The organism is Microlunatus ginsengisoli, assembly GCF_039537205.1.
Taxonomy (GTDB): Bacteria; Actinomycetota; Actinomycetes; order Propionibacteriales; family Propionibacteriaceae; genus Microlunatus; species Microlunatus ginsengisoli.
The window spans coordinates 336895-394359 of record NZ_BAABAB010000010.1 but is presented as its reverse complement, the minus strand read 5'-3'; the positions used below and the strand labels follow the sequence as shown (position 1 = coordinate 394359).

General features: G+C 70.9%; 51 protein-coding genes and 1 tRNA gene (1 of these 52 only partly in view). 21 read left to right on the top strand and 31 right to left on the bottom strand.

The window, feature by feature from the left end; all coding sequences use genetic code 11:
* Positions 1–580, bottom strand: partial view of a trehalose-phosphatase gene (gene otsB / locus ABD747_RS09005; protein WP_344803549.1) — the 5' portion only. It extends 281 nt beyond the left edge of the window; the window shows 580 of its 861 coding nt (coding positions 1–580); the start codon lies at positions 578–580; its stop codon lies beyond the left edge, outside the window.
* A gap of 116 nt (positions 581–696) precedes the next feature.
* Between otsB and ABD747_RS09000 the strand changes: the two genes are divergently transcribed.
* Entirely contained in the window at positions 697–2139 is a 1443-nt protein-coding gene (locus ABD747_RS09000; RefSeq protein ID WP_344803547.1) for an alpha,alpha-trehalose-phosphate synthase (UDP-forming), read from the top strand.
* A 27-nt stretch (positions 2140–2166) separates the two neighbouring features.
* Here ABD747_RS09000 and ABD747_RS08995 read toward each other — a convergent pair whose 3' ends face one another.
* Positions 2167–2730 (bottom strand): HdeD family acid-resistance protein, encoded by a 564-nt coding sequence (locus ABD747_RS08995; protein ID WP_344803545.1) that lies wholly within the window; start codon positions 2728–2730, stop codon positions 2167–2169.
* A 206-nt stretch (positions 2731–2936) separates the two neighbouring features.
* Positions 2937–3437 (bottom strand): hypothetical protein, encoded by a 501-nt coding sequence (locus ABD747_RS08990; RefSeq protein WP_344803543.1) that lies wholly within the window; start codon positions 3435–3437, stop codon positions 2937–2939.
* Between the two features lie 360 nt (positions 3438–3797).
* Here ABD747_RS08990 and ABD747_RS08985 point away from each other — a divergent pair, with 360 nt between their 5' ends.
* Entirely contained in the window at positions 3798–4586 is a 789-nt protein-coding gene (locus tag ABD747_RS08985) for a ceramidase domain-containing protein (protein ID WP_344803541.1), read from the top strand.
* Here ABD747_RS08985 and ABD747_RS08980 read toward each other — a convergent pair.
* The 13 genes from ABD747_RS08980 to ABD747_RS08920 all read right to left on the bottom strand — a co-directional run bounded on the left by ABD747_RS08980 (position 4562) and on the right by ABD747_RS08920 (position 18857).
* A complete protein-coding gene (locus ABD747_RS08980; protein ID WP_344803539.1) occupies positions 4562–5296 on the bottom strand; it encodes a response regulator transcription factor in 735 nt (244 codons plus the stop codon). The genes ABD747_RS08985 and ABD747_RS08980 overlap by 25 nt on opposite strands.
* Positions 5262–7697: a sensor histidine kinase gene (locus ABD747_RS08975; protein WP_344803538.1), complete on the bottom strand. Its 2436-nt coding sequence runs from the start codon at positions 7695–7697 to the stop codon at positions 5262–5264. Before ABD747_RS08975 ends, ABD747_RS08980 begins: the two co-directional genes overlap by 35 nt.
* 93 nt (positions 7698–7790) lie before the next feature.
* Positions 7791–7863: transfer RNA gene (locus ABD747_RS08970), tRNA-Asn, on the bottom strand.
* Positions 7864–7895: 32 nt separating this feature from the next.
* Entirely contained in the window at positions 7896–8459 is a 564-nt protein-coding gene (locus ABD747_RS08965; RefSeq protein ID WP_344803536.1) for a hypothetical protein, read from the bottom strand.
* Between the two features lie 317 nt (positions 8460–8776).
* A complete protein-coding gene (locus ABD747_RS08960) occupies positions 8777–9643 on the bottom strand; it encodes a sigma-70 family RNA polymerase sigma factor (RefSeq protein ID WP_344803534.1) in 867 nt (288 codons plus the stop codon).
* Positions 9644–9716: 73 nt separating this feature from the next.
* Positions 9717–11594, bottom strand: a complete 1878-nt coding sequence (gene dnaG / locus ABD747_RS08955; protein ID WP_344803532.1) for a DNA primase — start codon at positions 11592–11594, stop codon at positions 9717–9719.
* A gap of 48 nt (positions 11595–11642) precedes the next feature.
* Positions 11643–12137 carry a cupin domain-containing protein gene (locus ABD747_RS08950; RefSeq protein WP_344803530.1) on the bottom strand — a complete coding sequence of 165 codons (495 nt, stop codon included), beginning with the start codon at positions 12135–12137 and terminating at the stop codon, positions 11643–11645.
* A 103-nt stretch (positions 12138–12240) separates the two neighbouring features.
* On the bottom strand, positions 12241–12594 hold the full coding sequence (locus ABD747_RS08945) for a hypothetical protein (RefSeq protein ID WP_344803528.1): 354 nt from the start codon (positions 12592–12594) through the stop codon (positions 12241–12243).
* Entirely contained in the window at positions 12591–13973 is a 1383-nt protein-coding gene (locus ABD747_RS08940) for a DUF4331 domain-containing protein (RefSeq protein WP_344803526.1), read from the bottom strand. The genes ABD747_RS08945 and ABD747_RS08940 overlap by 4 nt, the downstream gene beginning before the upstream one ends.
* A gap of 2 nt (positions 13974–13975) precedes the next feature.
* Positions 13976–14254 carry a twin-arginine translocation signal domain-containing protein gene (locus ABD747_RS08935; RefSeq protein WP_344803524.1) on the bottom strand — a complete coding sequence of 93 codons (279 nt, stop codon included), beginning with the start codon at positions 14252–14254 and terminating at the stop codon, positions 13976–13978.
* Positions 14255–14342: 88 nt separating this feature from the next.
* On the bottom strand, positions 14343–16382 hold the full coding sequence (locus ABD747_RS08930) for a PhoX family protein (protein WP_344803522.1): 2040 nt from the start codon (positions 16380–16382) through the stop codon (positions 14343–14345).
* Positions 16383–16527: 145 nt separating this feature from the next.
* Complete coding sequence (locus ABD747_RS08925) at positions 16528–17478, bottom strand: phosphotransferase enzyme family protein (protein WP_344803520.1); 951 nt, start codon at positions 17476–17478, stop codon at positions 16528–16530.
* 20 nt (positions 17479–17498) lie between these two features.
* Positions 17499–18857: a ferredoxin reductase family protein gene (locus ABD747_RS08920; RefSeq protein ID WP_344803518.1), complete on the bottom strand. Its 1359-nt coding sequence runs from the start codon at positions 18855–18857 to the stop codon at positions 17499–17501.
* A gap of 191 nt (positions 18858–19048) precedes the next feature.
* Here ABD747_RS08920 and ABD747_RS08915 point away from each other — a divergent pair, with 191 nt between their 5' ends.
* The 3 genes from ABD747_RS08915 to ABD747_RS08905 are packed head-to-tail and all read left to right on the top strand — an operon-like array spanning position 19049 to position 22081.
* Positions 19049–19828: a hypothetical protein gene (locus ABD747_RS08915; protein WP_344803516.1), complete on the top strand. Its 780-nt coding sequence runs from the start codon at positions 19049–19051 to the stop codon at positions 19826–19828.
* A gap of 52 nt (positions 19829–19880) precedes the next feature.
* Positions 19881–21353 (top strand): peptidase M16 family protein, encoded by a 1473-nt coding sequence (locus ABD747_RS08910; protein WP_344803514.1) that lies wholly within the window; start codon positions 19881–19883, stop codon positions 21351–21353.
* Positions 21350–22081 (top strand): Type 1 glutamine amidotransferase-like domain-containing protein, encoded by a 732-nt coding sequence (locus tag ABD747_RS08905; protein ID WP_344803512.1) that lies wholly within the window; start codon positions 21350–21352, stop codon positions 22079–22081. Before ABD747_RS08910 ends, ABD747_RS08905 begins: the two co-directional genes overlap by 4 nt.
* A gap of 68 nt (positions 22082–22149) precedes the next feature.
* On the opposite strand, the gene ABD747_RS08900 is transcribed toward ABD747_RS08905, so the two are convergent.
* From ABD747_RS08900 to ABD747_RS08860, 9 genes are all read right to left on the bottom strand, one after another.
* The gene (locus ABD747_RS08900) at positions 22150–23241 is read right to left on the bottom strand and encodes an HD domain-containing protein (RefSeq protein ID WP_344803598.1); all 1092 of its coding nucleotides are present in this window, start codon (positions 23239–23241) and stop codon (positions 22150–22152) included.
* Between the two features lie 37 nt (positions 23242–23278).
* Positions 23279–24454 carry a tRNA dihydrouridine synthase gene (locus ABD747_RS08895; RefSeq protein ID WP_344803596.1) on the bottom strand — a complete coding sequence of 392 codons (1176 nt, stop codon included), beginning with the start codon at positions 24452–24454 and terminating at the stop codon, positions 23279–23281.
* Between the two features lie 125 nt (positions 24455–24579).
* Positions 24580–25971: a glycine--tRNA ligase gene (locus tag ABD747_RS08890; RefSeq protein ID WP_344803510.1), complete on the bottom strand. Its 1392-nt coding sequence runs from the start codon at positions 25969–25971 to the stop codon at positions 24580–24582.
* Between the two features lie 124 nt (positions 25972–26095).
* Positions 26096–27202 (bottom strand): CaiB/BaiF CoA transferase family protein, encoded by a 1107-nt coding sequence (locus ABD747_RS08885; protein WP_344803508.1) that lies wholly within the window; start codon positions 27200–27202, stop codon positions 26096–26098.
* Positions 27203–27212: 10 nt separating this feature from the next.
* Positions 27213–27638 carry a DUF3237 domain-containing protein gene (locus tag ABD747_RS08880; RefSeq protein ID WP_344803506.1) on the bottom strand — a complete coding sequence of 142 codons (426 nt, stop codon included), beginning with the start codon at positions 27636–27638 and terminating at the stop codon, positions 27213–27215.
* Between the two features lie 31 nt (positions 27639–27669).
* Positions 27670–28851: a thiolase family protein gene (locus tag ABD747_RS08875; protein ID WP_344803504.1), complete on the bottom strand. Its 1182-nt coding sequence runs from the start codon at positions 28849–28851 to the stop codon at positions 27670–27672.
* A gap of 41 nt (positions 28852–28892) precedes the next feature.
* Entirely contained in the window at positions 28893–31472 is a 2580-nt protein-coding gene (locus ABD747_RS08870; protein ID WP_344803502.1) for a polynucleotide kinase-phosphatase, read from the bottom strand.
* The gene (locus ABD747_RS08865; RefSeq protein ID WP_344803500.1) at positions 31469–32890 is read right to left on the bottom strand and encodes a 3' terminal RNA ribose 2'-O-methyltransferase Hen1; all 1422 of its coding nucleotides are present in this window, start codon (positions 32888–32890) and stop codon (positions 31469–31471) included. Before ABD747_RS08865 ends, ABD747_RS08870 begins: the two co-directional genes overlap by 4 nt.
* On the bottom strand, positions 32887–33165 hold the full coding sequence (locus tag ABD747_RS08860; protein ID WP_344803498.1) for an antibiotic biosynthesis monooxygenase: 279 nt from the start codon (positions 33163–33165) through the stop codon (positions 32887–32889). The genes ABD747_RS08865 and ABD747_RS08860 overlap by 4 nt, the downstream gene beginning before the upstream one ends.
* Positions 33166–33241: 76 nt before the next feature.
* On the opposite strand from ABD747_RS08860, the gene ABD747_RS08855 reads away from it, so the two are divergent.
* The 4 genes from ABD747_RS08855 (at position 33242) to ABD747_RS08840 (ending at position 38685) form a co-directional block, all read left to right on the top strand.
* Positions 33242–33856, top strand: coding sequence for a class I SAM-dependent methyltransferase (locus ABD747_RS08855; RefSeq protein ID WP_344803496.1), 615 nt, complete (start codon positions 33242–33244; stop codon positions 33854–33856).
* 165 nt (positions 33857–34021) lie between these two features.
* Positions 34022–36271: a glycoside hydrolase domain-containing protein gene (locus tag ABD747_RS08850; protein WP_344803494.1), complete on the top strand. Its 2250-nt coding sequence runs from the start codon at positions 34022–34024 to the stop codon at positions 36269–36271.
* Complete coding sequence (locus tag ABD747_RS08845; RefSeq protein ID WP_344803492.1) at positions 36271–37581, top strand: glycosyltransferase family 4 protein; 1311 nt, start codon at positions 36271–36273, stop codon at positions 37579–37581. The genes ABD747_RS08850 and ABD747_RS08845 overlap by 1 nt, the downstream gene beginning before the upstream one ends.
* Before the next feature lie 54 nt (positions 37582–37635).
* The gene (locus ABD747_RS08840; RefSeq protein ID WP_344803490.1) at positions 37636–38685 is read left to right on the top strand and encodes a S66 family peptidase; all 1050 of its coding nucleotides are present in this window, start codon (positions 37636–37638) and stop codon (positions 38683–38685) included.
* 18 nt (positions 38686–38703) lie between these two features.
* Here the strand turns inward: ABD747_RS08840 and ABD747_RS08835 are convergent, their stop codons facing one another.
* Positions 38704–39642: a serine hydrolase gene (locus tag ABD747_RS08835; RefSeq protein WP_344803488.1), complete on the bottom strand. Its 939-nt coding sequence runs from the start codon at positions 39640–39642 to the stop codon at positions 38704–38706.
* A 110-nt stretch (positions 39643–39752) separates the two neighbouring features.
* On the opposite strand from ABD747_RS08835, the gene ABD747_RS08830 reads away from it, so the two are divergent.
* From ABD747_RS08830 to ABD747_RS08795, 8 genes are all read left to right on the top strand, one after another.
* Complete coding sequence (locus ABD747_RS08830; protein WP_344803486.1) at positions 39753–40061, top strand: DUF6703 family protein; 309 nt, start codon at positions 39753–39755, stop codon at positions 40059–40061.
* A 307-nt stretch (positions 40062–40368) separates the two neighbouring features.
* The gene (locus tag ABD747_RS08825) at positions 40369–41349 is read left to right on the top strand and encodes a TauD/TfdA dioxygenase family protein (protein ID WP_344803484.1); all 981 of its coding nucleotides are present in this window, start codon (positions 40369–40371) and stop codon (positions 41347–41349) included.
* A 259-nt stretch (positions 41350–41608) separates the two neighbouring features.
* Complete coding sequence (locus ABD747_RS08820) at positions 41609–43207, top strand: ABC transporter substrate-binding protein (protein ID WP_344803482.1); 1599 nt, start codon at positions 41609–41611, stop codon at positions 43205–43207.
* A gap of 7 nt (positions 43208–43214) precedes the next feature.
* A complete protein-coding gene (locus tag ABD747_RS08815) occupies positions 43215–44174 on the top strand; it encodes an ABC transporter permease (RefSeq protein WP_344803480.1) in 960 nt (319 codons plus the stop codon).
* Entirely contained in the window at positions 44171–45049 is an 879-nt protein-coding gene (locus ABD747_RS08810; RefSeq protein WP_344803478.1) for an ABC transporter permease, read from the top strand. Before ABD747_RS08815 ends, ABD747_RS08810 begins: the two co-directional genes overlap by 4 nt.
* Positions 45046–47397 (top strand): sulfatase-like hydrolase/transferase, encoded by a 2352-nt coding sequence (locus ABD747_RS08805; RefSeq protein ID WP_344803476.1) that lies wholly within the window; start codon positions 45046–45048, stop codon positions 47395–47397. Before ABD747_RS08810 ends, ABD747_RS08805 begins: the two co-directional genes overlap by 4 nt.
* Positions 47390–49135, top strand: coding sequence for an ABC transporter ATP-binding protein (locus tag ABD747_RS08800; RefSeq protein WP_344803474.1), 1746 nt, complete (start codon positions 47390–47392; stop codon positions 49133–49135). Before ABD747_RS08805 ends, ABD747_RS08800 begins: the two co-directional genes overlap by 8 nt.
* Positions 49125–49412, top strand: coding sequence for a PNPOx family protein (locus ABD747_RS08795; protein WP_344803472.1), 288 nt, complete (start codon positions 49125–49127; stop codon positions 49410–49412). The genes ABD747_RS08800 and ABD747_RS08795 overlap by 11 nt, the downstream gene beginning before the upstream one ends.
* Here the strand turns inward: ABD747_RS08795 and ABD747_RS08790 are convergent.
* The 5 genes from ABD747_RS08790 to ABD747_RS08770 are packed head-to-tail and all read right to left on the bottom strand — an operon-like array spanning position 49382 to position 53657.
* Entirely contained in the window at positions 49382–49819 is a 438-nt protein-coding gene (locus tag ABD747_RS08790) for an RrF2 family transcriptional regulator (protein ID WP_344803470.1), read from the bottom strand. The two genes, ABD747_RS08795 and ABD747_RS08790, sit on opposite strands and share 31 nt — an antisense overlap.
* Positions 49819–50838 (bottom strand): sulfate/molybdate ABC transporter ATP-binding protein, encoded by a 1020-nt coding sequence (locus ABD747_RS08785; protein ID WP_344803468.1) that lies wholly within the window; start codon positions 50836–50838, stop codon positions 49819–49821. Before ABD747_RS08785 ends, ABD747_RS08790 begins: the two co-directional genes overlap by 1 nt.
* A gap of 11 nt (positions 50839–50849) precedes the next feature.
* Positions 50850–51743, bottom strand: a complete 894-nt coding sequence (locus tag ABD747_RS08780; protein ID WP_344803466.1) for a sulfate ABC transporter permease — start codon at positions 51741–51743, stop codon at positions 50850–50852.
* Positions 51736–52611 (bottom strand): sulfate ABC transporter permease subunit CysT, encoded by an 876-nt coding sequence (gene cysT, locus ABD747_RS08775; protein ID WP_344803464.1) that lies wholly within the window; start codon positions 52609–52611, stop codon positions 51736–51738. The genes ABD747_RS08780 and cysT overlap by 8 nt, the downstream gene beginning before the upstream one ends.
* Positions 52608–53657 (bottom strand): sulfate ABC transporter substrate-binding protein, encoded by a 1050-nt coding sequence (locus ABD747_RS08770; RefSeq protein WP_344803462.1) that lies wholly within the window; start codon positions 53655–53657, stop codon positions 52608–52610. Before ABD747_RS08770 ends, cysT begins: the two co-directional genes overlap by 4 nt.
* 276 nt (positions 53658–53933) lie before the next feature.
* Between ABD747_RS08770 and ABD747_RS08765 the strand changes: the two genes are divergently transcribed.
* The 4 genes from ABD747_RS08765 to ABD747_RS08750 are packed head-to-tail and all read left to right on the top strand — an operon-like array spanning position 53934 to position 57128.
* A complete protein-coding gene (locus tag ABD747_RS08765) occupies positions 53934–54887 on the top strand; it encodes a metal ABC transporter substrate-binding protein (RefSeq protein ID WP_344803460.1) in 954 nt (317 codons plus the stop codon).
* On the top strand, positions 54884–55669 hold the full coding sequence (locus ABD747_RS08760; RefSeq protein ID WP_344803458.1) for a metal ABC transporter ATP-binding protein: 786 nt from the start codon (positions 54884–54886) through the stop codon (positions 55667–55669). Before ABD747_RS08765 ends, ABD747_RS08760 begins: the two co-directional genes overlap by 4 nt.
* A complete protein-coding gene (locus ABD747_RS08755; protein WP_344803594.1) occupies positions 55669–56670 on the top strand; it encodes a metal ABC transporter permease in 1002 nt (333 codons plus the stop codon). The genes ABD747_RS08760 and ABD747_RS08755 overlap by 1 nt, the downstream gene beginning before the upstream one ends.
* Before the next feature lie 53 nt (positions 56671–56723).
* The gene (locus ABD747_RS08750) at positions 56724–57128 is read left to right on the top strand and encodes a Fur family transcriptional regulator (RefSeq protein ID WP_344803456.1); all 405 of its coding nucleotides are present in this window, start codon (positions 56724–56726) and stop codon (positions 57126–57128) included.
* The last annotated feature ends 337 nt before the right edge of the window (positions 57129–57465 follow it).

Sequence of the window (57465 nt, the reverse complement as noted above, 5' to 3'; positions counted from 1 at the left end):
CCTTGTCGATGCCGGGCGCGCGGATCTCCAGCACGCTCTTGCCCGGCTCGACGTGCAGTCCGTGGCGCTCGGCCAGATCGCGGATCGGGCCTTCCAGCCGGCGGAGCGCCGCCGGGTCCCGCAGCTCCCTGGTGTGCACGCCGATCGCGCGGCCCTTGTTCTCGATCCGGACCCGGTCCAGGCCGAGGTCGGCCAGCAGCCCCGGCAACTCCTCGCGCACGGTGGTGATCGCCTCGGGTTCGGGCGGGAGGACGTACTCCCCCGTGGCCGCGTCCCAGCGTTCGACGCCGTACTGGCCCAGCACCACCAGCCGGTCCAGTCCCTGTACTCGATCGAAGCCGCCGAGCCGGACCGCCGTCCGGGCCGGCCGGCCGGTGATCACCACCACCTGGCCGACCAGGGCCCCCAGCCGGCCGAGCGCGGCGACGGCGACCGGGTCGGCGTACGCCTGCTCCGGGTCGTCGGTGATGGGGGCCAACGTGCCGTCGAAGTCGACCGCCACGAGCGTCTCCGACGGCCGGACCAGGATCGCCTCGTACGCCTGTCCACCGACGCCGGACTGCGGCCTGGTCGGGCTCATGAGGCGAGCCTGCCAGACGGCGCTCGCCGGGTGTTGCACGGGGCGGCGACTTGGGTACTGGTGATCGGGGCGCGCGGCCCGGCTAGGGTCGTGGGGGAAGCGACGGAGGTTGGTGGATGAGTTCTGGTTCGAGTCAGAAGCGCAAGCCGAAGGCCGCTCGACCCCAGACCGCATCGTTCGTCGTGGTGGCCAACCGGCTTCCGGTCGACCGGATCGAGTTGCCGGACGGCAGCGTCGACTGGCGTACGTCCCCCGGTGGCCTGGTCAGCGCCTTCGAGCCGATCATGCACTCGCACGAGGGTGCTTGGGTCGGCTGGCACGGCGCACCCGACGAGGAGCTCGACCCGTTCAACAGCGACGGGATGGAGCTGGTCCCGGTGCCGCTGTCCACCGAGGAGGTCGAGCACTATTACGAGGGCTTCTCCAACGCGACGCTGTGGCCGCTGTACCACGACGTGATCGCCCATCCCGAGTTCCACCGGGACTGGTGGGTCGCCTACCGCACGGTGAACCAGCGGTTCGCCGAGCGGACCGCGGAGGTGGCGGAGACCGACGCCCTGGTCTGGGTGCAGGACTACCAGCTGCAGCTGGTGCCCCAGATGCTCCGACAGCTGCGGCCGGACCTGCGAATCGGCTTCTTCCTGCACATCCCGTTCCCGCCGACCGAGCTCTATCAGCAACTGCCCTGGCGCAACCAGCTGATCGAGGGTCTGCTCGGCGCCGATCTGGTCGGCTTCCAGCTCCCCGGCGGCGCGCAGAACTTCCTCCGGCTGGTCCGTCAGCGGCTGCACTACGAGACCCGGCGGGACCGGATCCAGATGCCGGAGGGACGGACCGTGATCGCCCGGGCCTACCCGATCGCCATCGACGCGACCGGACTGGACCAGCTCGCCCGGTCGCCGGAGACCGCCGAACGGGCCGCCGAGATCCGCTCCGACCTCGGCGATCCGGAGACCATCCTGCTCGGCGTCGACCGGCTCGACTACACCAAGGGTCTGCCGCAGCGGATCCAGGCGTTCGGTGAGCTGATCGCCGACGGCGCGCTCGACGCGGACAAGGCCGCGTTCGTCCAGGTGGCCACCCCGTCCCGGGAGCGGGTCGACCAGTACCGCAAGTTGCGCGACGACATCGACCGGCTCGTCGGCCGGATCAACGGCGACGTCGGGCGCTACGGCCGGCCGCCGATCACGTACCTGCACTCGTCCTACCCGCGGGAAGAGATGGCGGCGCTCTATCGGATGGCCGATGTCATGGTCGTCACGCCGCTGCGGGACGGGATGAACCTGGTCGCCAAGGAGTACGTCGCCTGCCGGGCCGAGAGCGACGGCGCCCTGGTCCTCAGCGAGTTCGCCGGCGCGGCCAAGGAACTGCGTCAGGCATACCTGGTGAACCCGTACGACATCAACGCACTGAAGGAGCGCATCCTCGAGGCGATCCACGACTCGCCTCGGACCAAGTCGCGCCGGATGCGGATCATGCGCCGCCAGGTGTTCGAGAACGACATCGAGCACTGGGCCAAGGTCTTCCTCGACGACCTGGCGGCGAGTCACCGCGATTGAGCCTGCGCCGACCAGGGTCGGTGGGCGTCAGGCCATCTTGCCCACGGCGCGCAGACCCATGATCCCGGCGATCAGGGTGACGACACCGAACGCGACCAGGATCCAGCCGCCGAGCAGCGCGAGCACGACCACCGACGTCACCGGCGAGACCAGCAGCACGATCGCGCCGAGAAGGTAGACCACACCGATCACGATCTTCCACAGCCGCTCGCCACGGGGGTTCTGGGCGCCGACGACGATGTTCATCACGCCGTCGACGAACCAGCCGATGGCCAGCACGACGAGCAGGGTGAGGATCGACAGGGCCGGGTTCTTCAGGCAGAAGATGCCGGCGATGGCGACCAGCACGCCGAACGTGATGGTCAGGCCCTTCTCCCAGCCTTCCAGGCTCTTGTCGGTGATGCCGACGATCAACCGGATGATGCCGGTGATGATCAGCTGGAGACCGAACAGGACTCCGATCACCAGCAGGCTGGTCTTGGGGAAGACGATCACCAGGATGCCGAACAACAAGGCGATGGCGCCGGAGGCGATGGTCAGGATCGAGGTCGTCTTGGTGAGTTGCTGGATGGGTGAGGTCGCAGTGGACATGCTGAACTCCTGGTCAGAGCTGACGAGAACACGGTAGGGCCGGGCGCCGCCTGGTTCACGGAGGCACGACGCAGCCCGCTCAGACTCCGTTCGTCATCGAACGGGCCGTCCTCGCTGAGCGCGAGAACGGCCCGTACCTTACTCGTCCTGGAGCCTTTGATGGCCCCTGTCCGCTGTCGCACCTTCCGCATCCCCCGGTGCGGCGGCTACTTCAGCATCCACTCGTCGGTGCTGTAGTCGGTGCGACCGTCCGCCGCCGTGTAGTCGGTCCAGGTGTAGACCCGCAGATAGAGCCGGCCGCCGTAGGTGTAGGTCTTCACCCAGACGTACTTGGTGGCCCAGCTGTAGGAGAACGTGGCGCGCTGCCAGCCGCTGCCCATGTCCTGGGCGCGCCGGGCTCCCCAATCGCAGTCGCTGGGATGGCACTTGCCATACGGATGCAGGGTGAAGTAGGAATCGCCCCCGGTGCAGTGTCCGTCGGTGTCGCACAGGACCTGGTCCCCGCACTCGAAGCCGACGCTCACGCGCGTGAGAGAACGGGTGTTGGGGTCGATGTTCTGCCACGCTCCGGCCATCGACGGCGTGCTGCAGGACGCCAGTGCTGCCGGCGGGTGGGCGAAACTCAGCAGGCCGATGACAAAGGCACCCGCAACCAGCACGATCAGCACGCGCAGCCGGCTCGGAATGCGTTGCATTGTGACGTTCATGGGAATTCTCCTCAGGATTTCGACGGCACTTCCTGGCAACCAGAATGAACGCCAAACGCCGTTGTTTCATCGGGCTCGCGTCCCGACCTCATTTCCCGGAAATGCGGGACATCTGCCTCATGATCCCGGTCCGGCCGGACGAGAAAATTGGGCCCAGGAAAACACGGAGCGTATCCCCTGGAGGGCCCCATGACACCAGCTCAGATCCCGACGAATCTGCTGATCCGACCCCGATATCGTCACCGCCGGTCGGCCCGCGCCGTCCATGTCGTCCAGGGCGGCCGGGCCACGCCAGCGCTGTGACGTCCCGCGATGCCACCTACCTCCGCGCGGAGCATCATCGTCTGGGCCGGCGCGTCGGTGGCCGTCCTGGGCACTTTCCTGGTCGTGGCCGGACACGGTTGGCCGGGTCGTCCTGACCGATGCACCCTGTCGATCCCCGATGGATGCTTCTGCGAGCGCTTCGACCCGAGCGCCGTCCTCGCTGGGGCACCCGGCGTCCGTCAGCCAGCCAACACGTGGTTCAACCTGTACGCGCTGGGCACCTCGCTCTACGTCGCCGTCCGGCTCAGCCGGGACCGTTCGGCTCGCGTAGACCGCAATCTGATCACCTCGGCGAATCCGCTCGCCGATCTCTATGTGTTCGCGGTGCTCCTTCTCGGGCTGGGCAGTATGTGGTTTCACGCGTCACTCGAGGAATGGGGAGGCTATATCGACGGATTGTCGATGTATATGTTCGTCGGCTATCTGATCTGCTACACGGCCTATCGATTGTCTCCGAGCGTCGCTCGATTCTGGGTCGGTTACATCGCGCTCGTCACGGCCGCCATGATCACCCAGATCTGCTGGAAGTCTGACGGCGCTGCCGTGGCCGTCGTCAGCGTGCTCGTCGCCGTGTATTTCCTGCTCGAGATCGGCAGCTGGGTCGCGTCGGGCACCGTCATGCTGGGCCGGCCGAAGACCATTGCCCTCTGGCTGACCGCCTTGGGCAGCATCAGCATCGCAGCCGCATTCTGGTATCTCTCCCGGACCGGCGCAGCGTTGTGCGACCCGGACACGCTCTGGCAGCCCCATGCGGTTGTCTGGCACCCGCTGGCCGGTGTGACCGCGGTCCTCCTGTACCACTACTGGCGCGAGGCACCCGGCTGAACGGTCGGTGCCGCCCGGGTGGGTCGGTCGGCGCCTCCGGGTCTCGGACGATCACCGCCCCGGCCGAGGCCGGCCTCCCGGGCCATCACGATCAACTGGGCTCGATGGGCCACCTGCAGCTTGGTGAAGATGTTCGAGACGTGATTGCGCACGGTCTTCAGCGACAGATACAGCTCCTGGGCGATCTCACTGTTGTCCTTGCCGGCTGCGATCAGGCCGAGGATCTCGCGTTCCCGTTCGGTGAGTTGGGGAAAGGCTCCCGTTGCCGCCCGGACACTCTCGCCGCGGGCGAAGAAGCCCAGCACCCGCTCCGCGATCCCCGGCCCAAAGATGGCCTCCCCGTCACCGACCGCCGCGACCGCACGGACGATCTCCGCTCGGCTTGCCCCCTTGAGCAGGTATCCGCGCGCCCCCGCCCGCATGGCCGAGAACACCGAGTCGTCGTCCTCCAACATGGTCAGGACCAACACGGCGATGTGCGGCGAGGTGTCGACGATCAGCTGCGTCGCCTCGATCCCGTTCATGGCAGGCATGTGCAGATCCATCAAGATCACGTCGGGCTGCAACTCCGCGGCTCGATCGACCGCCTCGCGGCCGTTCTGCGCCGCGGCGATCACCTCGACGGTGGGTGCGGAGGTGAGCAGGATCTTGAGCCCCTCCACGAAGGCGGGGTGATCATCCACGATCAGCACGCGTAGCGGGTCGCTCATCACGAATCTCCTCTCGGTCGTCCAGGGGCAGCCGAACGTGAATCATCGTGCCGGAGGGCGCCCGGGCCGACGCCTCGAAGGTGCCACCGATCTCGTCCGCTCGCTCGCGCATGGAGCTGGTGCCCACTCCGGCGGCCACCCGCTCGGGCAGCCCGACGCCGTCGTCGGCGACCGTCACGTCGAGCATCCCGGCCGAGCGGCTCAGCGTGATCCAGCAGCGGCTGCCCCGGCTGTGCCGGACGACGTTGTTCACGGCTTCGGCGACGATGCGGTAGGCCGCGACCTCGACCGCGGCCGGAAGCGGCTCGACGTCGTCGGCCTCGATCGACCACTCGAGCCGGCCGCCATCGCCGGATGATCCGCCCGGGGTGTCGAAGTTCGCCGTCAGCTGGCGGATGGCCGAGACGAGACCCAGCTGGTCCAAGATCCGCGGGCGTAGCTCGTCGACCAGGCGGCGGATCTCGGCGATCTCGAGCCTGGTCGAGTTCAGCAACCGGCCGAGCAGCTCGTCGGCAGCCGCCGGATCCACTCGAACGAGGTCGCGGGCCACTTCGAGCTGCATCGACTGGGCGGCCAGTGACGGACCGAGGCCGTCGTGTAGATCACGGCGGATCCGTCGTCGTTCCTCCTCTCGGGCGGCGATGATCCGCCCTCGGGATCGCTTGAGTTCGGTGTTCAGCCGAAGACTCTGCACCACGGCTCCGACCTGAGCGGCGACCTCGTCCAGCAACCGACGATCACGTGCTCCAAGCGGCTCGCGGCTGGCCGCGACATCGAGGCTCAGCCGACCGAGTTCCTCGCCGCCTGCGGTCAAGATCACCACTGTCGGCGGGCGAGTGGTCTCACCGATCGTCACGGTGATGTCGTCGGCATCGGGCAGGTCGATCTCGATCGACGCGAAGCACAGGTGAAGAGTGCCCGACAGGGTGGACAGCACCCCGGCCAGCGTGTCGCGGGTGGTGTCGTACATGTCCATCTGGCGCAACTGCGAGACGACCTGGAAGGGGTTCTCGCGGTCGCCATAGGCGAGTTTGCCGAGCTTGCGCCGCATGATCCGGGCCAGTGGCATCAGGCCTGCTCCCACGGCGCCACCGAGCACCAGGGCGGAGACCGGCAGCACCCGGGCCTGGATCATCCCGGCGCGGCCGACCTGCTCGAGCAGCTGGCCGACCGAGATCGCGACGAACAGAAAGACCAGTGCGACCGAGCCGGCGACGGCGGCTGCGAGCAGGGAGCGTCGGATCATGACGTCGATCTCGAACAGCCGGAACCGCAACACGGCTACCGCGACCGCCAGCAGCAGGATTCCGAGCGCCAACGGCTGGAACCGCCACGGGATCAGTGCCGGCCCGACCAGGAGATTCGGCAGCTGCCCGAGCAGCAGGTAGGCGATCATCGTCAGCACGAGGCCGACGAGCACGATCTGGATCGCCAGCTTGTGCTCCCGGGCGCGCGTCGTGCGATAGGAGTACAGCAGCGCGATCGCCACGAGCGGCAGCGTTGCCTTCGCCGCGGTCGAGGAGACACTGACCAGCACCTCGAGCCGGCGCAGGGGCGACGTCGCCCCCGCCATCCCGATCAACACGGTCACGCCGTAGAGGGCGAACATCGCGACGTAGGGCGCCGCGATCAGCCAGCGGTGTCGCATGATGGCCGGGTTCGGACTCGGGAACAGCAGCGCGAACAGCAGCACCGAGCCCCAGGCGAACGTATTGCTGATATCGCCAACGACGTGCGGCCACACCCCGCGACCGCCGGCCAGGTCGATCACCTGGACGCCCAGCGGAAAGGACGTGCTGCCCATCGCAACGAAGGTCGACGCCGCGAGCATCGTGGCGGCCGCCGGGTCGCGCGGGCGTCGCCAGAAGACGAACGCCCCGGCTGCGGCCATACAGAGCGGCAGCGGCAGCGTGGTGAGATTCTGCGCCGCCGCCGCCAGGAACGGATAGGGCGTCAACGTGACCGCGATCGTCTCCAGATGTCCGTCGGAGCGCTCGACCAGATAGTCGACGTGCTCTCCCTCGGCACGGACCCCGGTGGTCCGACCGCTCACCCACTCCTCGAGCGGGACCAGGTCGCCGGATGCGTTGGAGACCGCGACTATTCGGTCGTGCGGCGGCTCGCCCGGTCCGCCGGTCTGCCGGAGCCCGGGCTGGCCGAAGTTCGCGTTGACCGGCACGCCGCCGTGGTAGCCCCAGTGTTCGGTCGGGTTCCGCGATGTCGACGGGTAGGTCGCGGTGCTGTCCGCCGGACCGGCCGACAGCGCGATCACGGTCCAGACCACCGGCAGAACGACCGCGAGCGAGATCCAGAACAAGCGGCCGGGCGCGGTGGCATACCACGGCGTACGGGCATGGTCCTCGACCGCGAGGTCCTCCGGCAATGCACCAAGATCGGCCATGGTTCGTCCCATCCTGCCGCCCGCAGGTGCGGTTCGTCATGGGAGCAGAGTCCCGACTCCGGGCCGGAGGGCCGGAAGTCATCGGGATGGTTGCTCCCCCGGTTGGACTCGAACCAACAACCTGCCGGTTAACAGCCGGCTGCTCTGCCAATTGAGCTACAGGGGACCGCCGCCACCGCGGTGGCGCGGATAGGAACCTTACCAGCCCGCCGGAGTGCTGTCGTACTCCATTCGCATCCGCGCCAGCACTCGCTCCGCCTCAGCCCGGACCCCCTCGTCGCGCCAGTCCGTGCCCCGGACGGGCGACACGTGCCAGCTGATCCGGTCGCCGGCGCCGGCCAGGTCGCGCCGCCCGCTGACGGTGATCCCGCCGTCGGTGGAGACCAGCGGCACGAAGCGCTCGAACACGATGCTGGCCGCCACCCGCTCGCGGAACAGCTCCGGCAACCGGGCCGGCTCGGCCAGTTCGGCGAAGCCGCGCCGGGACCGCCCGTCCTCGCCCGGATAGCGGGTCCAGCTCAGCCGGCGCGTCTCGGCGTTCCAGCCGCCGCGCTCGATCTCGTGCCAGCCGACATGGCTGAAGGCCGAGTCGTCGCCGAGCGACAGCACCGCCGGGCTGCCGATGCAGAAACCCGTCGGGGTCCGGGCCCAGGCTAGGATCCGCGCCGGGCGACCGGGCACGGCGTCCAGCGTCTCCCGCCACCGCTCGTACGCCGGCTGGGGCAGCCCGCGCGCCTTTCCCCACCAGCGCTCCCGGCTCATCGGCCCCAACCCGTCTCACCTGTGCCGGTCTCGCCTGTGCCGGTCTCGCCCGGGCCGCCGGGCCCCAGCTGCTTCGCCAGCGCTCGCACGGCCGGCTCGGCGCTGCCTCGACGAGACGCTCGCGACGCGTTTCCTGCTTCTTCGGCCAGGGCCACCCGGTCGACAGTAACGCAGCCCGACCACCGACCCCGCGGCGTACGGCCGCCGCTGTCGCTTCACACCCCTGACTGCCGCTTGACACCCTCTGTCCGGGGCGTGGAGCGTACGCGAGGGGTGTGAAGCGCCAGGGATGGCCGGCGAAGCCGGAGTTCCGACGGTCACAGCTGGGTCGCGGCCTCCTGCGGGCAGACCGCCCGCAGCCGATCCAACCCACGCGCCTCCGACCGCCGCACCTTGGCGATCGTGACGCCCAGTGCGCGAGCCACCTCGGTGTAGCTGTACGGCCGGCCGCCCACGAAGCCCATCCGGCGCTCCAGCACCCGCCGTTCCAGGGTGGTCAGGTGGCTGAGCAGCTCGCGTCCAGGCCGGTCCCGCCTGCCGATGATCTCGGCCGGGTCCGGGCCGGCCGGGTCGACCAAGTCCGCGCCGTCCAGGTCGTCCAGCGACCGGGGCGGCTGATAGCCGACCATGCCGGCCACCCACGTCTCGGTCTTGCCCGCTGCGGACGCGAGCTCCGCGGTGGTCGCGGTCCGGCCGAGGTGCTGGGCGAGCTCGCCCTCGAGCCCGCGCAGCGCGCGCAGTTCCTCGGCCCGGCTCGTCGGCAGGTCGGCAGCCCCGCGTGACCGGGCCGACGCGGCACCGATCGTGGCCCGGATCCAGAACAGCGCGTACGTGGCGAAGCGGCAGCCGCGCCGGTGATCGAATCGCTGGACGGCGATCAGCAGACCGACGCAGCCCTCCTGGAACAGTTCGGCCCGGCCCGAGCCGGCGCGGGAGGCGAACTGTCCGGCCACCATCGCGACCAGCCGGAGGTTGGCAGCGACGAACCGCCGGCGGGCCCGCTCCCCCTCGGCGGCGAGGAGGTCCAGCTCCTGAGCGGTGGCCTCGCCGGGCCAGGGCCGGCAGGACCCGGCGAGCAGTGCTGCGGCCAGCACGCCGGCCTCGATCTGCCGGGCGAGCCGGGCCTCGTCGTCGGCGCTGAGCAGCGGGGAGGCGGGGGTGCGTGGAAAGCCGGATGTCGTCATGCCGACACTCTCCGGCCCGACCGGGGGGCCGGTGTCGACCGTCAGGAAGATCTGTGGATAACTTCTTCGACCCTCAGTCGATCGTCCCCAGAGTGCGGGCCTGGAGCTCCTGGCGGCGCGGCTCCAGCGCCAGCAGCTCGGAGAACATCCGGCGGTGCGCGGTCGGGTGCTCGACCGGATTGGTCCGCTGCAGCTTCGACTTGAGCTCGGCGATCTTCCGCATCACGGTGAGCAGCTGGAGCTTGGAGGAGTACGCGATCGCGTCGCGGACGGCCGGCTCGCCGCTGACCGGGATCCGCTCGACCGCCAGCGCGGCGACCAGTGACCGGATCGGGTCGGACTCACACGCCGCCGACACCGCGTGCACCCACTCCGAGTCCGCCGCCTCGGCGGCGGCGGCCTTCTCCACCGCGGTGAACACCGCCGCGTACGCCGGATGGGTGAAGTCGGCCGTGCTCAGCCCGTCGCGATCGGGGCCGAACAGGTGCGGCGCCTGGACGAGCAGCTTCGCCGTCTCCCGCTCGATCGTCAGCAGCCGGTCGTGCGGGTCGGGCAGCACCGGTCTCGGCGCCCGCTGCTGCGGCTGCGGTACGTCCTCCGGCTCCGCCGGCCCGCGCCGGGAGGCGCGCGAGGCCAGCCGGTAGACCTCTCGACGGACCTCCTCGACGTCCATCCCGAGCTGGCCGGACAGCTCGCGGACGTACTCCCCCACCAGCGCGTTGTCGCGGACGCTCGCCACCAGCGGAGCCGCCGCCCGCAGGGCCGCCAGCCGGCCGTCGGCCCGGTCGAGGTCGTAGGAGTCCAAGATGTTGCCCATCACGAACCGATACAGCGGCACCCGGCGGGCGACCAGCTCGCGGACCGCCGCCTCGCCGTGCTCCAGCCGCAGGTCGCACGGATCGAGCCCGGTCGGCTCGACCGCGACATAGGTCTGGGCGACGAAGCTCGCGTCCAGCGCGAACACCTTCAGCGCCGCGGCCTGGCCGGCCGCGTCGCCGTCGAAGGTGAAGATGACCTCGCCGCGGAACGCGTCCAGGTTGCCCATCATCCGGCGCAGCAGCCGGGCGTGCTCGTCGCCGAACGCGGTGCCGCAGGAGGCCACCGCGGTGTCCACCCCGGACAGGTGGGCGGCCATCACGTCGGTATAGCCCTCGACGATCACCGCCTGGTTCTTCTTGCCGATCGCGGTCCGGGCCAGCTCCAGCCCGTACAGCACGTGGGACTTCTTGTAGAGCAGGGTTTCCGGGGTGTTGATGTACTTGGCCGGGATCCGATCGGCATCGCTCAGCCGCCGGGCGCCGAACCCGACCGTCTGCTTGCCGGAGTCGCGGATCGGCCACAGCAACCGGCCCTGGAAGAAGTCCCAGCCGGACTCGCGGGCCAGGCCCGCCGCCACGATGTCGGCGTCGGAGAAGCCGCGGCCGCGCAGGTGCCGGAGCAGGGCGCGGCCGTCGTTCGGCGCGTAGCCGACGCCGAACTGCTCGGCGGCGGCCCGGTCGAAGCCTCGCTGGGACAAGAACCTGCGGCCCTCGACGGCGTCGGGCGCCATCAGGTGCTCGGTGAAGAACTCCGCCGCGGTTCGCATCGCCTCCAGCAGCCGGGTCCGCTTGCCCGGCTCGGCCCGCGGCCCACCCTGCCCGTCGTCGGTGTAGCGCAGCTGGATGCCGACCCGGTCGGCCAACCGCTCGACCGCCTCGGTGAAGCTCAGGTTCTCGATCTTCATCAGGAAGTCGATGACGTCGCCGCCCTCGCTACAGGCCCCGAAGCAGTAATAGAAGCCGCGCGAGGGCGTCACCTGGAAGCTCGGCGTCTTCTCGTCGTGGAACGGGCACAGCCCCTTGAGCGAGCCGCCGCCGGCGGGCCGCAGGCTGACGTAGCCGCCGATCACCTCGTCGATCCGGGCACGTTCGCGGACCGACGCGATGTCCTCCTCGTTGATCCGGCCCGGCACGGACGCGAGTGTAGCCCCGGCGCCCGACACTCGCCCCGGCCCGGCGGCTCAGCGGTGCGGGTGCGGCCTGCACACCGGCGGATCGGCCGGGAGCCTCGGCTGGTCGCCGACCGGGAAGACCTGAGTGATCGACAACACGGCGGGCCCCGTGCCCAGGTTGCGGACGTCGTGCGGCCCGACCTCGGTGAACGAGTCGCCCGCGCTGAACGTCTCGATCCGGCAGCCTGCCTGACGTACCACGGTGCCACTGCGGACCACGGCGACGACGATGCCGGGATGGGCATGCCAGCCGGAGTCCGAGCCCGCCGGATACGTCAGGGTGAACATCCGGACGGTCGTGTCGCCCTTCGTTCGCAGCGTGACCCCGTCCTGCTTCGCCTTGGCGGGACCTGGCAGGGTGCCGGCCCAGATGTCGGTGGCCCCCGGTGCCGGCGGCGGGTCGGCCGCCGGCACCGGGTCGGCCGCCGCGCCGGCGGCCATCCCGCACAGCACCAGGCCGAGGCTCACTCCCAGGGCGACGCTTGCTGCTCGAACCGTCCTCATCGTCGACTCCGTCCGATCGGGGGATCTGTCCCTCTACTCTGGAGCCTCATTCGTTCGGCCGGGGGAGAAAGAAGAAAGGTTCCCGGACCGGCCTCGGCGGGGACTATTCGTGACCGCCCGGGCGGGCCGGCCAGACCGCCTCGGTCACCCCACCACCGACCACCTCCACCTCGAGCACCGCTTCGCCACCCGGCAACGGATGGAGCCGGTAGCGACCCGCGGCCAGGTCGGGATAGACGAGACTGTGCACGATCCCGGCGACGGTCGGCCGCGGCACGACCGCGACATGTGGATAGTGGTGGTGGTGCAGGTGACCGGTGACCGGCCGGATCTCCACCTCGAGCCCGTCCAGCCACGCCGGCATCGTGACCACCAGCGCACCGACGTCGCCGCCGATGTCGAGCAGCACCGGGCCCTGCCCGGCATCCGGGTTCTCCGAGCCGGAGCCGCCGCTCACGCCGACGCCTTCCCGGGCACCGTCTGGTAGCCGCCGCCCGGCGTCCCCAGGTAGGGGAAGCTCGCCAGCGGTGCGTTGTTGGTGTTCGAGGTGCCGTCCTGCACCGCCGCTGCGGCGTCGTCGGGCTTGAACGTCTTGTCCACCAGCGGGATGGTCAGCCCGGCGACCGCTCGGAGCTCGACCGTGACCACGTCGTCGACCACCCGTCGGCCGTTCGGGAAGCCGGCCGGGTCACCGGCGACCAGGCCGAGCGGGTTGGGCTTGGCCGTCGGCGGTACGGCCACGTTCAGCCGCAACATGTCCGCCTGCAGGCCGCCGGTGTAGTTCTGGAATCCGGGCACCACGCCGGCCGGGATGCCGGTGAGCAAGATCGCCAACAGGTCGGCGCGGTCCTTCTTGTAGGCGGCGAGCCGGGGAAACACCCCCGGATACAGCACCGGCAGCAGACCGGCGAGCTCGGGCCGGGCGACGTACTTGGCGAATGCCGAGTCCGCGTACGGCGAGGTCGCGTTCCAGCGGTCCTTCACCGCCATCGGGTTGATCACCTCGTTGAACAACGGCATCCCGAGCCGGCTCACCTGCCGCCACTCACCGGCCGGCTTCGTCCGCCCCGTCCGGGAGTCGAACACCCGGATCCGGCGCCGGCTGGCGCTGGCCCAGACGCCGATCGTGGCGAGCGGATCGCTCACCTTGCGCGGCCGCCGGTGCTCGCGGGTCAGGTCCGTGATCGGCACCTGGAGGGCGATCGTGTGCACGTTCAGGCCCTGGGTGCCGTTCACCCCGACCGCGGCCGCGGACGGGATCAGATGGGCCATCTGGAACGGCCGCAGCGTGCCCAGGTCGAAGATCGAGCCCAGGTCGACGTTGAACGCCTCCGCCCGCTGGCCGGCGAAGACCGTCCGCCCGCCGCGCAGCAGATGGGTGGCGGCGCCGGTGAAGGTCTTGGCGTAGTTGGGGGTGCTGCGGACACCGACGTTCACCGGCGGCACGGCCAGATCACGCCCCAGCAGCTGCGGCTCGCGGTGCCGCTCCAGCCTGGTCACCGAGTAGAACTGCGGCCGGTTCCAGGTCTTGTCGTCGATCCTGCCGATCGGACCGGTGTTGTAGAGGAAGGTGGCGTTGTTCCTGATCTTGGTCTCGAAGCGGAACTGATAGGTCACGTCGGAGTGTGCCGCACCGTGGTTGCTGACGTGGATCTCGTACAGCACGTCGTCGCCGAACTCGTAGAAGTTCGGTCCACCTTGCGGGTTCTGGAACGGGATGAAGTTGGCGATGATCGTCACGGTGTCCGGGCGGTCGGGCGAGACGAACGCGTAGACGTCGGTGTTGTCGGCCACGGGGTCTTTGGAGATCTCGGGCGCTTCACGATGTGAGCTCATGATCACGCCCCCTGGGTGAACGAGGTCGGCGCGGAGAGCCGCGCGATCTTGCGGGCAAGATCGTGATCGGTCACGGTGAGCTCGCTGCCGCCGTGCACCACGGTGACCAGCCCGTGAGCCAGGTCCTCGACGCACGCCATCAACGGCTCGTCGCCGACCGCCGCCGGATCGACCGGCAGCTCGGCCGCCGACGCCGTCGCCGGAACGACCGACGCGAGCCCGGCCGCGGCGATGCCCGCCCCGCTGACCGCGAGGAACCTGCGCCTGCTCGGTGGTTCCATACCCATCCCCTTCCCTGAAGCGGCCTGACCACACAGGCCTTCCTGGGAAGGGGATCGGCGCCGACCCGCGAACGGATTGGTCCGCGACTCAGCCCTTCGTGACCTGGACGACCGCCGGCCGCGGCCCGCGCCAGGCACCGCGTCGCGGCGTCGCACCCTCCGGAACGTAGTCGGGGAAGAACGACAGCTGCTGCTCCCAGCTGCCGTCCTCACCGGGGTGCTGGACCGCGACGAAGACGGAACCGTCCGTGTCGTGCACGACCGGGCCGCAGGTCTCCGCCTGGACCGGCACGGCGAGGAACTGGGTGAGGTGGCCGCGCTCGGCGCCCTGCAACGGCACCCGGAACAACCCGTCCGCCTTGCCGATCGAGCTGGGCGCTCCGTCGGTGGCGATCCACAGATCACCACGCGAGTCGAACGCGATGTTGTCCGGGCAGGAGATCGGCGCGACGTCCCCGGTCCAGCCGCCGAAGTACGTCCCCGCCTGCCCGGCGTCGCCGCAGACCATGAACAGGTCCCAGCGGAACGAGGTCGCGCCGGCCGAGTCTCCTCGCTCGGTGATCTCGACGATGTGGCCGTTCTTGTTGGCCGCCCGTGGGTTGACCGCGTCCGGGCCCGGCTTGCCCGGCCTCACGCCCCGATCGGCGTTGTTGGTGCAGACGACGTACACCTTGCCGGACTGCAGGTTCGGCTGGACGTCCTCGCACCGGTCCATCGGCGTCGCCTTCATCGTGTCGGCGGCCTCGCGGGTGAACACCAGCACCTCCTCATGCGTCATCCCCGGCACGACGGACTCCCCGTTCATGATCAGCGGGATCCACGAGCCGGTGCCGAGGTTGTCGTTGCCCGGATTCTGTACCCCGCTGAACCGGGCGACGTAGAGATCGCCCTCGGTCAGCAGCCTCAGGTTGTGCCGGCGGGCCGACGCCGAGCTTCCCGGCCGGTACTTCCACTTGGAGACGAACTTGTACAGGTAGTCGAACCGCTCGTCGTCGCCCATGTACGCGGCAACGGTGCCGTCGCGATCCACCCGGATGTTCGCCCCCTCGTGCTTGAATCGTCCGAGTGCTGAGTGCTTGCGCGGCGTCGAGGTCGGATCCTGCGGATCGATCTCGACGATGTAGCCGAACCGGTGCGGTTCGTTCGCGTAGTCCGGGCCGGTGGCGTCGAACCGGGGGTCGATGTTCTCCCAGCCGTACGTGCTCGGCTTGTTCGTCAGTCCGTAGCGGGCGCTGCCCCGGGCGCCCGGGTCGGCCCGGAAGTAGCCGTTGAAGTTCTCCTCGCCGGACAAGATCGTGCCCCAGGGAGTGGTGCCGCCGGAGCAGTTGCCGAACGTCCCGAGGATCCGGCGCCCGCTCGGGTCGGCGGCCGTGGTGACCAGGTCGCTGCCCGCGGCCGCACCGGTGAGCTCGAACGCCGTGTACGCGGTGATCCGGCGGTTCTTGGCCGCTCCCCGCACATACCGCCAGGGCCGGCCGGTGGCGGAGCGGCGCAACTCGACCACACTGAAGCCGTGGGCCGCCATGGTCGCCTTGAGTACCTCGCGCTCGAGCGCCGCCGAGGACGTCGGTGGGAACATGATCGCCCGATTGACGTACTCGTGATTGCAGCACAGCAGGGCCTTCCGGCCGCGCCGGTCGGTGACCAGGATGTCCAGGTAGTCGTTGTTGTAGCCGAACTGACGTTCCTGGGCCTCGGCATCGGGCACGGTCGGGTCGAACGCCGGGGAGTCGTCGAACAGCGGGTCGCCCCAGCGCAGGATCGGGGTCCACCGCCACCCCTTCGGCACGGTCAGCGCGTCCACGGCATCGTCGACCGAGGCGATCGGGGTGAACCGGAGCGCACCGCTGCCCACCTCGCCGGCACCGGCCGCCCGTGGCGCTGCCTCGGCGGGGCGCACCGACAACGGCGGCACGGCGGCCGCCACGGCCACCGCGCCCGTGCCGATCAGCAACGATCGGCGGGTCAGCTGGCGGGACGCGATGTCGGCGAAGCTCGGTTCCGCGCTGCGGTTGGGAACCGGGTGCGCGCACGCGCTGTCGCACTTGAGCTGGCAGGTGACGGGGCTGCGATTGCCGTGGGTGCGGCCCCACATGGGGAGCAGGTCGGGTGAGTCGGTCGCGGTCATGACGGGGGATCCTCCGAGAGTGCCGAGCGTCGTCGGAGCGGGTCCCCGACGTGCAGCGATGCTCGCGGGGGCGGATGGAATCGGCGTGAGCGCGACATGAACCGGCAGTGAACAAATGATCATGGCCGGTGCGCCGGCCCGCGCCTCAGTCGAGGGCGGCGATGATCTCGATCATGGTGGCGGTCGTGAAGGGATCACCGACGAACTCCTCGATCCCCCGCCGCGCCCCGTCCCGCTCCGCGGTAGAGGCGGACGGATCCAGCCACCGACGCAGGTGCATCGCACCGATGTGACCGAGCTGCGCGGCGAGCATGGCGAAGTCGGCCGGATCGCGCAGCTGACCGGGGCCGCCTTGATCACGATAGGCGTCGTAGAGGGTTCGAAGCCGGTGCCGATCGGTCCGGCCGAACTCGTACAGCACCAGGGCGAGCTCACGGCTCGGATCCGCCGGGCCGCTGTTGTCCCAGTCGATCACGCACAGTCCTCCGCCGGGCGTGCCGCGGACGTTGTCGGCCCAGAGGTCGAGGTGACACCGCTGGACCGGTGTCATCGGGGTCATGATCATCTCGAGTGCGACCAGATCGTCGCGGATGCCGGCGAGCCGGTCCGCGAACGGTGCGGCCGCCGCCTGGCACTCGTCCACCAGGGTGTCCCAGGTCGCGGCGCCGACCGGTTCGGTGTACCACCAGTGCGGCGAAGCGCCCGCCGGCAGTGACACCCGATGCAGCGAGCCGAGCATCGCGCCCACCGACGCGGGGTCGAGGTGCGGGTCGGGCGGGTCGAGGTCGACCCAGGCTTGCACCCGGATCGCCGTATCGCCGACGAGGGCGACGTGACGGCCGCCGCGCGTCAGCCGGGCCGCGGGAGCCGGCACTCCGCCGCGACGGGCGGCGTCAGCGAACTCGTCCGCCTGGCGCGCCTCCGCCTCGCTGAACGGCACGTTGGCCTCCTTCACCGCCCAGACGCCGGCGGTGGTGATGAGCCGCCAGACCTGTCCCTGCAGTCCCCGGGCCGGATCGTCGCCCACCTGCAGGACCCGGCCGAGGTCGTACGCGGCGGCGACCGCCCCGAACCCGTCAGCGGACAGACCACCCATGCGCCGGAACACCAGCCCCGCTACGCCAGCTCGAGCTCTTCGTGATGGATCCGCCTGTCCGGTACGCCGAGGGCGCGCAGCCCGTCGGTGGCCGCGCGGACCAGCCCGGGGCTGCCACAGACGAATGCCTCGCGGCCGGCGACGTCGGGCACCAGCGCGCCCAGCGATTCCGGACCGAGCGGGTCCCGACCCAGCTCGGATCGACGACCGAGGACCGGCAGGAAACGCAGCGACAGCCCGGTCAGCTCCCCGCGCAACGGCAGCTGCGCCGGGCTCGACGCGCGGTGCAGCAGCACCACGTCCCGACCGGCCCGGCTGAACTCGCGGGCCAGCGCGGCGATCGGCCCGACGCCGGAACCGCCGGCGATCAGGAGCACCCGGGACTCGGCACCGCAGCCGGTGCCGAAGCTGCCGAACGGGCCCTCCAGCAGCACCCGGGTGCCGGGTCGCAATTGACGCGCGGCGTTGGAGTGGTCACCGGACGCGCCGATGGTCAGCCGCATCCGCCCCAACTGCGGCAGGGTCGAGACCGAGTACGGATGCGCCGACCACAGATGGCCCGGGGTGAGGAAGCGGACGTAGAAGAACTGCCCGGCGCGCACCCGCAGCCGCCACAGTCCCGGACCGCGCAGCCAGACGCTGACCACATCTGCCGTCTCGGGCACGACCTGCTCGACCCGGATGCGGTGTCGAAGCAGCCTGGCGGTCGGCCCGAGCAGCCGGCCGAGCACGATCACGGCGGCGGTGAGGACGTACAGGGCGATCCAGCCGGTGCGCATCGCCGGGCTGTCGACGAAGTGGACGCCGGACCGCACCTGATGGGCGAAGGACAAGAAGATGCCGAGATAGACCGACAGGTGGACCGCGTACCACCACTCGTAGCGCAGCCGGGACCGGGCCATCCGGGCGCTGGTCAACCCGGCCACGACGATCAGCGCCGTGCCGATCACCGCCTGCACCAGCGCCGGGTCGGCGAACACCGTGCCGGTCAGCTCCGACCACAGGGTGCGCCGGTCGATCAACATCGCACCCAGGACCGCCAGCAGCACGTGCAGCACGATCAAGATCAACACCGAGGAGCCGACCCGCCGGTGCCAGCCGACCAGCGCGCCGAGGCCGATCGAGCGGACCAGCAACGGAACCCGAGCGATCAGGAGCAGTTGCAGGCAGACCAGGACCGAGGCGACCAGGCCGGCGAGCTGGGCGCCGCTGGCCACGACGTCGCCGGGCAACGGAAGTCCCGCGTGGGGCAGTCCGGCCCACCAGCACGCGCCGGCCGCGCCGACGCCCAGCAGCACGATGCCGGCGACGGCGATCGAGCCCGTGCGACGGCGCGCCGGACGGCGAGCGATCACGTCGAGCGGATCGGCAACGGCCATGCTGTCTTCCCGAGTGGGGGGATATCGGTACTTTGGGTGTCGCGCACACTAACAGCGCCGGCACGGCCGCGTGGCCCGTTCGAGAAATTGCCGCCAATTCTACGAATCTCCTGCGAGCACAGGGAGTTCGGCCTAGTGTTCGGCCCACGGGGGGTCGTCGCAGCCTCCCGTTCAATCCCCCGGAGGCCCCCATGGCGAAACCACGCCGAGCCGTACGTCGTCGCGTCAGCGGCCGGGTCCTCGTCTCGTCGGCACTGATCGGGGTGACCGCGGTAGCCACCTTCGCCGTCTGGCAGATGTCCGACACCGAGGCGTCGGTCGCGCTTCCGGCGGCCGAGGAGAGCGCCGTCATCGACGACACGACGGGCCCGTCCACGAGCGGCCCGTCCGCAACCGAGTCGGCGAGCGCCGAGTCACCCGAACCCAGCGCGACCGCGGCCCCGTCTGCCTCCGCCGGCGCCGACTGGGCCGCCGTGGTCGCCGACTGCCAGCAGCGGGTGAAGAGCCGCGACACCGTGATCGCGCGGGCCGCCACCGGAATCGATCATTGGTCGCAGCACGTCCAAGCCCAGACCGACGCGAACGCCGGCAGGATCTCGGTCGCCGGGATGAAGAAGTCGTTCATGCGGACCCGGTTGCTCGGACCGTCCGATGTCGCGAGCTATCGCGGCGCCGTGGATCTCGCCGCTGCCCGATCGGGTTCCTGCGCGACGCCGGCGGATGCCCCGGCGAAGGTGGCGGCCACGCTCGCCGGCTGCAGCGCCCGGATCGCGGCCCAGAAGCCGGTGCTGGTGGCGGGCTCGCGCGGGATGCACGACTGGGACAGCCACCTCGCCGCGATGCGCCGGAACAAGATGCATCACGTCGACAATGCGCAGCAGATCTGGATCGCCGCGTGGCGCGCGGCCCCGGACCACATCAAGGACTTCGACAAGGCTGCCGCGACGTATCGCTCGGCGGCCGCCTGCTGATCGGGCGTCCGGCTCCGCTGCGCTCGTGCGCGGCGACTGGCAGGATGCCGCAATGAGCAACGGCGAGACGCTCCAGCACCGCGTCCTCGAGGTGGACGGCGTGCAGGTCCATCACTTCCCGAGTGCGGCGCCGGTGTGCAGCGCCGCCCTGCTGTTCGGGGTCGGCCAGCGGGACGAGTCGTTGGCCACCCTGGGCACCCTGCACATGCTGGAACACCTGGTCATGCACGAGGTCCGGCACACCCCGATCAGCATCAACGGATCGGTCGGCCCGAGCCTGACCGACTTCACCGCCGAGGGGTCGCCGGGCTTGGTCCGCACGTTCCTGGAGGGGGTGTGCCGGGGCCTGGCCGCGCCGCCGCTCTCCCGGTTGGCAGCTGAGGCGGCGGTGCTCTCCGCGGAGGGACCCGACGAGAGCGGCACCCCGCTCGGCCCGGCCCGCTACGGCCTGCGGGACCTCGGTCTGGTCGGCGCTCCCGGACCCGGGCCGGCCGGGGTCCGGGCCGAGACCGTCCGCGCCGTCGCCGAGCGCTGGTTCGTGACGGGCAACGCATTGCTGATGGTGGACGGACCGTGGCCGGAGGGGCTTTCGTTGCCGCTGCCCGTAGGCCCGGCGCCCACCCATGCCTACGTCGTCCCGCGCCGCTGGGAGCGCCCGCACGCGATCACGGTGGACGGTCCGGGGTGCGGGTTCAGCGTGATCCTGCCGCCCGCTGAAGGCACGGGCCTGGAGCTACTGACCGCGGCGGTGATCGAGCACCGGCTGACCGAGGTGGTCCGGCACGAGCGCGGACTCACGTACAGCCTCGACCGGGAGCTGCTCGCCGTGGCGGACGGCCGCTGGGAGCTGACCGTGCTGGCCGAGCCGCTGCCCGACCGGGCGGTCGAGGCGGTGCTGGCCATGATCGACACCACGACGGGACTGCTACGCGACGGCGCGACCGAGGCCGAGGTGGAGCACGCCCGGGAGACGGTGCTGGAGAGTGCCCGCGGACGCGACTCGGAGATCGCCTCGGCGATGGACGTCGCGATCGGCGCGCTGCTGGGCAGCGACGTCGCCGCCTTCGACGCCGCCGCGGTCGGTGCGGTCTCGGCCGATCGGCTGAACGATCAGCTTCGCGGGCTCGCGGCCGACGTGCTCTATCTGATCGACGCGCGCGCCGCCGACGAGGTGGCGCGCCGGGGCATACCCACCACGGAGATCCCGCCCGGGTCCTCGGCGTCGCTGCCCGCCGGCGAGGTGTTCCGGCCGCCGCTGCCCGCCCGGGTGGCCGACAAGGACGCCCGCACCGCCCGGGTGGCACTGACCGAGACCGGCCTGGCGCAGCGGCTCGGCGACCAGACCTGGACGCTGGACTGGACCGAGGTGGCCGGCGTGCTCCGCGACGACGACGGCGACCTGACCGTGCTGGCGAGCAGTGGCGTGGCGATCGCGGTCGGGCCGAAGCTCTATCGGCGCGGAAAGAAGCTGATCCAGGCCGTCCGGCGCAATGTCGGTCCCGACCTGATCTGGGACGAGCGGTGAGCGACGACGTGCCGACGATCCTCGCGACCTCGGGCGGGATCGGCCCCGGCAGCCGGACGCGGTTCGCGTTCACCCCGCTCGGCCACTACGCGGTCGAGCTGGCCGGGGTGAGCGGGCGGGCCCCACGGGTGTGCTTCCTGGCCACGGCGAGCGGCGACAACCCCGCGGTGATCACCTGGCTGTACGAGGCGGCGATGCTGGCCGGCTGGCACGCCTCGCACCTGACCTCGTTCGGGATGCCCAACCTGCCCGATCCGGCCGCTCATCTGCTCGAGCAGGACGTGGTCTGGGTGATGGGCGGCAGCGTGGCCGGGCTGCTGGCGCTGTGGCGGCTGCACGGCTACGACCTCGCGCTCCGCTCGGCCTGGGAGGCGGGCGTCGTGCTGTCCGGCATCTCCGCGGGATCGCTGTGCTGGCACGTCGGTGGCACCACCGATTCGTTCGGCCCCGAGCTGCGGGCCGTGCGGGACGGGCTAGGACTCGTCCCGTTCTCCAACTCTGTGCACCACGACGTCGAGGAACAGCGCCGACCGTTGTTCAACGGGCTGGTGGCCGGTGGCGAACTGCCCACCGGCTACGCCACCGACGACGGCGTCGGGCTGGTCTATCGCGGCACCGACCTGGCCGAGGTGGTCAGCGAGGAGGACGGCAAGGCTGCCTACCGGGTCGAGCCCGACGGCTCCGGCGGCGTGATCGAGACCCGCCTCGAGCCTCGCCGGCTCGACTGAATCGAGATCGGAGTAGATCGTCGGGGTTAGTCCCGTGAGGATCTACTCCACTATTCCGGCCAGTCCGGTCAGCGACCGTCGTCGATGCCGCGCGGGAGGCGGGTGGGGTCCCAGTCGAGCTCGCCGACAGCCTTGTCGAACGCGTACCGGTCGGTCATCCCGGCGACATAGGTCACGGCGGCCCGAACTGCAGCTTCGTCACCCGGGCTCGCGTCGACCGGCGTCGGCAGGATGCGAGGCCGCTCCGCGTAGAACTCGACCAGGGCGCGGAGCACGTCGACCACGGCGCGGGACTGCGCCAGCGACGCGGGCCGGACGTAGATCCGCTCGTAGTTGAACGCCCGCAGGGCGGCGAGAGCGGCCGCCGGCTCCGGCTCCATCCCGATCTCGCCGTGCCGGTCCACGGCGCGCAGCACGGCGTGGACGAAGGTCCGCAGCTGCTCGCGGCGGCCACGCCCGCACACCTCCGCGACCTCGGCCGGGATCTCGGCCTCGGTCACGATGCCGGCGTGCACGGCGTCCTCCAGATCATGCGCGCAGTAGGCGATCCGGTCGGCCCAGCTGACGATCTCACCCTCGATGGTGGCCGGTGCCGGGCGGGACCAGGAGTGGTTGCGGATCCCGTCCAGCGTCTCGGCGCAGAGATTGAGAGAGTCGAGCACGACGTCGGCACCCCACGGACCGTGGTCGTAGCCGCCGGGCAGGTATGCGTCGAACGCGTCCTCGCTGGCGTGACCGCCCGGCCCGTGGCCGCAGTCGTGGCCGAGCGCGATCGCTTCGGCCAGCGCGACGTTGGCACCGACGCCGCGGGCGATCGAGGTCGCCACCTGGGCGACCTCCAGCGCGTGGGTGAGCCGGGTCCGCTGGTGGTCGGTCGGGTAGACGACCACCTGGGTCTTGCCGGCCAGCCGGCGAAACGCTGTCGAGTGCACGATCCGGTCCCGGTCCCGCTCGAAGCAGGTCCGCTCGGTGTCGGGCTCCTCGGCGATCGCCCGGTTCCCGGCGCCGTGCGCGCGGGTGGCACCGGGCCGCAGGTTCCGCGCCTCGCGCTCCTCGCGCAACTCGCGGGTCACGATCGGGCCGTCGCCGGTGCGAGCCTGCGAGGTGGCGTGGGCGCGGACGAGGCCGACGCCGGCGTCCGCGCCGACGTGGCCGTGCATGGTCGCCGCCCACTGCTGGGCGCGGGACGAGATCTGCTCAGCCACCCGAGATCCCGAGCTCGGCGTCACCGAGATCCAGGTCGAGACCACTCGTGTCGTCCAGCCACCCCTGCGGTATGACGACGCGCCCGCGCGGGGATCCCTGCCGGCCACGCGGCTTTCCCAGCTCGGAATCGGGGAAGGGCGCCTCGGGCAGCCGTCCGAGCAGGTCGTCCAGCTCGGCCAGGCTGGCCACCATCGCCAGGCTCCGGCGCAGCTCCCCACCGACCGGGAAGCCCTTGAAATACCAGGCCATGTGCTTGCGCAGGTCCTTGCAGCCGTGCTCCTCGCCCTGGATGCCGGCCAGCAGCTCGCCGTGCCTGCGCACCGTGGCCGCGACCTCAGAAAGGTCCGGCAACGCTATGCGCCCTGAGCCCTTCGACAAGCTCAGGACAGGCTCTGTCGAAGGGCCAGGTCCAGTGCCCTTCGACAAGCTCAGGGCACGTTCGGTGCTCAGGGCAGATAGGGCGGCCGCCAGGTCGCGGAACAGCCAGGGGCGGCCGAGGCAGCCGCGACCCACCACCACGCCGTCGACGCCGGTCTGCTCGACCATCCGGACGGCGTCGGCGGCCTCCCAGATGTCGCCGTTGCCGAGCACCGGGATGTCGACACTCTGCTTGAGGCTGCCGATGGCGTCCCAGTCGGCGTGTCCGGCGTACGCCTGCTCGGCGGTCCGGCCGTGCAGCGCGATCGCCGCGCAGCCGGACTCCTCGGCGATCCGGCCGGCGTCGAGATAGGTCAGGTGCGACGCGTCGATGCCGATCCGGGTCTTCATCGTGACCGGCACTCCGAAGGGCGCCGCGGCGCCGACGGTCGCCCGCAGGATCGCCCGCAGCCGGTCCCGCTTCCAGGGCAGCACCGCTCCCCCGCCCTTGCGGGTGACCTTGGGCACCGGGCAGCCGAAGTTCAGGTCGACGTGACCGACCGCGTACTGCTCGCACAGGATCGCGGTCGCCCGGCCCATCACGGCCGCGTCGACGCCGTACAGCTGGACCGAGCGGACCTGCTCGCCCGGGTCGAACTGCAGCATCGACAGCGTCTTCGGATCGCCCTCGACGATGCCGCGGCTGGTGATCATCTCGCAGACGAATAGGCCCGCCGGCCGGGCCGCGGTGCCCTGTTCCGCGCTCTCCCGGCACAGCTGGCGGTACGCGGCGTTGGTGATCCCGGCCATCGGTGCCAGCACCACCGGCGTGCCGACCTCGATCGGCCCGATCCGCAACCCCACCCGCGAGTTGTCAGGCTCTGAGCTCGCTATGGCGCGCTGAGAGCCTGACAACTCGTGGTTGGGGTGGGTAGTCAGCATCCGACGAGACGGGTGGCCAGGTAGTCGCGGACCTTGTCCAGGCTGACCCGCTCCTGGGTCATGGTGTCCCGCTCGCGGACGGTGACCGCGCCGTCCTCGAGGGTGTCGAAGTCGACCGTCAGACAGAACGGCGTGCCGATCTCGTCCTGGCGGCGGTAGCGGCGGCCGATTGCCTGGGCGTCGTCGAAGTCGACGTTCCAGTGCTTGCGCAGCTCGGCGGCGAGGTCGCGCGCCTTCGGCGACAGTGCCTCGTTGCGAGACAGCGGCAGCACCGCGACCTTGACCGGGGCCAGCCGCGGGTCGAGCCGGAGCACGGTCCGCTTGTCCACCCCGCCCTTGGTGTTCGGCGCCTCGTCCTCGGTGTACGCCTCGACCAGGAAGGTCATCAGCGAACGGGTCAGGCCGGCCGCTGGCTCGATCACGTACGGCACGAACCGCTCGCCCGAGGCCTGGTCGAAGAACGACAGGTCCACCCCGGAGTGCTTCGAGTGCGTCGACAGGTCGAAGTCGGTCCGGTTCGCGATGCCCTCCAGCTCGCCCCACTCGCTGCCCGGGAAGCCGAACCGGTACTCGATGTCGACGGTCCGCTTCGAGTAGTGCGACAGCTTCTCCTTCGGGTGCTCGAAGTGCCGCAGGTTGTCGCGGTCGACGCCGAGGTCGACGTACCAGCTGGTCCGCTCGTCGATCCAGTACTGGTGCCACTCCTCGTCGGTCCCGGGCACGACGAAGAACTCCATCTCCATCTGCTCGAACTCACGGGTGCGGAAGATGAAGTTCCCGGGGGTGATCTCGTTCCGGAAGCTCTTGCCGACCTGGCCGATGCCGAACGGCGGCTTCTTCCGGCTCACCTGGACGACGTTGGCGAAGTTCACGAAGATGCCCTGCGCGGTCTCCGGGCGGAGATAGTGCAGGCCGGACTCGTCCTCGATCACGCCGAGGTACGTCTTCAGCAGCCCGTTGAACTGGCGCGGCTCGGTGTACTGGCCGCGGGTGCCGCAGTTCGGGCACGGGATCTCGGTCAGCGCGACGGCGTCCGGATCGGGCAGGCCCTTGCGCTCGGCGAACTCCTCCTGCAGGTGGTCGGCCCGGAACCGCCGGTGGCAGCTCAGGCACTCGACCAGCGGGTCGACGAACGCGGTGATGTGGCCGGAGGCCTCCCAGACCTGCTTCGGCAGGATGATCGAGGAGTCGATCCCGACGATGTCGTCGCGGCCAGTGACGACCGACTTCCACCACTGCCGCTTGATGTTCTCCTTCAGCTCGACACCGAAGGGCCCGTAGTCCCAGGCCGACCGCGTACCGCCGTAGATCTCGCCGGCGGGGAACACGAACCCCCGGCGCTTGCAGAGGCTGATGACGTTGTCGAGACGGCTGGTCGGTGCCACGAAACTTCTTCTCCCAAGAGTCTGTACGTCGACCTCCCCGGCTGGGAGGGCGCGACGGTCCAGACTAGCCGCCCGCGCCCCGGATCGCTCTCCGGTTCAGCGGCGGTCCGCCCGCCACGAGGGCCTACGGTCGCGGCCAGTCCCGCACGATCTCCTCCACCGTGCTCGATCCGACCGCCGGCGCGGGCGGTGGCAACGCGGCGACGGAACGGGAGAAGCGCGGGGCGGGGGCTGCCTCGATGCCGTCCCCGCGGTCGACGTACGTCCGCCGCGCGGTCAGGTGGGGCTCCTCCGCTGCCTCGCCGAAGTCCAGCACCGGGGTCACGCAGGCGTCGGTGTGGGCGAAGCGTTCGGCCCACTCGTCTCGGCTGCGGGTCAGGAAGCGCTCGGTGAACAACGCCCGCAGCCGCGGCCAGGTGGCCCGGTCGAGCCGGTCTCCGAGCTCGGCCGCCGGCAGCTCGAGACCGGACAGCAGCTCGGCGAAGAACTGCGGTTCCAGCGCGGCCACCGCGACGTAGCGGCCGTCGGCGCAGACGTAGCAGCAATAGAAGGGCGCGGCGCCGTCGACCAGGTTCGCTCCGCGCCGGTCGCTCCAGGCGCCGGCGGCGCGGAGCGACAGCACCAGCTGAGAGAGCGAGGCGACGCCGTCGACCATTGCGGCGTCGACCACCTGCCCGAGGCCGGTCCGCTCGCGATCGAGCAGCGCGGCCAGGACGCCGACCACAAGCAGCATCGAGCCGCCGCCGAAGTCGGCGACGTAGTTGAGCGGCGGTGGCGGCGGCGCGTCCGCGGGACCGAGCGTGTGCAGTGCCCCGGTCACCGCGAGGAAGTTGAGGTCGTGCCCGACCGTCGACGCGAGCGGTCCGTGCTGCCCCCAACCGGTCACCCGGCCGTAGACCAGCCGCTGATTGCGCGCGAGCAGCACGTCCGGTCCGAGCCCGAGCCGCTCGGTCACTCCGGGCCGCAGCCCCTCGATCAGCACGTCAGCTCGGTCGGCCAGGGCCGCCGCAGCGGCGACGCCCGGCGGCGTCTTCAGGTCCAGCACCACCGAGCGGCGGCCGCGCAGCAGCAGGTCGTGGACCGCGGCTGAGCCGAGCCGGTCGTCGCGGTTGCCGGGGCGCTCGACCCGGACCACGTCGGCACCCAGGTCGGCCAGCAGCATGCCCGCGTGCGGGCCGGGTCCGATCGAGGCCAGCTCGACCACCCGCACGCCGGTCAGCGGCGCCGTCACCCGATAGCTCTCACGGCACGCCCGGCAGGTAGTCGACGACGCACTCGTAGTAGCGCATCGCCAGCACGAGGCGCTCCGGGTCGATGGATCCCTCACCGACGGCGATGGCCTCGTCGAGCCAGGCGTCGTCGGGGTGATCGGCCTGGAACGTCAGGACGTGCACGCCGCGTCCGGCGGTCGGCTCCGCCCGGCCGTGCAGCTCGAAGAACACGCGGCCGCCGGTGTCGAGGGCGAGCACGCCGCGGGCGTTGGGGTGGGCGAACCCGCCGCGCAGCCGCGGGAAGTTCGACCAGGTCGCGGTGCCCGTCAGGCGGCCGGTGAAGGTCGCCGTCCCCTGGCCGTAGAGCCGCCCGTCGCCCGCACCAGAAGTAGAAGAATCGACCGACTCGGCGAAGTCGTAGCGCCACGTCACGTCGCACAGGTGGTTCAGTTGCATCCTGCCCTCCAGATCCGTCCGGCGCCGCCGGTCAGAGCCGCTCGACGACGGTGGCGTTCGCCATCCCGCCGCCCTCGCACATGGTCTGCAGCCCGTACCGTCCGCCGGTCGCCTCGAGGTGATTGACCAGCGTCGCCATCAGCTTCGTGCCGGACGCGCCCAGCGGGTGGCCCAGGGCGATGGCGCCGCCGCGCGGGTTGAGCCGTTCCGGGTCGGCATTCAGCTCCCTTGCCCAGGCCAGCGGAACGGGCGCGAACGCCTCGTTGACCTCGTACGCGTCGATGTCGTCCAGGCTGAGACCGGCCCTGGCCAGCACCTTCTGGGTGGCGGGCACGACGCCGGTGAGCATCAGCAGCGGGTCGCTGCCGGTGACCGCGAAGGCGTGGAACCGGACCCGCGGCCGCAGGCCGAGCGAGGCCGCCCGGCGCTCGCTCATGATCAGGACCGCGGACGCGCCGTCGGTCAGCGGCGAGGAGTTGCCCGGCGTGATGGACCAGTCGATCTCCGGGAACCGGGCCGCCATCGCCTCGGTGGCGAAGCTGGGTCGCAGGCCCGCGAGGCTCTCGGGCGTGGTCGCCGCCCTGATCGTCTCGTCGGACGCGTGAGCCGCGCCGTCGGCCAGGGCGACCGGCACGATCTCGGCGTCGAAGCCGCCGGCCGCCGCTGTGGTCGCAGCGTGCCGGTGGGATCGCGCGGCGTACGCGTCGAGCTCGTCGCGGCTCAGCTTCCAGCGTGCGGCGATCAGCTCGGCACTGATGCCCTGGTTGACCAGCCCGTCGGGATAGCGGGCCGCCAGCGGCCCGATCGGGTCACCGCCGGCGCTGCCGGAGAACATCGGCACCCGGCTCATCGACTCGACCCCGCAGGCGATGACGACCTCGTACGCGCCGGCGATCACTCCCTGCGCCGCGAAGTGGATCGCCTGCTGGCTGGATCCGCACTGCCGGTCGATCGTGGTGGCAGGGACGTGCTCGGGCAGTCCCGCGACCAGCGTCGCGGTCCGGGCGATGTTTTGCGCCTGGTCGCCGGACTGGCCAACGCAGCCGGCGATCACGTCCTCGACGGCGCCGGGATCGAGGCCGGTGCGGTCGAGCAGTGCCCGGATCGTGGTGGCGAGCAGGTCGGCCGGGTGGACCGAGCTCAGCGCGCCGCCGGGCTTGCCCCGGCCCGACCCGGTCCGTACGACGTCCACGATGACGGCGCTGGTGGTCACCGGCCCAGTCTGCCCCAGTACGCGCCGGAGAAACGCACGACTCACAACCGAGGGTCGACCGGCTCGGACTCCAGCGCTAGCACGGCGAAGACGCACTCGTGCACCCGCCACAGGGGTTCGCCGCGGGCGACCCGATCCAGTGCCTCCAGCCCGAGGGCGTACTCGCGCAGGGCCATCGACCTCTTGTGGCCGAGATGGCGCCGCCTCAGCCGGGTCAGGTTGGCCGGCTCGGTGTAGTCCGGTCCGTAGATCAGCCGCAGGTACTCCGGGCCGCGCACCTTCAGCCCTGGCTGGACGATCGACGTCGCGGTCCGGGTCAGGTTCGCCGCGGGCTTGATCACCATGCCCTCGCCGCCGGCGGCGGTGAGATCGGTCCACCAGTCCGTCGCCGCCAGCACCGCCGCCGCGTCGGTGAGGTCGACCTCGATCCGCCGGGTGGGCTGGAACAGCTCCCGATCGGCCTCGACCAGCCGGTCGGCCAAGGCGAGGTGGGCGGCGTGCGGCAGCTCGTGATGGGTCCGGCCTTCCGAGGCGAGCAGCTGGAACGGGGCGATCCGAACGCCCGCCAGTCCGTCGGTCGGCCAGCAGTAGCGGCGATACGCCTCCCGGAAGCGCCCGGCGTTGCGCAGCCGGGAGCTCGTCCGGTCGGCGAGGTCGGCGACGTCCACGCCACGGCCCGCGGCTTCCGCGAGCGCCGACGACACCACCGGCAGGGCGGCGATCGCGGCCGCACCGACAGCGGCGTACTGGTTGCGCAGCAGGTCCCCTGCCTTCGCGCTCCACGGCAGCAGCTCGGTGTCGAGCAGCAGCCAGCCGGTCTGCAGCTCGTCGAACAGCCCGGACGACAGCGCGGCGGCCCGGACCCGGTCGACCAGCGTCGTGGTCAGCTCCGGTGCGAAGAAGGACCGCCCGGTTCTCGTCCAGACCGCGCCGAGCGCGTCGCCGGGTGCCCCGAACCTCGCCCGGGCCGCGTCCAGGTCGCGGCACACCAGCACCACGGCCCGCGACCCCATGTGCTTCTCCTCGCAGACCACCGCGGGCACGCCGTCGGCGCGGAACGCCTCGAACGCCTGCGCCGGATGCTCCAGCAGGCCGGGACCGGTTTCCCCGAGTTCGGGCGCCGTGGCGACCGGGCACATCGTCGGCGGCAGATAGATCAGCCAGCGCGGGTCGATCGCGAACCGGCTGGTGATCTCGAGTGCGGCGGCCGCGTTCTCCGCGCGCAGCCCGATCCGGTCCAGGTACGCCGTGTGCAGGACCTTGCCGCCGGTCACGTCCGCGAGGTCCAGCACCTCCGGATCCCGGATCGCCCCGCTGGCGGCCGGCGCGGAGGACGCCAGCGGACGGACCGGCTCGTAGTAGACCTCCGCCGCGTCCACCGACACGATCTCCCGCTCGGGATAGCGCAGCGCGGTCAGCCGGCCGCCGAAGACACAGCCGGTGTCCAGGCAGATCGTGTTGTTCACCCACTCCGCATCCGGGGTCGGCGTGTGCCCGTACGCGACCAGGGCTGTGCCGCGGTAGTCGCGGGCCCAGGGCAGCCGCACCGGCAGGCCGTACTCGTCGGTCTCGCCGGTGGTGTCGCCGTACAGGCAGAACGATCGGACTCGGCCCGAGGCCCGCCCCTGGTATTTCTCGATCAACCCGGCGTGCGCGACGACCAGCCTCCCGTCGTCCAGCACGTAGTGCCCGATCAGGGAGTCCAGGAACCGCGGCAGCGCGACCCGGAACTCCTCGGTCTCGCCGTCCAGCTGGGTCAGGGTCTCGGCCAGCCCGTGGCTGGTCTGCACCTGCCGCCCGCGCAGGGCCCGCAACAGCTTGGCCTCGTGATTGCCGGAGACGCAGAGCGCATCGCCCGCGGCGACCATCCCCATCACCAGCCGCAGCACGCCGGGGGTGTCCGGACCGCGGTCGACCAGGTCGCCGACGAAGATCACCCGGCGCTCGTCGTGGTGGGCGCCGATCGCGCGGCCCGCCTCGTCCCGGTGGAGCCGGTATCCCAGCTCGACCAGCAAAGCCTCCAGCTCGTCGCGGCAGCCGTGCACGTCGCCGATGATGTCGAAGGGCCCGTGGTCGTCGAGCCGATCGCTGTAGAGCCGGGTGCGGACGACTCGCGCGCCCTCGATTTCCTCGACTCCGGACAGCCGGTGCACGGTCCGGAAGCCCTCGCGCTCCAGGCCGCGCAGGCCGCGGCGGAGCTGGTCGTGCTGGCGCCGCACCACCTCGGGCCCGAACGTGCGGTCCGGCCGGGTCCGGTTGCGCGCCACACAGACGTCCACCGGCGTGTCCAGCACGATCGCCACCGGGAGCACGTCGTGCTCCTTGGCGATGGCGACGAGCGACTTGCGGGCCTCGGGCTGGACGTTGGTCGCGTCGACGACCGCGATCCGCCCCTCGCGCAACCGGATCCCGACGATGGTGTGCAGCAGCTCGAACGCCGGCTTGGTCGCCGCCTGGTCGTTCTGGTCGTCGGCGACCAGGCCCCGGCAGGTGTCGGAGGAGACGACCTCGGTCGGCCGGAAGTGGGTCCGGGCGAACGTCGACTTGCCCGAGCCCGAGGTGCCGATCAGCACGACCAGGCTGAGCTGCGGAACACCCAGCGTGCGCTCCGAGCCGGTCATCGCTCGAACACCGCCAGCTGGCTCGGCGTGCCGACCTCGGGGTCGTCGGCCCCGACGCCGAGGAACCGCACCCGGTAGCCGTTCCGCCCTGCCACACCCTCAGCCCACGCGCGGAACTCGGCTCGGGACCACTCGAACCGGTGGTCGCGGTGCCGGAATGCGCCGGCGGCCAGAGAGGCGAAGCGCACGTTGTACTCCGCGTTCGGGGTGGTCACGATCACCGTGCGGGGCGCCGCGGCCGCGAACACCGCGTGCTCGACCGCACCGAGCCGGGGCGGGTCGACGTGCTCGATCACCTCCATCAGAACGGCCGCGTCCAGCCCGGCCAACCGCTCGTCGGTGTAGGTGAGCGAGGACTGGATCAGGCGGATCCGGGCCCGTTTCGCCTCGGGCATGCGCTCCAGCCGCAGCCGTCGGGCCGCGATCTCCAGGCTGCGCGACGACACGTCGGCGCCGATCACGTGCTCGATGCTCGGCTCCGCCAGCAGGTCCGGCAGCAGCGCGCCCTCGCCGCAGCCGAGATCGCCGACCCGCGTAGCACCGCTCGCCCGAACGGCGGCCAGCACCGCACCACGACGCTGCTCGGCCAGGGTCAGCTCCGCCTCAGCCGGTACGTCCGGGGCCGCGTCGGCGTCGTCGACCTGCTCCGGCTCCAGGTCGTCGACCTCGGCGAGCCGGGCCAGCGCCGCCCGGGCGAGCGAGCCGCGGTGACGCAGGTACCGCCGGGTGATCAGCTCCCGTTCGGGGTGGCCCGCCAGCCAGCCACCACCGGCCCGGATCAGCTTGTCCACCTCGTCCGGGCTCACCCAGTAGTGCTTGGCGTCGTCCAGCACCGGCAGCAGGACGTACAGGTGGTTGAGGGCGTCGGCCAACCGCACCCGGCCGGTCAGCCGGACCGACAGATAGCGCGAGTCGCCCCACTCGGGCACGCCCGACGCCTGAACAACCGGGTCGAGCGGCACCGGCGCCGCGTCGATGGCCCAGCCCAGTGGTTCGAAGATCCTGCCCGCGAGCTCGGCGCCGCCACGGCACGGCAGGGCGGGGATCCCGATCTCCAGCGGCAGCGGCATCGCCGCCAGCTCCGGTCTCGCGTCGCATCGACCCGTCATCGCCGTCCGGAATACCTTGGTCAGTGCGGTGGTCATCAGGCTCGACGCCGCGTACGGCCGGTCGTTCACGTATTCCGCCAGGGCGCCGGCCTCGCTCCCCCTCGCCTGCCGGCGGTGGGCCCGGACCAGCCCGATCGGGTCGACCTCGAGCAGCAGGGCGGCGGTGCAGCGCTCGTTCGCGGCCTCGGGATAGAACACGTACGCGGTGCCGACCGACTGGTCGAACGACTGCAAGCGGTCCGGGTGCTTGTGCAGCAGATAGCCGAGATCGGTGGCGTTCGGCCCGGTCAGCGTCAGGGTGAGGATCACAGCAGCTCGGGGTCCTCGTACGCCGACGGCTCGTCCAGCGCCTCCGACAGCAGCGGGACGACGGTCACCTTCGCCTCGTACCCCTGCAGGGCCCGGCGGTACGACCCGACGTCGCGCCAGCGCAACAGCAGCGCCCACAGCTCCGGCTCGTCGAGGTTGCGGACCAGGTCGGCCTCTTCGAAGCCGGGGCGGTCGCGGAGCACCGCCAGGGCCCGGTCGACCCGCTCCCCCAGCATGTCGGGCTGCGACGTCCGGAACCGGGTGATCACCAGCATCGGGCCAGCGTAGAGGGCGACCCGGCCCGGCCACATCCGGTTTGTCCTCCGGCGGCGATCCGGGGAGGCTGGGGCGGTGAGCGCGGGCGAATGGGACGAGCGGTACGCGGCGGGCGAGCGGATCTGGAGCGGTCAGCCCAACCAGGCCCTCGTCGCGGAGGTGTCCGAGCTGGCGCCGGGCCGCGCCCTCGACGTGGGCTGCGGCGAGGGTGCCGACGCGGTCTGGCTTGCCCGGCGCGGCTGGGACGTCACCGCCCTGGATGTGTCCTCGGTGGCACTCGGCCGGGCGCAGCAGCATGCGACCGAGGCCGGGGTGGCGGTCCGCTGGCTGCTGGCCGGGCTGACCGAAGCGGCCCGGACCGACGCCGCACTCGCCGAGGGCGGCTTCGATCTGGTCTCCGCGCAGTATCCGGCCCTGCTCCACGCCGGCGACCACGAGCCCGAACGGGCTTTGCTGGCCGCCGTCGCACCGGGCGGAATCCTGCTCGTCGTCCATCACCTGATCGACGCCGAGCACGCCCGGGAATCGGGACTCGACCCGGCCGACTACGTCAGTCCCGGCGACGTTGCGAACCTGCTGGACGACCGCTGGCTGCTGGAGGTCCACGAGGAGCGCCCGCGCCACGTCGTCGGCGGAGCAGGTGCCCACCACACGACCGACATCGTCGTCCGGGCCCGCCGCCTCCGCTGACCCCGCGAGCCGCCCTGCCCGCTGCCGACCGGTGGAAGGGCCAAACCGTTATCGGCCGCGGCCAGTTGTCATGTCGGCGAAACGCGGCTGAAACGGACCACACCTAGGTTCGATGCACTCGCCCCAGCAGGTGCGAGGGCCCGCCGGTGCGAGAGCGAGGGCTTCATGTTCGAGTACGTCGACCCGTTCATCGGCACCGCGGCCACCGATCTACCCGCCCCGCAGGGACTGGCCGCGACCTGGTGGTGGCCCAAGCCGCAGGTGGGCAACACCCACCCGGGCGCCACCTTTCCGTTCGGCATGGTGTCCGCCTGCTCCTATTCCGGCGCCTATCCCACCGGCTACGGGTTGTACGAGCTGAACACCGAGGGCGTTCCGCCACGAATGTACGAGGAACAGATCGCCTCCGGCTTCAGCCACTTCCACCAGTCCGGGACCGGTGCGATCCGGAAGTACTACAACTATTTCCGCGTCTCCCCCATGCTGGAGCCACTCGACGCCCTCGGCACCAGCTGGGCGTTGACCGACGAGGTCGCCGAGCCGGGCTACTACGCGGCGACGCTGTCCTCGGGCATCCGCTGCGAGCTGACCGTGGGCCCCCGCAGCGCGGTTCACCGCTACACCTTCCCCGAGCACCCGGATGCGCGGATCGTCATCGACCTCTCCCTCGGCGGTCTGCTCATCCCCTACGGCGCGACCACGCCGCTGCGCGCGCACCTGGAGACGTTGGCCCCGGGCGTGGCCCAGGCCGAGGTGATCGTGGAGGGCGCCCCGCTCGCGGTCCGCCTCGAGTGCGACAGCCCCGAGTTCCGACAGCTGCTCTGGTACGACCGCCGGCTTGTGCCCGGCGGAACCCGGCTCGACTTCGACCGGATCCGGCCGACCACGCTGCGGCCGTTCGGCCTGATGTGGCGGGGCCCGACCCAGGCCGGCCAGGTCGTCGAGCTCCGCTTCGGCTTCTCCCTGCGAGGGGTGAAGCAGGCCCACCGAAACCTCCGCGCCGACGTCGGCGACGGCCCGCACCGATTCGACGCCCGACGCGCCGAGACCGCCCAGACCTGGCGCGACCAGCTCGGCAGGATCAGCATCGACACCCCGTCCAGCACCCGACGGACGGTCTTCTCCACGGCCCTCTACCACTCGTTGATCAAGCCCTGCTTCGCCGCCGGGGAGAGCCCGTTCTGGCCGATGGACGGCCCGTTCGTGTTCGACCTCTGCACCATGTGGGACATCTACCGGACCCAGCTTCCGCTGATCACCGCACTGTTCCCGGACCGTGCCGTCGAGCTGGCGAACGCACTGCTGAACGTGTGCGAGGAGGAGGGGAACCTGCCGATCGGCTACCGGATGGCCAAGGGGGCGGACCGGTTCTCCCGGCAGGGCAGCGCGCTGGCCCAGACCTTCCTGGCCGACCTGTGTCAGCTCGGGCTGCCCGGGGTGGACTGGGACTGGGCCTTGTGCCATATGGACACCGACCTGCGCCGAACGTACGGCGAGGAGTATCTGCTCCGCGGCGTGGCGCACCCGATCACGCACACCCTGGACATCTCGTTCGGCTATCAGTGCACGGCCCAAGTCGCCCGCGCGGTCGGCGATCACCGACTGGCCGAGCAGTTCGAGCAGCTCGCCACTCGCTGGGTGAACGCGTTCGACCCGGCGACCGGGCTGTTGATCGACTCCACCTTCTACGAGGGCGGGCGGTGGAACTACTCCTTCCGGATCTCCCACGACATGCGGGCCCGGATCGAGCTGGCCGGCGGCGAGGAGCGTTTCAGCTCGCTGCTGGACGCCTTCTTCGGCTACGGCGCGGACCCGGTCAAGCAAGTCGGCGAACGGCCGAGCGTCGAGGAACTCGCCGCCGGCTATGCGTTGAACAGATTCGAGGGGCTCAACAACGAGCCGGACATGGAGGTGCCCTGGGCCTATCACTACGTCGGCCGGCCCGATCGGACGGCCGAGATCGTCCAGTCCGCCGTGCACAACCAATTCGGCCTCGGCCGGGGCGGGCTGCCCGGCAACGACGACTCCGGCGGCCTCTCGTCCTGGTACGTCTGGGCCAGCCTCGGGCTGTTCCCCGTCGCGGGACAGTCGCTGTATCTGATCAACGCGCCGTCGTTCGCGCACTCCCGGATGGATCTCGGCGGTCAGGAGCTGACCATCGACACCGAGGGCTTCGTGGAGCCGGAGCCCGGCAGCCCGACCCAGTACGTCCAGTCCGTCCGCTTCAACGGCCATCCGTTGCAGCAGTCGTGGCTGCCCGCTCGCGACCTGCATCGCGGCGGTCGGCTCGAGATCACGCTCGGCCCGACGCCGAGCGAATGGAGTCGGCACGATCGGCCACCGTCGGTCAGCAAACCCGGCGCCGGTTATCCCGACCCGTCCAGTGCCCCCCTTCCTGCGGAGGTGACAGCATGATGGAACACCCTCGTCTCACCGACACGTCTGCTCGACGTCTCGTCATCGTCGTCCGTGCCGATCCGGTGATCTGCGGCCACTCGGGCGAGGCCCGAAACCTCGCCGAAGCCGCGCTCGTCCGTGGATTCACCGAGGTCCGGATCGTGACCTGGCCGATCGACCGGCTGGTCGAGACGGGCCTGCCACTGAAGCCGCTGGACGGGATCGCTCCGTACAGCGACGGCATCGTGGTCGAACGCCCGGAGGCGGTCGGCGACTACAAGGTCCCCGACGGCCGCTATCTGTCCGGGCTCACCGGGCGGCTGGTCGAACTGTTCACCGACGGCGTGCCCACGCTGGCCATCTCGCTCTATCTCAGCCCGCACACGATCGCCGTCACCGACGCGGTCCGGGCCGCCGAGCTGACCGGGTTGCCGGTCAAGGTGACCACGATCGCGGAGGCGGTCGGGTCCGACGTGACGAACGTGGTGCGCTCGTGCGTCGAGCAGAACCGGTTCGGGGCGGCCGCGCACGTGCTGTCGTCCTATCTGGCCTCGGACGTACCGGTGGCGGTGTCGGACTACACCCGGCGGCTGATCATCGAGTCGGCGGCGGCGATCGACGCCCGGCACGGCACCCACTTCGCGGCCCAGTGCACCGAGCGGGTGGCGATCTCCTATCCGGCGATCAACACGGCGGAGTTCCTGGACCCCGACCCGGCCGAGGTGACCTCCCGGCTGGCGCTGCGCGGTCTGACACCGGGGTCGTACGTCTTGTTCTTGTCCCGGCTCGCACACGCCAAGGGCGTGGACGACCTGATCGACGGCTTCGCCGGCTCGCCCGGTTGCGCCGGCCTGAAGCTGGTGATCGCCGGCAACGGGCCCGAGGCGCAGTTCCTCCGGGACTACGCCGCTGCCTCGCCGGTCGCGGACCGGATCGTCTTCCTCGACGACGTCGACGACGACGAGCGCGCGCCGCTGATGGCGGGCTGCGCGGCGTTCGTGCTGCCCACCAAGCCGCGCCCGGAGTTCGTCGAGACGTTCGGGATCGCCCTGGTGGAGAAGATGCTGGCCGGCGGCGGCCCGGTGATCACCACCGAGACCGGCGGCGTCGGCGAGGCGGTCGGCGACACGGCCATGATCGTCCCGGTGGACGATCCGGGAGCCATCGCCGCGGCGCTGGACGAGGTGATGGCGATGCCGGCGGACGCACGTGCCGAGCTGGCCCGACGCGCGCGCGACTATGCGATGCAGTTCGACCGGGCGTTCGTGCTCGACCGGCTGCTCGGCCGGCTGGAACAGCCGGAGGTCCGCGAGCTGAGCGTCGCCTGACCGGCAGCGTTTATCCGCTGTCGCCGAGGCGGTCGGGCGCGGTTCAATGAGCCGATGGTCCTGCCACTGATCCATCCGCCCAAAGCCGCTCGCGGCGACAAGGTGGCGGTGCTGTCGCCGTCGTTCGCCGCGCCGGGGTTCGCGCCGGAGGTGCACGAGCAGGCGATGCGCCGGCTGAGGGAGGTGACCGGCCTCGAACCGGTGGAGTATCCGACCACCCGCCGGCTCGGCGCCGACGCCCGGGACCGGGCGGCCGATCTCGACGCCGCGTTCGCCGACCCGGAGATCCGCGCGGTGCTGGCGACGATCGGCGGCGAGGACCAGATCACCGTCATTCCGTACCTGGACCCGGACCTGGTCCGCGCCGATCCGAAACCGTTCCTGGGCTACAGCGACAACACCAACCTGCTGAACTGGCTGTGGACCAACGGCGTGGCCGGCTTCTACGGTGGCTCGACCCAGGTCCACCTCGGGCCGGGCCCTGCCGTCGACGACATCCATGCGACCGCACTGCGGGCAGCACTGCTGACCGGCGAGCGGGTCGAGATCACCGAGCCAGGAGTCTCGGAGGACATCGGCAAGGACTGGAAGGATCCGGCCGCGCTGACCGACTTCGGCGACCGGACGCCGACCGAGCCGTGGACCTGGGCCGGTGCGCGGCAATCGGTGACGGGGCCGACCTGGGGCGGCTGTCTGGAGGTCGTCCAGTGGTTCCTGACCGCCGGCCGGTTCCCTGCCGACCCGGCCGTCCTCGACGGCGGCGTGCTGCTGCTGGAGAGCTCCGAGGAGATCATCCCGGCCCGCGAGTTCGGCTGGATCGTCCGGTCGCTGGGCGAGCGCGGCATCTTGTCGGCGGTCGACGCGGTCGTGGTGGCCCGGCCGCCGACCTCGACCTTCGAGCTGCAACCCAGCGCCGAGGAGCGGGCGGCCCACCGCGCGGCGCAGCGCGACACGGCGATCGAGACCGTCGCGCGCTACAACCCGGACGCGGTCGTGGTGGTCGGCGTGCCGTTCGGGCACACCCGCCCGCAGTGGATCCTGCCCTACGGCGGTCTGCTGACGGTCGACGGGGAACGGCAACAGGTGTGGGCCGACTACCGCTGAGCCGCCGCGGCCGGAGGCTCAACCGCCGGTGGTCGCCTTCACCGCGTCGGCGCTGATCCCTTCCAGCACGTCGATCCCGACGCTCTTGGAGGGCCGCCCGTCCGACAGGGCGACCACCAGCAGCGTGTGACCGGCGTGCTCGACCTGGCCGACGCTGTTCACGATCCAGCCGCCGGACCGTGGCAGCCAGCCGTTCTTGAGATGGGACCCGGCGCCACCGGGATCGTCGCCGGCCGACACTCCCCACGCCTGGTCGTCCGCGACGTGTCCCATCAGCGTCCGGACGAAGCCGCGCGATTCCGCGCTCAGCGGCGAGTCGTCGGTGAAGATCACCGACAGCAGCCGGAGCTGGTCGGCGACCGTCGTCGTGGTCAGTCCCCAGCGCGCCTGGGTGCCCGGGGTGGTCCGGGTCAGGCCGAGCGTCTGGTTGGCCCGGTTCAGCCCCTTGGCGCCACCGATCGCCTTCCACAGCGCCGTCGCGGCCGCGTTGTCGCTGTTCTGGATCATCCGCTTCGCGCGCGCCTCCTGCCCCTGGGTCAGCTCGCCGTCGGACTGCAGCAGCAGGGCCGCGAGGATGTCGAGCTTGACGATGCTGGCCGTCGGAAACACCTTGTCGACCGCGTACGTCGCGGTCACCCCGGTGCCCAGGTCGAGCACGCCCACGGCCGTGTCGCCCTTGATGCCCTGAGTGCGCGCGGCAACCACGTCCACCAGCGCCGCGCTTGCGGATTGCGACGTCGGGGGCGGGGGGACGTCCGCGCGGCCCGAGCCCGGCCCGCCTGCGTCGGACGCGACCCAACCGATCAGCCGGACGCCGCCCCAGACCAGCAGAACCACCGCCACGAGCAGCACGAGCGCCCGCACCCGTCGAAAGCGCAGCGACGGCATCGGCCGCGCGACCGGGACCGGACGGCGCGTGATCGTCTCCGGCTCGGAGAGGAGCTGGTCCGTCGACATGGCACAACGCTAGGGGGCGATACCGACAATCCGGTGCACCGTGACCTCGTGCCGCGCGACCTCGTGCCGCGCTGGGTCGCACATGCACGGTGGTCTGGAACACTGGATGAATGTCCGGCACCGCACCCGCGCCTCGCTCACCGTTCCGCCTCTCCGTCGAGAACGGGAGCCGGCGGCTGCTGACTCGGCTGCACGGACTGCCCCGGCTGCTGATCCCGCTCGCCACCGGCATCCTCTTCGCCGTCGGTGTGCTCGCCCCGCCGGCCATCGGCATCGCGGCACTGGCGGTGATCCTCGTCTTCGTCGGCTGGCTGGCATACCTGTCCTGGCCGGTGGTCAGCACCGGCGGCAAGCTGATGCGGCTGCTGATGGTGGTCCTCGTCGCCGGGTTGCTGGTCTACCGAGTGCTCACCGGCTGACCGATCTCGACATGCGGACGTCGGTTGGAAGCATTTCCCGATATTCCCTACAGTTCAGATATGCAATATCGGCAACTGATCCAGCGAATGCCCGTCTTCGACGGCGCGCTGCGGTGTTGCCTGCGGGCCTGTCGGCCCGGTCGCTCGTGTTGACCCTCGGCTGAACGGCCCCGACGTCGGGCCCAGCACGACCCCAGCGGCGGCCACGCCCCGCCGTCCCCCACGGGACTCGGTCAGGACCGAGCCCGACCCTTGCGCGCCCATCCGCGGCGCGCCGTCCCCTCGCTGTCCAGAAAGGACTTCCGTCATGACCATCATCCAGGACCGCCCCGAGACCCAGCGCGGCACCGGAACGGCGTTCGAGCCGGGCTACCAGTGGATCACCGTCGACAAGGTCACCCAGTCGATCGGCGCCAAGATCGGCGGCGTCCGGCTCGGTGGTGACCTCGACCCCGACGTCGTGTCCGAGATCCGGCGCGCGCTGCTCGCCAACAAGGTGATCTTTTTCTCCGGTCAAGATCATCTCGACGATGCCGCGCAGTACGAGTTCGCCAGCCTGCTCGGCACGCCGACCCTGCCCCACCCGACCGTGCGCGGCAACGAGCACGCCGTGTTGCCGATCGACTCCGATCACGGCAAGGCCAACAGCTGGCACTCCGACGTCACGTTCGTGGACCGGATCCCCGCGATCAGCGTGCTGCGCGCCGTCCAGCTGCCGGCCTACGGCGGCACCACGGTCTGGGCCAACTCCGCCGAGGCCTACCGCCGGCTCAGCCCGGCGCTCAAGGCGCTGGCCGAGAAGTTGTGGGCGGTCCACACCAACCTCTACGACTACGTTGCCGAGCGGGACGAGAAGCGGATCGGGGGGATCGACGTCAAGGAGCAGGCCTACCGCGACGAGTTCGCGTCCCAGGTGTTCGAGACCGAGCATCCGGTGGTCCGGGTGCATCCCGAGACCGGCGAGCGGGTGCTGCTGCTCGGCCACTTCATCAAGCGGCTGGTCGGACTGAACACCCACGACTCAGCCGACCTGTTCAACCTGCTGCAGCGCCACGTCACCCGGCTGGAGAACACGGTGCGCTGGTACTGGTCCCCGGGCGACCTGGCCATCTGGGACAACCGAGCCACCCAGCACTACGGCGTCGCCGACTACGGCGACCAGAAGCGGGTGCTGCACCGGATCACCCTGGCCGGCGACATCCCGCTCAGCATCGACGGCGTCGCCTCCAGCCCGCGCTCGGGCGACGCGACGCACTTCTCCAGCGCGCTCGCGCCCGCTCCGCGCTGAAAGGCTCTGTCTTCCTCCCTCACTCGCAGCCGCGGTCACCGTGCCGCTGCCGCAACCACGGCAGGGCTGCTCGTTCGATCGTCCAGACAGAGCCGGCGCTGCGCTACCCGACGCTCGCCCGCACGAGTTTTCCAGCGCGCTCGCGCCCGCTGCGCGCTGACCCAACGCGGCCTGAGCCTGTCGAAGGTCCGATCTTCCGCCGCCTTCGACAAGCTCAGGGCGCGTTAGCACGCTCCCATCACCTCGAAAGGCACCTCCCATGTCCATCACCTCCCGGCCCGTCAGTCGCCGGATGCTCCTTCAGGGCCTGGCCGGCGCCGGACTGGCCGGCACGCTGTTCGGCGCCGCGGGCTGCGCCTCGGCGGTCCACGAGGCCCGCGGCCAGCAGGCTGCCCGGACCGGCGGGCCGCAGCGCGGCGGCACGATCAATGCCGGCATCTCCGAGGACCTCATCCCGGGCAACTTCTTCACCAACTCCACCGCGGGCATCACCACCGTGATCGGGCTGGCGTACGAGTCGCTGGTCCGCTATCCCAGCGACACGGTCAAGCCGACGCCGCGGCTCGCGACGGAGTGGGAGCTCGGCAACGACGGAAGGTCGCTGGAGCTGCGGCTGCGCGACGACGTCAGCTTCCACTCGGGCCGGCCGTTCACCTCCGCCGACGCCGCGTTCTCGATCAAGACCTACGGCGATCCGCTCTGGACCGCCCAGCTGAAGAGCACCGCGAACGCGATCACGTTCTTCGACACCAGTGATCCGCACCGGCTGGTGCTGACGTTCGATCATCCGCTCGGCAACATCTTCGACCTGCTGGACACGGTGCCGATCGTGGACAGCCAGACCATCGACCAGCTGCGCACCGGTGAGAAGCTGATCGGCACCGGCCCGTTCAGGGTGGCGAACTGGACGCCGAACGCCAAGATCAGCTTCGAGCGCAACGAGAACTACTGGATCCCGGACCGGCCCTACGCCGACGCGGTGGAGACCAAGATCATCACGGATGCGAAGGCGCTGCTGTCGGCGCTGAAGTCCGGTCAGGTGGACTTCGCCGACGGGCTCAGCTATCTCGACACCGAGAACCTGGTCAAGGCCGGCGGCTTCTCCGACATCCGGCTGGAGGGTGCGGAGACCCAGCTGTACGTCGGGGCCAACGTGACCGCGAAACCGCTGGACGACGTCCGGCTGCGGCAGGCGATCGCATACGCGCTGGACCGGGACCGGGTCGTGCACGAGGTGCTGCGTGGCGTGGGCTATCCGGTGAACCTGCCGTGGCCGACGTACTCGCCGGCGTTCGACCGGGCGGCCAACACCCACTACCAGCGCAACGTCGAGAAGGCCAAGGCACTGGTCGCCGAGGTGGGCACCGTGCCGACCATCCCGTACACCTACTCCAGCCCGAACCCGCTGGTGGAGGCCACCGCCGCGATCGTCCAGGCGAATCTGGCCGAGGTCGGCATTCCGGTCCAGCTGGACCCGGTCGACGGTGCCCAGTTCGTCAAGCAGCTGATCGGGGCGAAGTTCCGGGGACTGTGGACGACGTTCCACTCCTGGGCGCAATACACGCCGTCCACCCTGACGGTCAGCGCCTACCCGTTCAATGCCCACCACAACGCGTCGCAGTTCGTGTCCAAGGACTACATCGCCCACGCCGACGCCGCGTGGCAGATCGCCGACGGCACGTCGCGGGAGGCCGTCGCCGCCTACGCGAAGGTGTCCGAAGACCTGCTGGACAACGTCTTCCTGGCCGAGATCGCCGTGGTCCTGCCGCAGTGGGCGCGCTCGAACAAGCTGCAGGGCGTCTCGTACACGAAGCGGTCCGAGCTACAGCTCACCGACGCATGGGTCGCGCAGGAGTGATCGAGCCATGACCCGCTATCTGCTCCGCCGGCTCCCGTCGGCGCTGGCCGTGCTGCTCGCGGCCTCGATCGTGATCTTCGCCATCCTCCGGCTGGTACCCGGCGACCCGGCCAGCACGCTGGCCGGACCCGATGCACCGCCGGCGACGATCGCGGCGATCCGGCACGAGCTCGGCCTCGACCAGCCGCTCCTGGTGCAGTACCTGACCTGGCTCGGCCGTGTGCTCACCGGCGACCTCGGCCGGTCGTACATGATCGGCGGGCAGATCGCGGACCTGGTCCGGACCGGGCTGGTCAACACGCTGGTGCTCGCCGGTGCCGCGACCCTGCTCGCGGTGGGCGCGAGCATCCTCACCGCGCTGGTCTGGGTGCAGACCCGGCACCGTGCGGTGGACGCCGCCCTGACCGGACTGAACACGCTCGCGCTGGCCCTGCCGACCTTTGTCACCGGGGTGCTGCTGGTGGTCCTCTTCGGCATCGTCTTCCCCGTGCTGCCGACCGGCGGCACCCCGCCGGACGGCTTCATCGCCCGACCCGGCATCGCCGCGCAGTATCTCGTGCTGCCGGCCGTCTGCCTCGCCCTGCCGGCGTACGCCTCTCTCACCCGGTTCCTGACCGAGGCGCTGCGGACCGAGCTCGGTTCGCCGTACGTCGTCACGGCCCGTGCCGCCGGTGTCTGGCCCGGCCGGATCCTGCGTGCCCACGCCCTCCCCGCGGCCCTGCCGCCCTATCTGACCGCGCTGGGCATCCAGGCGGGTGCGCTGCTCGGTGGCGCGGTGCTGGTCGAGGCGGTCTTCAGCTGGCCCGGTCTCGGTCAGTTGGCGGCACATGCGATCGACAGCCGGGACTACCCGGTGGTGCAGGTGCTGTTGTTGCTGTCGGTGGCCGTGTTCGTGGCCATCCAGCTGATCACCGACATCGTGCATGCCTACCTCGACCCGCGGATCCGGATCGGAGGGCTGACGTGAGCGTGCTCGTTGCTCCGGGCCCGGACCTGGGTGAGGTCCGGCACTCACGCCGGGCTACCCGTTCCTGGCTTGCGGCGCTCGGTCATGGGCCGGGCCTGGCCGGCGTCATCCTGCTCGGCCTGGTGGTCGCCGTCGGGATCGCCGCACCGCTGCTGGCGCCGTACTCACCGACCGAACAGATCCCCGGCGCCAACCTGCTGCCACCGAGCTGGGCGCACCCCCTCGGCACCGACCAGGTGAACCGGGACGTGCTCTCGCGGACCGTGTACGGCACCCGGGCCGATCTGGTGATCGTCTTCGTGGCCGTCCCGATCGGCGCCGCGCTGGGCTCGCTGGCCGCACTCTCCGGCACCCTCTGGTCCGGGCTGGACGTCGGTCTGCAGCGGCTGTTCGACCTGGTGCTCGCCTTCCCGACGCTGATCTTCGCCATCGGGCTGACCGCGATCGCCGGTCCGGGCGCCACCACCGTGATCATCGTCATTGCGGTGGTGGAGACGCCGATCTTCGCACGGATGCTGCGCAGCTCGATCCTGAAGGTGCGCTCGCTGCCGTACGTCGACGCCGCCGAGACCGTTGGCGCCGGCCGGGTCCGAGTGCTGCGTCGGCACGTGCTGCCGAACGCGGCCGAGCCGCTCGGGGTCCAGTTCGCCATCTCGCTGTCGCTGGCGGTCTTCGTGGAGAGCGCGATGAGCTTCCTGGGCATCGGGATCCGGCCGCCGGCGCCGTCACTGGGCAGCCTGATCAGCGACGGGATCGACTACGCCGACGCCAACCTGGGACTCGTGCTCGGACCGCTCGCCGTCGTGGTGATCTTGGTGCTCGCTCTCCAGCTGCTGGCGCGCGCCCTCGGCCGGACCAGGCGGGTGGTCCGATGAGCGCGACGAACGGGTCCGGCACGCATGGCCGGCAGGCCGCGTACGCGGGCTTCGCCGGCACCGTCGGCCGGACGTTCTCGCAGTCGCGGCCGGCCTGGCCCGAGGAGCGCAGGGCCGGACCGGACAGCCCGAACATCGTCGTGATCTTGGTCGACGACCTGGGCTATGCCGACATCGGCCCGTTCGGCAGCGAGATCGAGACGCCGAACCTGGACCGGCTGGCGGCCGGCGGCGTGGTGGCGACCAACTACCACACCACGCCGCTGTGCTCGCCCTCCCGGGCGGCTTTGCTGACCGGGGTGAACCCGCACAAGGTGGGTTTCGCGTTCCCGGCGAACTCCGACCCGGGCTACCCCGCATACGCGTTCGAGCTCCCCGAGCACGTCCCGACCCTGGCCGAGTCGCTGCGTGCCACCGGCTACGCGACCTACATGGTCGGCAAGTGGCACCTGACCGGTGACCGCTCGCAGCACGACGCGGCCGACCGCTCGTCCTGGCCGCTCCAGCGCGGCTTCGACCGCTACTTCGGTTCCCTGGAAGGGTTCACCAGCCTGCATGCGCCACACCGGCTGGTCTGGGACAACTCGCCCTTCCAGGTCGAGGAGTTCGCCGACGACTTCTATCTCACCGACGAACTGACGACCCGGGCCGAGCAGATGATCAAGGGGCTGCGGGCGGCCGACGCGGACAAGCCCTTCCTGCTCTACTTCGCCCACCACGCCGTGCACGGCCCGATCCAGGCACGGCCGGACGACATCGCGCACTACGCCGATCGCTACCGCGCGGGCTGGGCCGAACTGCGCCGGCAGCGGTTCGAGCGCCAGCTCGAGCTCGGCATCGTCGCGCCGGGCACGACTCTGCCGGACTCCGATCCCGACGTGCCGTCCTGGGACGCGCTCGGGGTGGACGAGCAGGACCGCTTCGCCCGCTATATGGCGACGTACGCCGGGGCGGTGGGAGCCATCGACCGCAGCGTCGGCCGGCTGATCGACCTGCTGGCCGCCACCGGCGACCTGGACAACACGATCATCGTGTTCACCTCCGACAACGGCGGCACCGCCGAGGGTGGCGTCGACGGCACCCGTAGCTATTTCAGCCAGTTCGCGCACGTCGCCGGGCTGCCCGGCGACTGGGATCGCGACGTCGACCGCGATCTGGAGCTGATCGGCGGTCCGCAGACCACGGTGCACTACCCGCGTGGTTGGGGCGAGGTCTCCAACACCCCGTTCAGGCTTTTCAAGGGCGACACCTACGCCGGCGGCATCCGGGCACCGCTGGTCGTGCACTGGCCGGCGGGGCGGTTGGGCGTGAGTCGCGCCGGCCACCCGGAGGACCGGCTGCGCCATCATTACGTGCACGTGACCGACCTCACCCCGACCCTGCTCGAGCTGGCCGGCGTCGCACCGCTGGCGCAGCGGTTGGGACGGCCGGCGGAGCCGTTCGACGGGGTGAGCGCGGCCACCATCCTGCGCTCGCCGGACGCCCAGGTGGTCCATCAAGCGCAATACAGCGAGACCGCGGGCAACCGCTCCTACCAGACCGAGCAGTGGAAAATCGTCACCGCGCACCGATTCGGTGCACCCTTCGACGACACCGAGTGGCGGCTCTACGACCTGACGGCCGACCCGACCGAGACCACCGATCTCGCCGGCCGGCATCCCGCCGTCGTCGCGGAACTGGCCGCCGCCTGGGAACGGGTCGCCTGGACCAACCGGGTGTTCCCGCTGGACGATCATGGACCGGCGTCCGCACTGCGCCGGCCCACCGACGACCGGTTCGCCGAACCGGTCACCATCCTGCCCGGAACCCCCTCCCTGGAACGGTTTCGCTCCGCACAGCTGGTGCAGCACCGCGACGCGACGATCATCGTCGAGTTCGCCCTGCGTGCCGGCGACGGCGGGGTGCTGCTCGCCCACGGCGACCAGGGCGGCGGCTATCTGCTCGCCGTCGACACCGACGACCGGGGCGAGCCGGTGGCGACCGTCCTGGTGAACGCGTACGGCGTCGTTCATCGCAGCGCCCCGCTGCTGCTCGGACTCGGCGAGCAGCGCTTGGTCGTTCGGTTGCGAGCGCACCCGCGCTTCCGGCTCGACGTCGAGCTGAGCGACGGTCACTCCAGCGTCGTGCTGACCGGGCTGCCCCAGCTGCTGGGGATGGCGCCGTTCACCGGGATCAGCGTCGGTCGCGACGCCGGTGGCCCGGTCGACTGGGAACGATCGCGGCGGCACGGATCCCATCCCTTCTCCGGACAGCTGCACCTGGTCCGCTACGAGCCCGGCCCACTCACCCCCGATGCCCCCGCCGAACGCGCCCGAGTCTGGGCCGAAGGAGCGAAGATCTATGACTGAGCTGATCATTTCGGCGCCGCGGGCCGAGCGCGTCGATCCGCCCGGCCCCCGGCCCGTCCGGCCGGACGCCGTGCTGCGGATCGACGACCTGGTGGTCGATTTCGGCACCGGCCGGCCGGCGGTCGACCACGTGTCGTTCTCGGTGGAGCGGGGCGAGGTGCTCGCCCTGGTCGGCGAGTCCGGCTCCGGCAAGACCGTCACCGCCCAGGCGGTGCTCGGCCTGCTTCCCCGTTCGGCCCGGGTGACCGGGTCGGTCCGGCTGACCGACGACCCGTCGGCCCGGCCGGCGCACGAGCAGCCGAACCTGCTGGGCGCGACGGAGAGGCAGTGGCAGGGCGTGCGCGGCACGCTCGCCGCGATGGTGTTCCAGGAGCCGCAGACCGCGCTCAATCCCGTCAAGACCGTGGGCTGGCAGCTCACGGAGGCGCTGCGGGCACACCGCAGGCTGGGTAACGCGGCGGCGCGAGCCCGTGCGATCGAGCTGCTCGCGCTGGTCGGCATCCCCGATCCCGAGCAGCGGGCCAGGTCGTACCCGCACCAGCTGTCGGGCGGCCAGAAGCAACGGGTGGTGATCGCGCTAGCGCTGGCGAACGATCCGGTGCTGCTGATCGCCGATGAACCCACCACCGCCCTCGACGTCACCGTCCAGGCCGAGATCCTCGAGTTGCTGGACGGTCTGCGCCGGCGGCTCGGCACCGCGATCTTGCTGATCACCCACAACATGGGGGTGGTCGCGGACCTGGCCGACCGGGTGCTGGTGATGCGGCAGAGCCGGATGGTGGAGCGCGGCGAGGTCGTGTCGTTGTTCAGCGACCCGTTCACCGACTACACCCGCGAGCTGCTGGCGGCCGTGCCTCGGCTACCGGCCGGTGAGCCCGAGGCCACCGCCGCTGCGGGCCGCGACGCCACCCGCGCGACCCGCACCACCGCGCTGAGCTTCGACGAGGTCAGCATCGACTACCCGGGCCGGCTCGGCCGCCCGTCCGTGCGCGCCCTGCACGACGTCACGCTCGCCGTCCCGGCCGGGACGGTGCTGGGCGTTGTCGGCGAGTCCGGCTCGGGCAAGACGACACTGGCCCGGGCAGCGGTCGGAAACCTGCCCGCGGCGCTGGGCCGGATCGCCTTGGCCGGGACGGAGCTGGCCGGTCCGGAATCGGCAGGCGTCAGCGGCGCCGAGCTGCGGCGGCTCCGCGGCCGGCTGGGAGTGGTCCACCAGGACCCGGCATCCACCCTCGACCCGCTGCTGACGGTCGGCGAGAGCATCGCCGAGCCGCTGCTGGTGCACCGGGCGGCGTCGGGTGCGGAGCTGCGCGCCCGGGTCCGGCAGCTGCTGGACGAGGTCGCCCTGCCGGCCGAGTTCGACCGCCGGTTGCCGCACGAGCTGTCCGGCGGCCAGCGCCAGCGGGTCGCGCTGGCCCGCGCGCTCGCCCTTCGTCCGGAGCTGCTGATCGCCGACGAGCCGACATCGGCGCTGGACGTGTCGGTCCAGGCCCGCATCCTTGCCCTGTTCCGCGAGCTGCAGGCCCAGCACGGGTTCGCCTGCCTGTTCATCAGCCACGACCTGGCCGTGGTGCACGAGGTGAGCGACGAGGTCGTCGTGCTGCGGAACGGCCGGATGGTCGAGACCGGACCCACCCGCGACGTCCTGCTCCGGCCTCGGGAGACCTACACCCGTCAGTTGGTGCGCTCCCTACCGGTGCCGGACCCGGTCGAGCAGCGGGTACGTCGTGCGCGCTGACCCTGCCCGGCTGCCCCGGGCGGTCGCGGCCGAGTGGCCCGTCCCGGAACGGGTACCGCTGGACGCCTGGTCGTACCGCTCCGCGTTTCGGGGCCGCGCGGCGGGCGTAGGAGTGGTGACCGCCGACGACGGGCGCGACCCGGTCGTCAGGCAGGTTCCGGCCGGGGACCACCGGATCCTGATCGTCCTGCTCGACCGGTTCGAGCAGCGCCGGCCGTACGCTCCGCTGGTCTTCGCCGGCGGCCGCTACGGCACCGCGGCCCCGAGCGCTCCTTGATCGTTCTCCAGGGCGGCTCGCGCCTGGGTCAGCGGGATCTCGCTGAACACGGCAAGCATGGCCCGGTGGGCGGAGAGCCACAGTTCGCGCAGATACTCCGAGCAGCCTCCAGCGCGGCCGAGATCGGCGGCCTCGTGATCCGGCAGGACCAACGGCCCGTCCACCGCCACCACCACGTCGCCGAGCGTGATCTCCTCCGGCGGGCGGGCCAGCAACAGACCGCCCGCCGCGCCGCGACGGACCCGCAGCAGCCCGGCCCGGCGCAGCTCCCCGACCACGGACAACAAGTAGTGATAGGAGATGTCGAGCCGGTCGGCCAGCGCCGCGGTCGACGTCGGCTCGCCGCGCGCCTCGGCGACGGCGAGCATCGTCTGCAGCGCGTAGTCCAGCCGGGCGGTGACCTGCATCAGCCGGCGAGCTCGCTGACCAGGGTCTCCTCGACGGTCTCGGTCTCCACGCTGACCGCGATCTGTGAGGCCCCCTCGACCGGCTTCACCCAGACCGGGGCGCCCTCCTCGAGCCGCTTGGCGGTCGCCTCGGCCCGGGTCAGGGTGATCAGCACCGGGGGCGCCTCGGGCCGGTCGACCAGCGCGACCTCCAGCCGGACCTCGAAGCCGACCCGGCTGAAGCGCAGGATGTGCCCGGCGTAGGAGTCGGGGAACGGGACCGCGACCACCTCGATGTCGTGCGGCCGGACCAACCGGCCGTCGAGCAGCGTGACCGGGCCGAGAAAGCTCATCACGAACTCCGACGCGGGTGCGTCGTACAGCTCGTCGGGGCCGCCGACCTGTTCGATCCGGCCGTTGTTGATCACCACGATCTGGTCGGCGACCTCGAGCGCCTCCTCCTGGTCGTGGGTGACGAACACCGTCGTCACGTGCACCTCGTCGTGCAGCCGGCGCAGCCACGCCCGGAGCTCCTTGCGGACCTTGGCGTCCAGCGCGCCGAACGGCTCGTCCAGCAGCAGCACCTTCGGCTCGATGGCCAGCGCCCGGGCGAGTGCCATCCGCTGCCGCTGGCCCCCGGACAGTTGCGCCGGCAGGCGGTCGGCGAACTGGGACAGGTGCACCAGGGACAGCAGCTCGTCGACCTTGGCCGCGATCTCCTTCTTCGGACGTTTCCTGATCTTGAGCCCGAAGCCGACGTTGGCCGCTACGTCCATGTGCCGGAAGGCGGCGTAGTGCTGGAAGACGAAGCCGACGTTGCGCTTCTGCGCCGGGAGGTCGGTGGCGTCGGTGCCCTCGATCTCCACCGTGCCGGTGTCGGACAGCTCCAGGCCGGCGATGATCCGCAACAGGGTGGACTTCCCACCACCGCTCGGTCCGAGCAGCGCGGTCAGCTGCCCGGACGGGATGTCGAGGTCGATGTCGGACAGCGCGACGAAGTCGCCGAAGCGCTTGCCGACACCGGAGATCTTGATGCTCATCGGGAGTTCTCTCAGTTCTCGGTCGTCTTGGGTCGCAGGCTGGTCACGACCACCAGCGCCACGACGGCGATCAGGGCCAGGATGAAGGCCGCGGTGTAGGCGGTGATGGTGTTGTCGACACCGAACTGCTGGTAGCGCTCCTCGACCAGCAAGGTCGCGGTCTGGGTGCGCATCGCCACCCCGCCGGAGACGATCTTGACCGCGCCGAACTCGCCGAGCGAGCGGGCCAGGCTGAGCACGACGCCGTAGAGCAGGGCCCACTTGATCGCCGGCAGGGTGATCCGGGCGAACGACTGCAGTGCCGATGCGCCGAGGCTCCGCGCGGCCTGCTCCTGATCGGTGCCGATCTCGTTCAGCACCGGCACCAGCTCACGGATGACCAGCGGCAGGCTGACGAAGGCGGTGGCCATGATCATTCCCGGCGGCGCGTAGACGATCTGCAGGCCGGCCGACTCCAGTGCGCCGCCGAGCCAGCCGGTACGTCCGCTGTAGACCAGCAGCAACGCCAGCCCGACCACGATCGGGGACACCGACAGCGGGACGTCGATCATCGCCGACAGGGCGCGCCGGCCGGGGAAGGTGTACCGCGTCAGCAGCAGCGAGATGACCACGCCGAAGATCGTGTTGATCAGCACCGCCCAGAATGCCACCGACAAGGTGAGCTGGAACGCGAAGATCACATCGGGCTGGCGGAGCGCGTCGATCACCGGAGCGAGTCCGCGGGAGAAGGTCGCCTTGGCCACCAGGGCTACCGGCCAGATGACCAGGAAGAACAGGTAGCCGACCACGATCAGCCGGAGCACCCAGCGGAAGGCCGAGCGGCTGCGGACGGTGACCACCTTGCCGCGGGTGGGCGTGGCCGAGCCCATCGGCGGCGTCGGTGGCCGGACGATGACCTCAGCCACGGCGGGCCACCCTCCGGGAGATGATGTCGAGCAGCACGATCACGATCAGGGCCACCACCAGCAGGATGGAGGCCACCGCAGCGGCCTCGGTGAGCTTGTCGCCCTCGACGTAGGACAGGATCCGGACGGAGGCGACTTCGGTCGAGTAGGGCAGGTTGCCCGAGAGCAGGACCAGCGAGCCGTACTCGCTGATCCCGCGGGCGAAGCTGAGCGCGGCGCCGGAGGTGATGGCCGGCGCGAGCGCGGGCAGGATGATGGTCCGGAACGTGGTGAACCGGCTGGCCCCGAGGGAGGCCGCGGCCTCCTCGACCTCGGGCTCCAGCTCCAGCAGCACCGGCTGCACGGTGCGGACCACGAACGGCAGCGTCACGAACAGGAAGGCCAAGAAGACCGCGATCCGAGTGTTGGCCCAGTCGACCCCGAGCGGGCTGGACGGACCGTACAGGCTGAGCAGCACCAGACCGGCGACGATGGTCGGCAGCGCGAACGGGATGTCGATCACCACCTCGAGGAATTGCTTGCCCCAGAACCGGTCCCGGACCAGGACCCAGGCGATCGCGGTGCCCATCACGACGTTCACGCAGGTGACGAGCAGCGCCTGGCTGACGGTGAGCCGGAGCGCGGCCGCGGTCTGCGGGCTGGTCAGTGCGTCCCAGTAGGCCTGCCAGCCGCCCTCGGATGCCTGGATCAGGATCGCCAGCAGCGGGATCAACACCAGCACGCTGAACCAGATCATGGTGATGCCGAGGCCGAGTCCGGCCACCGGCGTCAGCGACGTGGTGCTGCGGCGCCGCCGCCGACCGGGGCGGGCCGGCGACGGCGCTTCGTCGGGGTGCTCGACGAGTGGCGCGAGAGCCGAGCTGGTCACTGCGACTTGCCGGTGGCGGCCTGGATCTGCGGCACGACCCCGGTCTTCTCGTCGAAGAACTTCTCGTTCACCGCGGTCCAACCGCCCAGATCGGCGATGGTGAACAGCTTGCTCGGCACCGGGAACGGGTTGCTGGGGTCGTTGGCGCCCTCGACCGTGCCGATCGGGGTGTCCGCGATCACCGGCCGGAAGCCCTTCTTCACGAACTCCTCCTGGCCCGCGGTGCTCAGGACGAAGTTCAGGTAGTCGGTCGCCTTGGGGTTGGCGTCCTTCAGCACCGCGCCAGGGTTCTCGATCTTGAGCGTCGCGTCCGGCACGATGTAGTCGAAGTCCTCACCGGACTGCCGGGCGAGGATGGCCTCGTTCTCGTACGAGATCAGCACGTTGCCCGAACCCTGCAGGAACGCGTTGGTCGCATCGCGGCCACTGCCGGGCAGGGCGACGACGTTGTCGAAGAACTTGGTCAGGTAGGCCTTCGCGTCCGCTTCGCTGCCACCGTTCGCGATCACCTGCTGGTAGGCCGCGAGGATGTTCCAGCGAGCCGAACCGGACGACGCCGGGTTCGGCGTGATGATCTTGACGCCCGGTTTGGTCAGGTCGGCCCAGTCCTTGATGCCCTGCGGATTGCCCTTCGGCACCACGATCACGACGACCGAGTCGGAGACGATCCCCTTGGTCGGACCGGAGTTCCAGCTGTCCGCGACCAGACCGGCCTTCACCAGCCGGGTGACGTCGCCCTCGAGCGAGAAGTTCACGTAGTCGGCCTTGAGCCCGTTGACGACGGCCCGGCTCTGGTCGCCCGAGGCACCGTAGGACTCCTGCCAGACCACACCCTTGCCCTGTGGCGTCTCGGCGAACTTCTTCTGGATCGCGTTGTTGGCCTCCTTCGGCACGGCGAAGCCGACCAGATGGAGGGTGGTCGTCCCGGAAGCCTCCGAGGCGGGCTGCGCGGCTCCCCCGACGCAGCCGGTGAGCGATGCGGCGAGGCCGGCGGCGAGAGCTCCGGCGGCGGAGGCAAGGACGCGGCGACGCGTGATGACAGCCATGATCAAACCCCGATCTGCGGCGGGACCTTCGTCCCGCTATTTCCTAGTAGGTCGCCAGGCAATATAGAACTAGTCGGAATGCTCCGAAAACATCATCTCGCCCACCGAGATCCCGCCGCCCCGCCACCCGGCCACCCGGCACACCGGGCCACCCGGCCACCTCGTTGCCCAGAAACTGTGCAGAAGCGGCAACGTTGAAACGATCCGGACCGCAAGAGCTGCACAGTTTCCGGGCCGATTTGACGAGCGAGTCAGATCTACATGAAAATCATTTTCGTGAAGTTCTCCTCGCGCGCTCTCGGGGGCGCCCTGATCGGCGCCGTACTTCTCCTTGCCTCGGCGTGCGCACCGGCGGGAACGGCGGCCGAAGAGCGGCAGCCGGGTCAGCTGTCGATCGTCGCCGCCTTCTATCCGTTCCAGTTCGTCGCCGAGCGCGTCGCGGGAGACCACGCCGTGGTCACCAGCCTGACCGCGCCGGGGGCGGAGCCGCACGATCTGGAGCTCACCCCGAAGCAGGTCGCGTCGATCAGCTCGGCGGACCTGGTCATCTACGAGAAGTCGTTCCAGGCCGCCGTCGACGAGGCGGTGGCCCAGAGCGGCAACCCGAACGTGCTGGACACGGCGACGGTCGTACCACTGTCGCCGCTGTCAGAGGCCGACGAGCACGACCACGAGCAGGCGGCCGAGGGCGAGGAGCACGAGCACTCCGGACTGGACCCGCACGTCTGGCTGGACCCGAACAACATGGTCACTATCACCAATGCGGTGCGGGACCGGCTGATCCAGATCGACCGTGCGCACGCGTCGGACTACAGCGGGAACGCGCGGGAGCTCGACGGCCAGCTGCTCTCGCTCGACAAGCAGTACCGCACCACGTTGCAGACCTGCCGGCTGCGCGAGTTCATCACTACCCATGCGGCGTTCGGCTATCTCGCCCGGCGCTACGGCCTGGAGCAGGTGGGCATCAACGGGCTGAGCCCGGACAGCGAGCCCTCCCCCGCGCGGATCGCCGAGGTGCAGCAGATCGCCCGCGAGCATCACGTCACCACGATCTTCTACGAGACCCTGGTCTCCCCCGCGGTGGCCCAATCGATCGCCGGCGACCTGGGCCTGAAGACCGACGTCCTCGATCCGATCGAGGGCATCACCGACAGCTCCCGCGGCGACGACTACCTTTCGGTCATGGCGTCCAACCTCACCGCCCTGACCACGGCCAACGGGTGCGGATGAGCACGAACGGGCCGGCGCTGGCCGCCGCTGACCTGAGCGTCGAGCTCGGCGGCCTGCCGGTGCTGCGCGGGGTCGGGATCACCGTCGCCCCTGGCGAGGCCGTCACCCTGCTGGGCGGCAACGGGTCCGGCAAGTCGACCCTGGTCCGCGCTCTGCTCGGACTCACCCCGCACCAGCGGGGCGAGGTCCGGCTGTTCGGCACGCCGCTGCGCCAGTTCCGCGCCTGGCGCCGGGTCGGGTACGTCCCCCAGCGCTCCACCGCCGCCCTCAGCAATGCGCTGGTGCGGGAGGTCGTCGCCGCCGGCCGGCTGGCCCATCGACGCCCGTTCGTGCCGCCTCGCCGGAGCGATCGGCACGCCGTCGCGGAGTCGCTGGAGGTCGTCGGCATGTCCGACCGCGCCGGGGACGAACTGCGCCGGCTGTCCGGCGGCCAGCAACAGCGGGTGCTGATCGCCCGGGCGCTGGCCACCCGGCCCGAGTTGCTGGTCTTGGACGAGCCCAACGCCGGCGTCGACCTGGAGCACCAGCACGTGCTGGCCGACGTACTGGGCCGGCTGCTCGCCCGGGACGTCGCGGTGCTCGTCGTGCTGCACGAGGTCGGGCCGCTCGGCGGGCTGATCGATCGGGCGGTGGTGCTGCGCGAGGGCCGGGTGGTGCACGACGGCCCGCTCGGGTCCCTCGGCCAGGGCCACCATCACCACGGCCACCATGCCGACCCGGCACCCGGTGCCCTGCTGGACCGATCGGGCCTGGACCGCTCCCTCCTGGGTGGTGAATCGTGATCGAGCTGCTCGGCTATCCGTTCATGCAGCGGGCGCTGTTGGCGGCGCTGCTGACCGGGCTGATCGCGCCGGCGATCGGGACGTACATCGTGCAGCGCCGGCTCAGCCTGCTCGGCGACGGCCTCGGTCACGTGGCGATCGCCGGCGTCGGACTCGCCCTGCTGACCGGGCAGGCCCCGCTGCCGATCGCCGTCGTCGTCTGCGTGGTCGGCGCGGTGATCGTCGAGGTGCTCCGCCAGCAGGGGAAGGCGACCGGCGACGTCGGGCTGGCCATCTTGTTCTACGGCGGGCTGGCGGCCGGGGTGCTGATGTCGGGGATCGCCGGAGCGGGCACCGGCGCCCTGTCGCAGTATCTGTTCGGATCGCTCACCACGGTGACCACCGGCGATCTCGGCCTGGTCGCGGTGCTGGCGGTCGTGGTGCTGGTGCTGACGATCGGGCTCGCCCCGCAGCTGTTCGCGGTGAGCACCGACGAGGAGTTCGCCCGCGCCCAGGGGCTGCGGGTCCGGGTCTACAACATCATGATCGTGGTGCTGGCCGCGGTGACGGTGACGCTGGCGATGCGGACCGTCGGGCTGCTGCTGGTCAGCGCGATGATGGTGGTGCCGGTGGCCGCGGCGCAGAACCTGGCCCGGGGGCTGTTCGCCTCCTTCTGGTGCTCGATGGCCATCGGCGTGGTGGTCGCGGTCGGCGGCGCGGCCGGTTCGTTCTATGCCGACACCGCTCCCGGCGCCTTGATCGTGGTGCTGGCGATCGTGGTGTTCATGATCAGCTGGCCGGTCTCGGTGTTGGCTCGGCGCCGGCGCAGGGCACCATCGGTCGAGCCGTGCGACGACGACGAGCCCGAGCTGGTCAGCCCGCACGTCGCCGTGGACGAGGGACACCCGCACGAGCACGGCCCGAACTGCGGGCACGCACGGGTGCGGCACGGCGATCACGACGACTTCATCCACGAGGGACACCGCCACGCGGTGCACGCCGACCACTATGACGAGCACTGATGATGACGAGCCCTCATCATGACGAGCACCGAGGACGAGGAAGGGGGCGGACCGTGATCGAAGGCACCGGCGCCGGGGCGCCCGCGCAGCGGCGGACCCGGCAGCGGGTCGCGGTCGAGGAGGTCGTGCAGGAACTGGCCGAGTTCCGCACCGCGCAGCAGATCCACGACGATCTGCGGCATCGCGGCGAGGCGGTCGGGCTCACCACGGTCTATCGCAACCTCCAGCTGATGGCCGACGCCGGTGAGCTGGACGCGATCCGGACCGCCGACGGGGAGACCGCCTACCGGCGCTGTTCCGGCGGGCACCATCACCATCTGGTCTGCCGCAACTGCGGACGTACGGTCGAGGTCACCGGGCCCGCCGTCGAGACCTGGGCCGCCGCGATCGCGGAGCGGCACGGCTTTCGCGAGGTCAGCCACGAGCTCGAGATCTTCGGCACCTGCAGCGACTGCTGAGGCAGCCGGCAGGGGCGTCCACCCTGTTGCGGCACGTACGTCGCCGCGCGCGTACGCCTCTCCGCCGGGCGCAACACCCCGCCACGGCTGGAAAATGGGGGCCGAATCGACCCGCGGCGCCCCGAAAAATCCCGCCACGGGTGGAATCTGGGCCGGACCACCGCGACAGTGCGCCGCCGCTGACAGCCAGGCTCAAACCCCGCCGCGGCGGGAAATGGGGGCCGGATCGACCCGCGGCGCCCCGAAAACCCCGCCACGGGCGGAACCTGGGCCGGACCACCACCACAGCGCGCCGCCCCTGACAGCCAAGCTCAAACCCCGCCGCGGCCGGAAAATG

Excerpts from the sequence above, each read along its gene's own strand:
- ABD747_RS09000 (WP_344803547.1), top strand. The coding sequence starts at position 697 with ATGAGTTCTGGTTCGAGTCAGAAGCGCAAGCCGAAGGCCGCTCGACCC.
- ABD747_RS08995 (WP_344803545.1), bottom strand. The coding sequence starts at position 2,730 with ATGTCCACTGCGACCTCACCCATCCAGCAACTCACCAAGACGACCTCG.
- ABD747_RS08990 (WP_344803543.1), bottom strand. The coding sequence starts at position 3,437 with ATGAACGTCACAATGCAACGCATTCCGAGCCGGCTGCGCGTGCTGATC.
- ABD747_RS08980 (WP_344803539.1), bottom strand. The coding sequence starts at position 5,296 with ATGAGCGACCCGCTACGCGTGCTGATCGTGGATGATCACCCCGCCTTC.
- ABD747_RS08975 (WP_344803538.1), bottom strand. The coding sequence starts at position 7,697 with ATGGCCGATCTTGGTGCATTGCCGGAGGACCTCGCGGTCGAGGACCAT.
- ABD747_RS08965 (WP_344803536.1), bottom strand. The coding sequence starts at position 8,459 with ATGAGCCGGGAGCGCTGGTGGGGAAAGGCGCGCGGGCTGCCCCAGCCG.
- ABD747_RS08960 (WP_344803534.1), bottom strand. The coding sequence starts at position 9,643 with ATGACGACATCCGGCTTTCCACGCACCCCCGCCTCCCCGCTGCTCAGC.
- ABD747_RS08950 (WP_344803530.1), bottom strand. The coding sequence starts at position 12,137 with ATGAGGACGGTTCGAGCAGCAAGCGTCGCCCTGGGAGTGAGCCTCGGC.
- ABD747_RS08940 (WP_344803526.1), bottom strand. The coding sequence starts at position 13,973 with ATGAGCTCACATCGTGAAGCGCCCGAGATCTCCAAAGACCCCGTGGCC.
- ABD747_RS08935 (WP_344803524.1), bottom strand. The coding sequence starts at position 14,254 with ATGGAACCACCGAGCAGGCGCAGGTTCCTCGCGGTCAGCGGGGCGGGC.
- ABD747_RS08930 (WP_344803522.1), bottom strand. The coding sequence starts at position 16,382 with ATGACCGCGACCGACTCACCCGACCTGCTCCCCATGTGGGGCCGCACC.
- ABD747_RS08925 (WP_344803520.1), bottom strand. The coding sequence starts at position 17,478 with ATGGGTGGTCTGTCCGCTGACGGGTTCGGGGCGGTCGCCGCCGCGTAC.
- ABD747_RS08920 (WP_344803518.1), bottom strand. The coding sequence starts at position 18,857 with ATGGCCGTTGCCGATCCGCTCGACGTGATCGCTCGCCGTCCGGCGCGC.
- ABD747_RS08915 (WP_344803516.1), top strand. The coding sequence starts at position 19,049 with ATGGCGAAACCACGCCGAGCCGTACGTCGTCGCGTCAGCGGCCGGGTC.
- ABD747_RS08910 (WP_344803514.1), top strand. The coding sequence starts at position 19,881 with ATGAGCAACGGCGAGACGCTCCAGCACCGCGTCCTCGAGGTGGACGGC.
- ABD747_RS08900 (WP_344803598.1), bottom strand. The coding sequence starts at position 23,241 with ATGCACGGCCACGTCGGCGCGGACGCCGGCGTCGGCCTCGTCCGCGCC.
- ABD747_RS08895 (WP_344803596.1), bottom strand. The coding sequence starts at position 24,454 with ATGGCCGGGATCACCAACGCCGCGTACCGCCAGCTGTGCCGGGAGAGC.
- ABD747_RS08880 (WP_344803506.1), bottom strand. The coding sequence starts at position 27,638 with ATGCAACTGAACCACCTGTGCGACGTGACGTGGCGCTACGACTTCGCC.
- ABD747_RS08870 (WP_344803502.1), bottom strand. The coding sequence starts at position 31,472 with ATGACCGGCTCGGAGCGCACGCTGGGTGTTCCGCAGCTCAGCCTGGTC.
- ABD747_RS08860 (WP_344803498.1), bottom strand. The coding sequence starts at position 33,165 with ATGCTGGTGATCACCCGGTTCCGGACGTCGCAGCCCGACATGCTGGGG.
- ABD747_RS08850 (WP_344803494.1), top strand. The coding sequence starts at position 34,022 with ATGTTCGAGTACGTCGACCCGTTCATCGGCACCGCGGCCACCGATCTA.
- ABD747_RS08845 (WP_344803492.1), top strand. The coding sequence starts at position 36,271 with ATGGAACACCCTCGTCTCACCGACACGTCTGCTCGACGTCTCGTCATC.
- ABD747_RS08840 (WP_344803490.1), top strand. The coding sequence starts at position 37,636 with ATGGTCCTGCCACTGATCCATCCGCCCAAAGCCGCTCGCGGCGACAAG.
- ABD747_RS08835 (WP_344803488.1), bottom strand. The coding sequence starts at position 39,642 with ATGTCGACGGACCAGCTCCTCTCCGAGCCGGAGACGATCACGCGCCGT.
- ABD747_RS08830 (WP_344803486.1), top strand. The coding sequence starts at position 39,753 with ATGTCCGGCACCGCACCCGCGCCTCGCTCACCGTTCCGCCTCTCCGTC.
- ABD747_RS08825 (WP_344803484.1), top strand. The coding sequence starts at position 40,369 with ATGACCATCATCCAGGACCGCCCCGAGACCCAGCGCGGCACCGGAACG.
- ABD747_RS08820 (WP_344803482.1), top strand. The coding sequence starts at position 41,609 with ATGTCCATCACCTCCCGGCCCGTCAGTCGCCGGATGCTCCTTCAGGGC.
- ABD747_RS08815 (WP_344803480.1), top strand. The coding sequence starts at position 43,215 with ATGACCCGCTATCTGCTCCGCCGGCTCCCGTCGGCGCTGGCCGTGCTG.
- ABD747_RS08805 (WP_344803476.1), top strand. The coding sequence starts at position 45,046 with ATGAGCGCGACGAACGGGTCCGGCACGCATGGCCGGCAGGCCGCGTAC.
- ABD747_RS08800 (WP_344803474.1), top strand. The coding sequence starts at position 47,390 with ATGACTGAGCTGATCATTTCGGCGCCGCGGGCCGAGCGCGTCGATCCG.
- ABD747_RS08790 (WP_344803470.1), bottom strand. The coding sequence starts at position 49,819 with ATGCAGGTCACCGCCCGGCTGGACTACGCGCTGCAGACGATGCTCGCC.
- ABD747_RS08785 (WP_344803468.1), bottom strand. The coding sequence starts at position 50,838 with ATGAGCATCAAGATCTCCGGTGTCGGCAAGCGCTTCGGCGACTTCGTC.
- ABD747_RS08770 (WP_344803462.1), bottom strand. The coding sequence starts at position 53,657 with ATGGCTGTCATCACGCGTCGCCGCGTCCTTGCCTCCGCCGCCGGAGCT.
- ABD747_RS08760 (WP_344803458.1), top strand. The coding sequence starts at position 54,884 with ATGAGCACGAACGGGCCGGCGCTGGCCGCCGCTGACCTGAGCGTCGAG.